The organism is Bradyrhizobium sp. AZCC 2176 (assembly GCF_036924645.1).
Lineage (GTDB): Bacteria > Pseudomonadota > Alphaproteobacteria > Rhizobiales > Xanthobacteraceae > Bradyrhizobium.
The window spans coordinates 6,048,553-6,105,147 of the sequence record NZ_JAZHRX010000001.1; the positions used below are offsets into that span (position 1 = coordinate 6,048,553).

A 56,595-nucleotide genomic window follows, 5' to 3' on the forward strand; every position below is an offset into this window, starting at 1 on the left:
GACGAGACCATCGCGGATTTTTCGATCTGAATCGGCCGTCCGCGGGCATGCGGCAAGTGCCGTCAGGGCAACCTCAAGCCGGTGTCCAAGCCGTGCGAGCGCTGATGCCCTCTCCTCGGCGATCTCGTATTCGAGAGCCGCGTATCCGGAACGAAGCAGTTGCATGGCACACTCCGAAAAATGGCCTGCCAATTATCTTATTGTTCGGCAAGGAGCTGTTCAAGACAAAATGCTTTTGCACTCTCGGCGCGTGTATTTGCCAGCTCTGACGTGTCACCGCGTTGGGGTCAGAACACGTCGATCGTCGGAAAACGAGGCTCCCCTGTGATGCAGTCCCAAAGGTAAATTGCGAGGCCGACGTCGCCGGTCCAAAGCGAATACCGTCCGCGACCAACGGCTAGCCGGGTGCCGCGATACTGGACGATGGCCGTCATGGCGAATTGGCGTGCGCGGTCGAGCCAAATCGGGTCGTTTGTGCGGCGGTAGAGCTTGAGGAACGCGTAGCCATTCCCACCCGTGCCGTGGCAAAGGTTCGAGCCCTTGGTAAGCGGTCCGGCGGTCCAGGCGAAGCGACCGGCTTCTAAAAGAAGTGCGTCAAATTCAGGGGTAGCGAAGGGCGCATCCGCAAAGGTCGTCACCATGCCAGGCGCACCGTGACAGTGCTGACATAGCGTAGGCGGCTTCTCGCGCTTGCTCCTCGCGCCCCAATTTGCGCCAGCTTCAGACTGCCACGCATTCGCCGCGAGGGATCTCGGCACAAACTCAGCCACCTGCGCTTGCTGCGGCGGCGTCAGCCAATCCCACCTGCGCAATAGTGGGATGACATTGCCAGCGAAACCGTGAACGGGCCCGAGCCAACGGTCGTTGGCACCATAAAGATCTTGTGTCCAAAGTGGACCTTGCGGCGTGTCCTCCAGATCAGCCAACAGCCGGGCTGCCTGCATTTCGAACAGGCGGCGCCACCGAGGTTCATCTGTCATTTCGGCCATGTGGACCGCGGCCAGCATGGATCCGGGCATGCCCCACATAAGCTCCCGGATCGGCAGTCCAATATTTGCTTCTGCGCGCGTATAGACCAGATCAGCAAGGGTCGATGTGGGCGCAAGGCGCATGGCGACAAGTGCCGCACCCATGTCGCCGAAGAGCAACGAGCCATGCTTCGAATAACCGGTCGGAGAATTGCTTTCGAAAGCGGCGCTTGTCCGCTCCAGAAGTTTCGGGAGCACAGGGCGAAAGTCTTCAGCAGCACGGGTCGCACCGATGCGATGCAAATAGTCCAGCGCCCAGGTAACGCCGGCCGCTCCCATGTAGAAACTAGTATTCCCATCTCCCACCCCATCGTCACCAGGATGACCCGGCCAGAACCTGTCAGGATCGAAATTGGCGATGGCATCGGTCGCAATTTCTTCGATCGCAGCCCGGACAACCAACTCACTCCAGGCGTCCTGTGTAAGCGCACGATGACGACCGAGGACGATCATGCTTGAGGGCCTCCTGAGCACGATCCATCTTGTTTTTCAGACGGGGGAGTTAAGGATCGCACGATTAGACGCAACGTATCCAAAAGCACTGCGCCGCGATCGCTCGCAACATTCGAGCGGACATGCGACCTCTCATGTGAGAGTACGCGCCCTAGCAGCCGCGGCAGATGCTCTTGATCTTGCGGTCGAGGGCGGCGTTTTCCTTGCTCAGCGGATCGTTCGGATCGCTCAGGTTCTTCTCATTGGGCACGTCGCTGGCGCGCGGCTGACGATGACCGACCGGGGCCTGCGGGATAGGCTTGTCCGAATTCTTCGAAACCGACGAGGAGCCTTGCGCGAACGCGTCCGCCCCGCCGATCAGAACCATCAGCGCCGTCAAGAGGATTGTTTTTCGCATTCTGGTTCTCCCGTCTTTCTGTTTCTTCCTATCGCACTGGCGCGTCGATCGTTGCGCAATTGCGGCGTCCCTGGGCGGCGCAGTCCTGCGCCTTTCGTACATCGGCCATGGTGCCGAGCAACCAGATTCCGGCCGCCACCAGCACCACGAAGAAGCCGAGCAGCACGGCGTTTTCGATTCCGCGATGGCCCTCGTCTTCCGGCGGCTCCCGTTTCTCCTCGCCGTCCCCCGCCATCACAGGTCACGGCTTTGGCGGATAGAGGTGAACGTCGCCGCAATAGTCGACGATACGATACTGCGCTTCCAAAGATAGTTCATATTCCCTGGAATTTGCATGCGACAAATAATTCGGGCCAATCGGCGCCTTTCCGTGGCCGCCGGGAATGTCGAGCACATATTCCGGCTGGCACAGGCCGGAGACGCGGCCTCGCAAACGGCGCATCAGTTCCTGGCCCTCTGCGATCGTGGTGCGCAGATGCGCGGTTCCCGGCGCAAGATCGCCATGATGCAGGTAATAGGGCTTGATCCGGTTTTCAACAAAGGCCCGCATCAGCGCTTCCAGAATAGCCGCATCGTCATTGACGCCGCGAAGCAGCACGGTCTGGCTCACCAAGGGAACACCGGCGTCGACCAACCGCGCGCAGGCCAAGCGCGCCTCGCCCGACAATTCGCGCGGATGATTGGCATGAACGGCGATCCAGGTCGTCGCGCCGCCAACCCGCAACGCCTTGATCATATCCTCGTCGATTCGCCCAGGCGCCGCCACGGGCACGCGGGTATGGATGCGAACGATCTCGACGTGATCGATGGCTGCGAGGTCTGTTATGACCTCGGCCAGCCGCCGTGGCGACAACATCAGCGGATCGCCGCCGGTCAGGATGACTTCCCAGATTTCACGGTGATCGCGAATATAGGCCAGCGCGTCTCGATAGGCGGCCTCCGACAGCGCCGTTGCCTTGCCCGGCCCGACCATCTCGCGGCGAAAGCAGAACCGGCAATACACCGCGCAGACATGCACCAGCTTGAACAGCACGCGGTCGGGATAGCGATGCACGATGCCGGGGACCGGCGAATGCGCGTCGTCGCCGATCGGATCGGCGTTTTCGCCCGGCGCGTTCACCAATTCCAATGCGCTCGGAATGAATTGCCGCGCGATCGGATCATCAGGGTTTTCAGTATCGATCAGGCCGGCGATATCAGGCGTCACGGCGATGGCATAGCGCGCGGCAACCCGCTCGAGGTCGGCGAGATCGGCAGGCTTCGCCAGCCCGCGCTCGACGAGATCGCCGGGCAGCCGCAGCGTTGCCAGTTTTGGATCTATCCTGTTCATATCTCTCCTGCCGGTGGCGTCCACACCACCTGATCGACCCGCAGCGCGCCGCTGGCCAGCATCACCAGCCGATCGAAACCGAGGGCTACGCCGCTCGATGGCGGCATCGCGGCAACCGCTGCGAGAAAATCCTCATCCAGCGGGTAGCGCTCGCCATAGCGCCGCTCCTTCTCGTCCATGTCAGCGGCGAAGCGGCGGCGCTGCTCGGCGGCATCGGTCAATTCGCCAAATCCATTGGCGAGTTCGACGCCGCAGGCATAGACCTCGAAACGTTCGACGACGCGTGGATCGGCCGCCTTCGCCCGCGCAAGAGCCGCCTCCGGCGCCGGATATTCGAACAAGACGGTCAAACGCCCCTGCCCCAGATTCGGTTCGACATGCTCGACCAGCACCTTGCTGAAAATGTCCGACCAGGTGTCGTCATCGGCGATCCGTACCCGTGCGCCCGCCGCGGCCGCAAGCGCCGCGCGATCGCCCTCGCCATTGTTGATCGTGGCCAAAAGATCGATTCCGGCAAAGCGCTCGAATGCCGCCGCCACCGTCAGCAGTTCCGGCTCGGCAAAGGGATCGGCCGTTCGGCCGCGAAACGAAAACCGGCCGATTCCGGTCGCCTGTGCAGCATGCGCGATCACGACGACGGTATCGGCCATCACAGCATCATAGCTTGCGTCGGCGCGGTACCACTCCAGCATCGTGAATTCGGGCAGATGAAGATCGCCGCGCTCGCGGTCGCGGAACACGCGCGCGAGCTCGAATATTTTGGCCTCACCCGCGGCGAGCAGCTTTTTGGCGGCGAATTCCGGCGACGTCCGCAAATAGCGCGTCGCGCGGATGCCATCGCCGCCTGTCAGCTCGGTGCGAGGGGCATGCAGATGCGTCTCGTTGCCCGGCGATAGCTGGAGGATGGCGGTCTCGACCTCCGTAAAACCCTGCTCGTCGAACCAGGCCCGCACCGCCCGGGTGATCGCACTTCGCGCCATCAGGAACGGCTTCCGGTCGGTGTGCCGCGCGGGCGACCACCATGGCGACGGCTGGTCGGTCCCATCCATCAGCAACGGTCCCCGCTGAGGCACGGAGCGCGTTCCGCAGCGCCTAAACCACCATTCAAGGAAGCGTCAAATGCCATTGAAACTGTTCGACTTTCTCTGTGATGCCCGCAGGCGGCAAAATTCCGTGCCTAATCCATATTGTCATGGCGAAACCCGTGCACCTTGTCCATTCGCTTAGAAAGCCAGGGTAACTCGCTGAGCTTTCGGGCTTCTGCGCCTTCCTTGAAAATTTGCGTGAGGCCATCGGTATCGGCAGCCGCCGTCAAATGGACCACCCGAGTCGGCCAATAGGCCCAGCGACATAACGCCGTTTCGGCCTCCGGCGGCCCCGCCGGAACGGTAGTAAAACGGCTGGCATCGACGGGCAAAATCAGTATGTTGCAGCCCGAAACCGCCTGATTGGCCCTGCGGACGCCCATGTCCGGATTGGCCGAAGGCCAGAAATTCAGGAAAACAGCTTTGAAAGTTATCGCCAGTTCTATCCGCAAGGGCAACATCATCGAGCAGGACGGCAGGCTCTATGTCGTGCTGTCCGCGGAAAACATCCATCCCGGCAAGGGAACTCCGGTCAGCCAGATCGAAATGCGCCGCATCGGCGACGGCGTGAAGGTGTCGGAACGCTACAAGACCACTGATCAGGTCGAGAAGGCGACCGTCGAGGACCGCAATTTCAACTACCTCTATGAGGATGCCGACGGCTTCCACTTCATGAACAACGAGACCTATGACCAGGTCCAGGTTTCGAAGGAGATCGTCGGGTCGTCCGCGCCCTATCTGCAGGAAAACATGACCGTCAAGCTGTCGATGCACGACATGAATCCGGTCGCGATCCAGTTGCCACAGCGCGCGACGCTGGAAGTCGTGGAAACCGAGCCGGTGACCAAGGGTCAGACCGCATCTTCCTCCTACAAACCTGCTATTCTCTCCAACGGCGTTCGCACCGCAGTCCCGCCGCACATCGGAACGGGAACGCGGATCGTGGTCATGACCGAGGACGGCTCCTACGTCGAGCGCGCAAAGGATTAGGATCGCGCACTGGAATTAAGGGGCACGCGCCGGGGGGCGATTGCATTGAATACGATGGCTGTCCGCTTGCTCAGGCGTTGGCTGGCAGCCCTTTGTTTGCTGCCGGGCGGGCTCACCGCAGCAGCCGCCGAGTTCCGGACGCCGTCGATCACGGCCGTCCGCGTCGAATGGCGGGCGGTTGTCGACCAGTTCCGCACCGAGATCGGCACCCGCCCGTCGATCGCTTCCCGATTTACGTTCGCAGGCCAGCGGCGTGTCCCGGCATGGGATCCGCGCTCTGCGCCCGCGCTGGTGCAACTGAACGCCATCAACGCGAGCCTGTTCACGGGGATCGGACGCAGCCCGGTGCCGGTGCTGTTGCCATTCGATACCGCAGGCTACCTCGAAGGTCAGGCCCACGGCACCCAGCTTCCGCTGTCGCGCTACCAGGCCGATTTCCGTCCCGCCGACCTGTTTCACGCAGGGCCAGCCGGCTACGACGCGGTGTTTTCGCTGCTGCCAGGCGCAGGCGCGGGTCTGCCGTCGCGTATCTTCGCCCGGCCGGTCGAAGTGCAGATCACCGGCTCGATCCTCGTCTACGACCTCGCCGATCCGCTTGGCGGCAAGGGCGAGCCGGTGAAGGCGCTGGCGGCGCAGTTCCCCGACATGCGGCGCTTCATCCGTGAAGGCTATGTGCGCTACGCCTTCACGCGCTTCGGCGTGCCCTATGTGGTGTCGATCCAGTGTCTCGACTCGGCGCCGCGGGCGCGGCGGCTGGCCTGCCGCGAAGCCTATCCGATCGCCGAGCGCTTCCTGAAAGCCTTGCGCATCGCGGGCGGACAACCGGCGCAGCCGCGCCACGACATTCCGTCCCAGATCGTCGAACGGCCGATCGCGGTTTCGCCCGCCTTCACCTATCGCCCGGGCGGGGACATCGTCGTCCGCAACGGCGCACGCAGGCGCAGCGGAAATGCCGACTTCGCCGCCTATTCACAAATCCGTTTTCCGCTCGAGAAAGCGCCTGCGCTCGTGCGTTCGCAATCCTTCGGCAAAGCAAGGTTCGAGGAGGGCCGCGGCGTCTATCCGTGGCGGGACAATTTTTGCGAAGCCCGCAGCTTCCAGGTCGGGCAATGCGCCGCCGGCTTCGGGCATCAGGGCCAGGACATCCGCCCCGCGCCCTGCCCGCCGAACAGCAGCAGCGAAAGCAGTTGCCATCCGAGGAAGCAGGCCGTCGTGGCCGTCCGCGACGGCATCCTGATCCGCTCGCTGAAGCAACAGGCGGCGACGCTGCAGATCAACACCCGCAACGAGCACATCCGCTTCCGCTACATGCACATGAACCCATCAGCGATGGATGCGGACGGCATTCTCAACGGTCGCCGGGTCGCCGAGGGCGAGAAGATCGGCGTGGTCTCCAACTATCTCGATTTCCCGAACGGCACCTCGTACCACCTTCACTTCGACGTACAGGTGTTCACGCGTGACGGCTGGATCTGGGTCAACCCCTACACCACCCTGATCGCGTCCTATGAACGGCTGATCCGCGGCCGCGGCCGCGAAATCGGCACCGATCCTCCGGCCGTCGCCGCTGTGGTGCATGCGTTGCCGGAGGCTATCCTTCGTCACATTGCCCGGGAAGGCAGCGAGAACTGATTAGCCTCGCACTGCGCTCCTGAAGGCAGCCGAAAGCGCGGCAAGCGCATCGCGCGGCCGGCCGTCCTTGACCCTTGTGTGAAGCAGAACCGGCAAGCGCGGCAAATCGGGAAGCCCGAGCCTGGGGCCGACGTCAACCGCGCCGAATGGCAGCATGCGCGGTGCCAGTGCAGCAACGCCGAGCCCGGCCATGACGGCCGCCGCGACCGCCGCAACGCCGCCGCCGACGAAGATTTCTGTCCAGGGCACGCCTGCGGCATCGAGAAGCTGCCCGGCCATTGCACGCACGCCGCAGGGCTCGGCCATCGTGGCAAGCGGCAGGGGCTCGCCCGCGCGATGCTGCCAGCCTGGGCTTGCGAACCAGCCGAATTTTTCTTCGGTCAGAATTTCCCCATCGCTCCGCCCGGCGTGCAGGCGGACAATTACCGTATCGAGTTCGCGCCGGTCGAAGCTTTGCAGCAGGTCGCCCGACGATCCGATCCTGATTTCGATCAACAATTGCGGGTCTTGCGCGTTCATGCGCGCGATCAGTGCAGGCAGCTCCGGCCCTGCAACATGGTCGCTGATGCCGATGGTGAGGCGCTGCCGGGCTCCGGCAAACAAAGCAAGCGCGCGATCGTGTACGTCAAGGATTTCACGGGCGTAGTCGAGGAAGGCTGCGCCTTGCGCCGAAAGCTGCACATGCCGCGGCGTCCGCTCGATGAGCCGGCAGCCGAACCTCTCTTCGAGCCGCTTCAGCTTCAAGCTAACCGCGGCCTGCGTCGTCCGCATGGCCTCAGCCGCGCGCGTGAAGCTGCCAAGTTCGGCGATGCGGATGAAAGCCTGGACGGCATCCAGGTCGAGGGGGCGTTCAATCATTTCCCTGCATTATAGCTGATATCAGTATCCATAGCATATCAAAATAGCCCGACGGTACCTAACGTTGGGCCAGCACAGAATGGAAAGGACCCGCGATGCCGCTGCTTCACATCTCACTGCGCACCGGAAAGCCGGAAGCCTATCGCCAGGCGATCTTCGACAGCCTTTACCGGGCGATGCGCGAAACACTGAACGTGCCCGAAGACGATCAGTTCATGACGATCACGGAGCATGACACCGCGAACTTCCGCTACGGTAATGCTTACGGCGTCGCCCGGAGTGCAGATGTCGTGTACATCCAGATCACCGTGTTCAACACCCGCACCGTGGAACAAAAAAAGGCGCTGTTCCGGCGCATCGCAGAGCTGCTCGGCGAAAATCCGGGCATCCGGCCGGAAGACGTTTTCGTGACCATTCTCGACGCCGCGAAAGAGAATTGGTCCGTCGGCCACGGCCTCGCGCAATTCGCTTGAGGCCGGGCCCGCGCCCCGACTCTCGTCCTTACGAAGCCGCCGCGCCCACAGCCTGCTTCCGCGCCGGCGGCGTCCAGCGAAACGCCGCACCGAATCTGTTCCAGACATTGATCGAGGCAACCGCGGAAGTGAGATAGGCGAGCTCCTTCTCGGAGAATTCGCGGCTCGCCTCCGCATAAACCTCGTCGCTGACGCCCTCGCCGAGCAAGGTCAGCGCCTCCGTCCAGGCCAGTGCCGCCCGCTCGCGCTGCGAGAACTGCGGTGCCTCGCGCCAGACCACCACGAGGTTGAGTTTGTCGGTGGGCACGCCGAGCTTCTCGCTCTCCAGGATGTGATACTGCACGCAGAAGGCGCAGCCGTTGATCTGCGAGGCGCGCAGCTTGATCAGCTCGAGCAACTGCTTGTCCATGCCAGCCTTGCCCGCGACCTGGCTGAGCGCCAGCACGGCCTCATAGGCGTCAGGTGTCAGCGCCATGAAGTCTCTGTATTCCTTGCGGGCGTGCGACATTCTTGCTGCCTTCCGTTGTCAGTACTCTGCTTGATTATAAGAGACCCCGCACCCCGTCCATGGCCAAGCGCTCCAGCAAAAATTGCCGCGGGTTCTCCCGAAAAAGCCGGTTCCCGCGGCGTCATGGCTTTTGGCGCTGGCCCGCCCCGCCGCTAGAATGCGGGCATGAAACAGCCTGATTCCAAGACTGCCCCGACCCGCCGCGCCGTGCTGCAAGGCGGCCTTGGCGCCGGCGTCCTGCTCGCGACGGGACTTCCGACATTTGCAGCGCCGGCCGGCTTCGATCAGTGGCGCGACAATTTTCGCGCGCGCGCACTCGCAAAAGGCATTTCGGACGCGACCTGGACGCGGGTGATGGGCCGCATCGAGCCCGACATGAGCGTGTTCCGGCAGATGCAGAAACAGCCGGAGTTTCACGAGCAGATCTGGCAATACATCAACCGCCGCGTCTCGGACTGGCGCATCATCAACGGCCGCGAAGCGTTGAAGAAGCACGAGGCGCTGTTCGCGCGGATCGAGCAGGATTTTGGTGTCGAGCGCGGCACGCTGCTGGCGCTGTGGGGCGTTGAATCGGCCTATGGCGATCCGCTGGTGCAGCAGAATCATATGCGCCCGATCTTTCCCGCGCTCGCAGCATTGGCCTGGAACGAGCCGCGCCGTCGCGCCTATTGGGAAACCGAGCTGATCAACGCGCTGAAAATCGTCGACCGCGGCTGGGGCACGCCGGAGGAAATGCGCGGCTCCTGGGCCGGCGCGATGGGCCATACGCAATGGATGCCCGAAGTCTGGCTCAATGTCGGCATGGACTACGACAAGGACGGCCGCGTCTCGCCGTTCGGCAAGCCCGACGACGCGCTCGGCTCCAGCGCGCGCTATCTGCTCAACCGCGGCAAGTATCACCGCGGCGAACACTGGGGCTATGAAGTCCGCAGCTCCGGAGGCTCTTCGAGCGGCAGCCGGACCTATGCGGCATGGACCAGCGCCGGCGTCACCCGCGCTGACGGCAAGCCGTTCCCGCAGCCGAATGCGTCGGCGCAGATGTGGGTGCCGGTCGCCGGCGGACCTTCGTTCCTGCTGGGCCCGAACTTCTATTCGGTAAAAAGCTACAATCCGTCGATGAACTACGCGCTGGCGATCTGCCATCTCGGCGACCGCATCTTGGGCGCGCCGCCCTTCATCCAGCCCTTCCCCGGCTCCGAACGCGCGCTGACGCTCGCCGAGGTGCAGGAGGTCCAGACGCGGCTGACAAAGGCCGGCTTCGACACCGGCGGCACTGACGGCCGCGTCGGCAACGACACGATGAAGGCGGTCAAGGATTATCAGACCAAGACGGGACTATTGCCGGCGGATGGCTATGGCGGCCTGAAGGTGTTGGCGCGGTTGAGGCAGGGTGGCTAGCTCGTCGCCTCTCCCGTCAAAGCTTGGTGGGCGAACAGCGGATAATCGCAATCGACGATGTTGGTCAGCAGACGCATTTCGCTGACGCTGAACCATTTCACCTCCGTATGTTCATCACAGATGTTGGTCGGCTCACCGCCTTTCCACTTTGTAACGGCATACACATAGTGTAGCGCGTCCCCATAAGTTTCTGGCTGCCGCTCCCGAACCATTGCGATTTGCTTGAATTCAGTTGGAGTTACGCCGACTTCTTCCTGAACCTCACGCACGAGGGCTTCATCAAGGCTCTCGCCGGCCTCAACGCGGCCGCCAATCGTATCCCAATGGCCGGGCCATACTTTCTTCCAGGGCGCCCGCAAGCCGAGAAGTACTTGGCCGTCTTCGCCGACGAACAGCGCTCCTACAGTCTGGACAATCTGGTCCTGCATTTTTCTAGACCCTGCGCGCTACCCCGCCCGCGTTCATGCCGCCATCGATGACGAGTTCCGTCCCGGTCACGTAGCGCGAGGCATCGGACGCAAGATACAACACGCCCTGAGCGATCTCGATGGCCTGCCCGGCGCGGCCGAGCGGCGTGGCAAGTTTCGCACGCTCCTCGGGATCGATCGGCGCGTTCTGCCCACTGCCCCCGGCTCCCGCCGGGATCTTGCTCCAGATCGGCGTATCGATGATGCCGGGATGCACCGAGTTGACGCGGATGCCGTCGCCAAACGTGGCGCATTCCATTGCGATCGACTTGGCGAACAGCCGGACACCGCCCTTGGTCGCGGAGTAACCGGAAAGACCGGCCGCGCCGCGCAGGCCCGCCAGCGACGACATCATGATGACGGAGCCGCCGCCGGTCTTGCGCATCGCCGGCAAGCAGTGTTTCACCGAGAGAAACACGCCGTCGAGATTGATCGCGGTCTGCCGGCGCCAGTCCGCCAGCGACATCTCGGTGATCGACGGCACCGAGATGCCGATGCCGGCGTTCGAGACCAGCACGTCGAGCCGGCCGTAGCGCTTCACGACATCGGCCACGACCTCGATCCAGCGTTCCTCGCTGGTGACGTCGTGATGCCAAAAGCTCGCCTCCTGGCCGGCCTTCTTGATCCGCGCAACCACCTCGGGACCTTTCAAATCATCTACGTCGGTGACGGCAACCGAGGCGCCTTCGCGCGCCAGCAATTCGGAAACCGCTTCTCCAATGCCGGATGCGCCGCCCGTCACCAGCGCGACCTTGCCCTCAACCTGCCCTGCCATTTCTGCTCCCGCTGTTTTGTTCTTGGTTGTCGAATTACCTGATCACCGCCGGCCCCGGGTCCGGCACCGCGACATCGACGACGCGCAACTGCACCCGCTCCGACCCCTGATAACGATCGACCGCGAGCGTAGCAGCCACATGCAGTGGCTGGCCGCGGTTCTGCGTCAGCGCGTGGCCGAGCTTCTGGCCGACCGATCGAAACGCGATGCCGTTGACGATGGCGCCGTCGCCCGCCTTGAAGCGCACGCGCAGATGCGCCTGCCCGACTTCATCGGCATAGACGAGCTGATGCGCCGGCAGCGCGATCACGGGCTCCGGATTGGCGGCCCCGAACGGCCCGGCGCGGTTTAGCATGTTGGCGAATTCCACCGTCACGCTGCGCGCGCTCACCGCGCCGTCGATGAACAGCTCGTTCTCGTGACGGGAATTGGCGACGTCTTCGGCCAGTGCGCTTTCCATGAAGGCGCGAAACTCCGCGAGCTTGTCTTTCCGCAGCGTCACGCCGGCGGCCATGGCGTGGCCGCCGCCCTTCATCAGCAGTTTTTCCTTCACCGCCTGCCGCACGGCTTTTCCGAGATCGACGCCCGAGATCGAGCGGCCCGAGCCGGTGCCGATGCCGCCCGGCTCCAGCGCAATGGCAAAGGCGGGGCGCGCAAATTTCTCCTTCAGCCGCGACGCCACCAGCCCGACGATGCCGGGATGCCAACCTTCGGACGCCGTGACGATGACCGCGCCCTTGTCTTCCAGCCCGAGCGACGCCAGCGCCTCCGCCTCGGCCTGCGCTTCCGCCGCCTGCTCGATGATGCGGCGCTCGCTGTTGAGCCGGTCGAGTTCGGCCGCGATTCGTGCCGCTTCCGAGATGTCGCCTTCCAGAAGCAGCCGCACGCCTAAATCGGCGCGCCCGATCCGGCCACCCGCATTGATGCGCGGCCCCAGCATGAAGCCGAGGTGCCAGGCTTCGGGCGGGCCGTTCAGCCGCGCCACATCCATCAGCGCGGTATGGCCGATATGGTCGCGGCGGCGCATCGCGATCAGGCCCTTGGCGACGAAGGCGCGGTTGAGCCCGGTCAGGGGCGCGACATCGGCGACGGTGCCGAGCGCCACATGGTGCAGCATGCCGAGCAAATCAGGCTCCGGCCGTTCGGCATTCCAGAAGCCGCGGCCGCGCAATTCCCGGTTCACCGCCACCAGCGTGATCAGCACGAGACCGACCGCGGCGAGATGGCCCAGCCCCGAAAGGTCGTCGGGCCGGTTCGGGTTCACCAGCGCATCGACCTCGGGCAACTCTTCCGCCGTCTGGTGGTGGTCGATGACGACGACCGACATGCCGAGCTTCCGTGCTTCCGCCAGCGGCTCGACGCTGGTGGTGCCGCAATCGACGGTCACCAGCAGCGTGGCGCCCTTCCCCGCCAGTGCACGCACCGCCTCGACGTTGGGCCCATAGCCCTCGAAGATGCGGTCGGGAATGTGGATCAGCGGATCGAGCCCGCAATGGCGCAAATGCCAGGCGAGCAGCGCCGCCGAGGTCGCACCGTCGACGTCGTAGTCGCCGAAGATCGCGACCTTCTCGCCGCGCGTGGCCGCGTCCGCGATGCGCTTGGCCGCCGTCTCCATCGCTGTCACGGTGTGGGGATCGGGCATCAATTTGCGGATGGTGGGATCGAGGAAATCCTCGACCTCGTCGATCCCGACCTCGCGGCCCGCCAGCACGCGCGCCAACATTTCCGGCAACTGGTAGCGCTGCGTGATCGCCAGCGCCCGCGCCGTCCCCCTGGCGTCGAGCCGATCGCGCCACAATTTGCCGGTCGCCGACCGCAACACGCCGAGAAACGCCGGCGGCAGTTCAACAGGCAGTGCGGATGCGGGAAGCGTCATGATTCCTTCGAGTGATAGGGAAAAAGCCGCCGGTCGGCAAACCGGGACCATGGCGTGGTGCGGGATTCCGCCGCGAATTGCCGCGGCCAAGCCGACACAATCCCGGCCGCGCCGGCTTTGAGTCTATGCCGATAAAAACGACTTGCACAAAGAAGATGCAACTTGTCCCCGCAATACTACCCGCGGGAGGCAGAAATTAAACCAATCGTTAGCCATGATCCCCGACAAAGGAGTCCAACACGCTTCCGTTGAGTCTCCGCCGATCCGCAGAAGACCGGCAACCGCACAAAGACTGAGGAATTCCCGCCAATGTCCGTCGCGCTTCGCTCTCAGACCGCAACGTTCGCCAAACAGTCGGCCAGTTCAGCGGGCACCGAGGATGAAGCCGACGTTTCCGCGCTGATCGCCAGATTGACCGCCGAGGTCAACCAGGTTGCCTGCGAGAAGACCAAGTCGATCCAGAAGATCACCAACCAGATGAAGATGCTGGCGCTGAACGCGCTGATCGAGAGCTCGCGCGCCGGCGCCCAGGGCGCGGGCTTTGCCGTGGTGGCACAGGAAGTCCGCAATGTCGGCCAGCAGGTCGAGACCATCGCGCGCGAGCTTGAAAGCCAGCTCACCAACCGGACCGGCAATCTGATGAACTCGATCGCGCAGATGGCCGACCGCTCGCGCGGCGAGCGCATGGTCGATCTGTCGCTGAACGCCATCGAGCTGATCGACCGCAACCTCTATGAGCGCACCTGCGACGTGCGCTGGTGGGCGACCGACTCCGCCGTCGTCGATTGCGCAGCGGCGCCGGAGGCCGCGGCCGTCGCGCACGCGTCGGAACGGATGGCCGTGATCCTCGGCGCCTACACCGTCTATCTCGATCTCTGGCTGTGCGATCTCGACGGCAATGTGCGAGCCAACGGCCGCGCCGATCGCTTTGGCGTCGTGGGCCAGAATGTGGCGTCGACAAAATGGTTTCGCGCCGCGCGCGCCTTGCGCTCCGGCGACGACTACGCCGTCGGCGACGTCGAATGCCAGCCTTTGCTCGGCAACGCCCAGGTCGTGACCTATTGCGCCAGCGTTCGCGCCGATGGCAAGGCGAACGGCAAACCGACCGGCGTGCTCGCGGTTCATTTCGACTGGGAGCCGCAGGCCCGCGCCATCGTGCAAGGCGTGCGCGTCGGCGCCGCCGACAAGGCCCGCGTGCTGCTGGTCGATTCGAATTTCCGGGTGATCGCGGCATCCGACGGCCAGGGCCTGCTCACCGAGCGCGTCTCGCTTCCACTGGAAGGCCGGCGCTCCGGCTTCCATCAGGACCGCTCCGGCGCGCTGGTCGCGTTCCATGCGACGCCGGGGTACGAGACGTATAGAGGTCTCGGCTGGTTCGGTGTGATTCAGAGCGGGGCGGGATAGGCTGCGGCGGCAATGCATCGTAGCGTCAAGGCACAATAAGACGCAAACATTTCCCTTGAAATCCTTCCTTCTCGCTCGGGAAACGCCTATCTTTCAACCATGACCAAACTGCTTGAACATGCGGTCGACAGCGTACGCGCTCTCCCCCCCGAGGTGCAGGACGAACTTGCGCGCCTGCTTTTACAGGTAGCCGGCGAAGAGCAACCCGTTATTCTGTTGACGTCCGAGGAACGCGCCGACCTCGCCGAAGCAGATGCCGAGATCGCGCGGGGTGAGTTCGCCACGGACGAACAGATGCGTTCGATCCTGGCAAAGCGCACTGTGTGAGGTTGCGCGTCACAAGGCGCGCGGCGATGCAGATCGAGAAGGCGCTTGACTATATCGAGGCGGAATCGCCCCAAGGGGCAAACCATGTTCGCGAGCGGATTCAAGCCCTTTTCCATTTGTTGGCTCAGCATCCACACGCCGGGCAAGCGACCGACCTTCCAGGCGTGCGCCGCCTCACTCTCAGCCCTTATCCCTATCTGATCTTTTACCGCGTCACCAATGGCGAGGTAATCGTTCAGCGCATGCGCCACACATCGCGTCGATCTCGCTCCGCGTCGGGCGCGCGATAACGTGCCGGCCCCGCAGTGCGTCGTGAAAAACGCTGGGCCGTGCCCGGAACTGAGCCGCCTCAGCACCCCAACCGATCAGCGATCCCACCAAAATCCTTGGCGACGATGTCCCAATCGCCCTTGGCCTCGAAATCATATTTCTGGTGCGGGCCATATTCGCTCGGACGCGCGACGAAGGCGGTCTTGAGGCCGAGCTTCTGTGCCGCTTTCAGATCGTTATTGTGGGCGGCGACCATCATCACCTGCTCCGGCGGCAGGCAAAGCAGTTTGGCGGCGCCGAGATAGGTTTCGGGATCGGGCTTGTAGTGCTCGAACAGTTCCGCCGACATGACGAGGTCCCACGGCAGGCCGGCGAACTTCGCCATGTTGGTCAAGAGCGCGACGTTGCCGTTGGAGAGCGGCGAGATGATGTATTTCTTCTTCAGCCGCGTCAGGCCGGGCACGCTGTCGGGCCACGGATGCAGGCGGTGCCAACCCATGGTGAGGTGGTGCAGATCGGCGTCGCTCAAGCCTTGAATCGAAAACTGCGCCACCAGTTTTTCCAGCGATTGCCGGTGCAACGTATCCAGGATCTGATAGCCGCGTTCGGGATGCTTGCGCACTTCGTCCATCGAGGCGGCATAGACCGCACGCCAGCCATCCACCAGGGCGGTCCAGTCAGCCTCGATGCCCGATGTCTCCGACCATTTGGTGAAATCGTTGATGAGGCTGGTGCGCCAGTCGACGACGGTGCCGAACACGTCGAACACCAGCGCCTTCACTGCGGAAATGTCGGACATGCGAGCCTCCCGTTGCCGTCATTCCGGGGCGCGAAGCGAACCCGGAATCTCGAGGTTCCGGGTTCGACGCTTCGCGCCGCCCCGGAACGACGAGGGACATCCCTCAATCCAGATGAAATTTATCCAACTGCCGGTGCTCGGCCTTGATGTAGCGCACCGTGCCGGTGACCGAGCGCATCACCACCGTTTCGGTCTCGATCACATCCTTGCGAAATTTGACGCCCGTCAGCAGCGAGCCCGTGGTGACGCCGGTTGCGGCAAACAGGCAGTCGCCCCGCACCATGTCCTCGATGCCGTAGATCATCTTCGGATCGGTCACGCCCATCTTGTGCGCGCGGTCGCGCTTCTCGTCGCTGTCGAGGATCAGCCGGCACTGCATCTGGCCGCCGATGCAGCGCAGCGCAGCTGCGGCCAGCACGCCCTCGGGCGCGCCGCCGGTGCCGATATACATGTCGACGCCGGTGTTATCAGGATCGGCGCAATGGATCACGCCGGCCACGTCACCGTCGGTGATCAGCCGCACCGCGGCGCCGGTCGAGCGGATGCCGGCGATGATATCGGCGTGGCGCGGGCGATCGAGCACCAGCACCGTGATCGCGGCGGGCTCGACGCCCTTGGCCTTGGCAAGCCGGCGGACATTGTCGGCGGGCGACGCGTCGAGCTCGACCACGCCCTTGGTGTAGCCCGGGCCGACCGCGAGCTTCTGCATGTAGACGTCGGGCGCATGCAACAGCGTGCCGCCATCGGCCATCGCCATGGTCGCGATCGCGCCCGGCATGTTCTTGGCGCAGAGCGTGGTGCCTTCCAGCGGGTCGACCGCGATGTCGACCTGGGGGCCTGCGTTCAGCCCGACCTTCTCGCCGATGAACAGCATCGGCGCCTCGTCGCGCTCGCCCTCGCCGATCACGACGGTGCCTTCGATCGGCAGCTTGTTCAGTTCGCGGCGCATCGCGTCGACCGCGGCCTGGTCGGCGGCCTTCTCCTGGCCGTGGCCACGCAGCCGCGCGGCCGAAACCGCCGCACGTTCCGTCACCCGCACGATTTCAAGCGTCAGAATGCGTTCAAGCAGCAATTGCGGCGGAACGGAAATATGGGTCGACATCGGCTTACTCCTTTAAACCTGCACGGGCCTCTCGGTCCGCAAATCAATCGTTTGGCGCGCGATCCGTTCGGATCCCGCGTCAGTTCTTTTCGATCCGTATCACCTGCGGCCGGCCGCTGATCACCTTGTCGCGCTGTACCGCTTCTAGCGCACGATACACCGCATCCTCTGATGTTGCGTAGGTAATCAGGATGACCGGAACCGGTGACGCTTTTTTTGTGGCGCCATTCAGGTCGACGCCCTCGGGATGGCGCTGCACGATCGATTCCAGCGAAATCTTCTGCTCGGCGAGGCGGGTGGCGATGGTGGCGGCGGTGCCGGCGAGATCGCGCGCCATCAGGCGGATGTAATAGCCGCCCTCGTGGCGCTCCATCGGTGCCTTGGTGGTGTCGCGCAGCCGCTCCACCGGGCGTCCGAAAGGTCTGGCGCGAATGCCGCGCGCCACATCGGCGATATCCGCAACGACGGCGGAAGCGGTGGCAGCACCTCCGGCGCCGGGTCCCACCAGCGTGATCGCGGGAATGCCTTCGCCGTCGATGGTCACCGCGTTGGTGACGCCCATTACCTGCGCGATCGAGGACGATTTCGGCACCATGGTCGGATGCACGCGCTGCTCAATGCCCTTTGCCGTGCGTACCGCGACACCAAGCAACTTGACGCGGTAGCCCAGTTCTTCGGCTGCACGCAGATCTTCCGGCGCGATCGAGGAAATGCCTTCGACATAAACCGCGCTCTGCGCCACCTTGGTGCCGAAGGCGAGGCTCGCCAGAATCGCAAGCTTCTGTGCAGTGTCATGGCCATCGACGTCAAAGGACGGATTGGCTTCGGCATAGCCCAGCCGCTGCGCGTCCTTCAGGCATTCGGCAAACGACAGGCCCTCCTGCTCCATCCGGGTCAGGATGTAATTGCAGGTGCCGTTGAGGATACCGTAGACGCGGTTGACCCCGGTGCCGGAAAGCCCCTCGCGAAGGGTCTTGATGACGGGAATGGCGGCGCCGACAGCGGCCTCGTAGTTGAGCGCGCCACCATGCTTCTCGGCAGCCTTCGCCAGCCGAATTCCGTGCTTGGCGATCAGCGCCTTGTTGGCGGTTACCACCGACTTGCCGGCCTTCAGCGCAGCCTCGATTGCCGACAGCGCCGGCTCGCCGGAGCCGCCCATCAGTTCGACGAAGCAATCGATGTTGGGATCAGAGGCCAGCGCCAGCGGGCTCTTGGCCCAGTCGACGCCGCGCAGGTCCAGCGAGCGCTTTTTCGCTTTCGAGCGCGCGGTGACGGCAACGACGCGCACGCCGCGCCCGCTGCGCTCGGACAGCATCCGCGACTGCTCTTCGATGAGGCGGACGACTTCGGCGCCAACAGTGCCGAGCCCCGCGATACCCACTTTCAGGGGTGCGACCATGAGTGAGAGAACCTGCAATAAAAGGAATTAGCGCCGGTTGGCGAGAGGAACCACGTTGTGCAACGTTTCAATGCCGCTTTCAAGGAAGCGGCGCACCCCGCGCGCGGCCTGGCGGATACGTTGCTCGTTTTCCACCATGGCGATGCGGACATAGCCTTCGCCATGCTCGCCGAAGGCGACGCCGGGCGAAACCACTACACCGGACTTCTCCACCATCAGGGTCGCGAACTGCATGCTACCGACGCTCTCGAAGGCCTTGGGCAGCGGCGCCCAGGCGAACATCGAGGCCTGCGGCGGCGGAATCTCCCAGCCCGCCCGGCCAAACGATTCGACCAGCGCGTCGCGCCGCTTACGGTAGGTGTCGCGCATTTCCTTGATGCAATCGTCCGGGCCGTTCAATGCTGCGGTAGCGGCCACCTGAATGGGCGTGAACGCGCCGTAGTCGAGGTAGGATTTCACCCGCGCCAGGGCTGCGATGATCCGCTCGTTGCCGACTGCAAAGCCCATGCGCCAGCCCGCCATCGAGAACGTTTTCGACATCGAGGTGAACTCGACGGTGACGTCCATCGCGCCGGGAACCTGCAGCACCGAGGGCGGCGGATTGTTGTCGTCGAAATAGACTTCGGCATAGGCCAGATCCGACAGAATGAAGATCTCGTGCTTCTTCGCGAACGCCACCAGATCCCTGTAGAAATCGAGGTCGGCGACATAGGCGGTCGGATTCGAGGGATAGCAGACGATCAGCGCAATCGGCTTCGGGATCGAATGGATGATCGCGCGTTCCACCGCTTCGAAAAATTGCGGCGTCGGTTCCGAAGGCACCGAGCGGATCACGCCGCCAGCCATCAGAAAGCCGAAGGCATGGATCGGATAGCTCGGATTGGGGCACAGCACGACGTCGCCGGGCGCGGTGATCGCCTGCGCCACATTGGCAAAGCCCTCCTTCGAGCCCAGCGTCGCCACGACCTGAGTGTCAGGATTGAGTTTTACGCCGAACCGCCGCCCGTAATAGGCGGCTTGCGCCTTGCGCAGGCCGTTGATGCCGCGCGAGGCCGAGTAGCGATCGGTCCGCGGTTTGCCCAGCGTCTCCTTTAGCTTCTCAAGCACATGCGGCGGCGTCGGCAGGTCCGGATTGCCCATGCCCATGTCGATGATGTCGGCGCCGGCGTTCCGCGCGGCCGCCTTGGCCTGGTTGACCTTTTCGAACACGTAAGGCGGCAGACGGCGGATGCGATAAAAATCTTCCATGGGACCCTTGCTCCGACAACCGGCAGGACAGAATCGGGGAACCTTCGCGGCTATCGAAACCGGAACCGGGCTTCGGTCAGAAGTCGCGCTCAATCAATGATTTAGAGCGAATTCAGGCGCGAGGTCCTTAAAGGCTCTGGACCCGCAATGCGGTTGAACTGGGTTCTTTTACCACGGGAGCCCGGCAGCGCCAGTTTTTATGGGTGTTTTCAGGCAAGGCCCGCGCCGGTCCAGGCCGACCGTTTCGCGCCAGAACAGCGCTTCAATACGACGGCCTTCTTACTTCTTGGCCGGCTTTGAAGGAGGGGTCGAGGCCGTCGCCTGACGGTCCCGGGCGGCCGTCAACTCTGACTGAATTTTAGCCAGTTCGGCCGGCTTCATCGCCTCCTCGTTGCGGTCCGGCGGCAGGTCATGCACCGGTAGATAGCCACCGGCTTCCTTCGGACGCTCGGGCGCGCCGGCCGGCACGCCAAGGCCCGGCATGTCCGCGATCTGGGTCGAGCAGCCGCCAAGCGCAAATGCCGACGCGAACAGCGCGGCAATCGACCACAGCCTTATCGTCCGCGTGACCGGCATCCGTTCCGAAAATCCCCAACTACCCAAGCGCAACGCGCGCAACCCGATCGCATCTATGCGGTGGTACGAGCTTTGCAACGCCAAGCCGTCCCGCGGCGTTGATTTCGCCCCAACCGTTCAAACCATTGTCGCCCGAAACGATTAAAGCCCAAACAGCAAATGTGACAGGTGCGGCTGCAATGTGTGCAATATGTCTGAACACGCAAACTTTATCGCAGTGCAACAGGGTTAACCCCAAACCCGCTGCCATCAATCCACGCGGTGACGAACGCGAAACGAAGCTATAGTGTCCTTGATATGAGCGACGTCAACACCGAAACCCAGGCTCCGAAGACCTTCAACGCCGAAGCCTTCGCCATGAACATCGCCAGGGCGATGGAGACGAGCGGCCAGGCGCTCGCGGCCTATCTCAAGCCGCGCGAGAATGGCGAACCGAAGGACAAGCCGCCCAGCGAAATCGGTGAAGTCATCAAGACGTTCACCAAGGTGGCGGAATACTGGCTGACGGATCAGCAACGCGCCGAAGACCTGCAGATCCGGATGGGCAAGGCCTATCTCGATCTCTGGGGCCAGGCGGCGCGCCGCATGGCCGGCGAAGCGGTCAAGCCCGCGATCGAGCCGTCGCCGCGCGACAAGCGTTTCAAGGATCCGGAGTGGAGATCGAACCAGTTTTTCGATTTCGTGCTGCAGCTCTATCTGCTCACCGCGCAATGGGCGCACGAACTGGTGAAGAACGCCGAAGGCGTCGACCCGCACACGCGCAAGAAGGCCGAGTTCTATGTGCAGCAGATCACCAACGCGATCGCGCCGTCGAATTTCGTTCTCACCAATCCCGAAGTGTTGCGCGAGACGCTGGCGTCCAGCGGCGACAACCTCGTGCGCGGCATGAGGATGCTGGCCGAGGACATCGAGGCCGGCCGCGGCACGCTGCGCATCCGCCAGTCCGACCCGTCGAATCTCGCTGTCGGCGTCAACATGGCGACGACGCCGGGCAAGGTGATCTTCCAGAACGAGCTGATGCAGCTTATCCAGTACACGCCGACCACGGAGACAGTGCTGCGCACCCCGCTCCTGATCGTGCCGCCCTGGATCAACAAGTTCTACATTCTCGATCTCAAGCCGGAAAAATCCTACGTCAAATGGTGCGTCGACCAGGGCATCACCGTGTTCGTGATCTCCTGGGTCAATCCGGACAAGGAGCTCGGCAAGAAAACCTTCGACGACTACATGAAGGAAGGCCCGCTCACCGCGATGGACGTCATCGAAAAGGTGACGGGCGAGATGAAGGTGCATACCGCAGGCTACTGCGTCGGCGGCACCCTGCTCGCCTCGACGCTGGCCTGGCTCGCCGAGAAGCGGCGCCAGCGCGTGACGTCTGCGACGTTCTTTGCGGCGCAGGTCGACTTCACCCATGCCGGCGATCTCTTGGTGTTCGTCGACGAGGACCAAATCTCGACGCTGGAGCGCGAGATGGAGGAAAGGGGCGTTCTCGAAGGCAGTAAGATGGCGATGGCCTTCAACATGCTGCGCTCCAACGATTTGATCTGGTCGTATGTCGTCAGCAACTATCTGAAGGGACAGGCGCCCTCCTCGTTCGACCTGCTGCACTGGAATTCCGACGCCACGCGGATGCCGGCGGCCAACCATTCCTATTACTTGCGCAACTGCTATCTGGAAAACCGGCTCTCCTCCGGCAGCATGGTGCTCGACAACACGCTGCTCGACCTGTCGAAGGTCAAGGTGCCCGTCTACAATCTGGCGACGCGCGAGGACCACATCGCGCCGGCGGACTCGGTGCTCTACGGTTCGCAGTTCTTCGGCGGCCCGGTCAAATATGTGCTGTCGGGGTCAGGCCACATCGCAGGCGTGGTCAACCCGCCGGCGGCGGGCAAGTACCAGTACTGGACCAACGACAACATCAGGGATGTCACGCTCGCCGACTGGATGAAGAACGCGACCGAACACAAGGGGTCGTGGTGGCCCGACTGGCTGCAATGGCTTGAAGGCCTCGACGCCGAGCGCGTCCCCGCGCGCGCCGTCGGCTCCGAGGAGATGCCGCCGATCGAGGACGCGCCCGGCAGCTACGTCAAGGTCCGCGCATAGCGCCGCCGCACGCGTTTCGCTATAATCAGCCGTCCCACGCCGGGATTCGAAATCGTTTGAGGGGAAACCAATGACGCGTGAATTGTTCTGGCTGACGCTGACCGTGATTTTGACCGGACTGATGTGGATCCCCTACATCATCAATCGCTGTCAGGTGCGCGGCCTCACAGGCGCCATGGCCAACCCCTCGCGCAACGACAAGCCGCATGCGGACTGGGCGACGCGGCTGATGTTCGCGCATGACAACGCGGTGGAGAATCTGATCATCTTCGCGCCGCTGGTCCTGATCCTCAACGCCGTCGACTATTCCGACAAATGGACTGTCTACGCCTGTGCGGTGTATTTCTGGGCCCGCGTCGCCCATCTGATCTTCTACACGCTCGGCCTGCCGATCTTCCGCACGCTGGCCTTCACCGTCGGCTTCCTGGCGCAGGCCGTGCTGGCGCTGGCGATCTTCAAGGTGGTGTGAGGCGACTAACCTCTCGGCAATCCATCTCCCTGCATCGTTATCCGGGGCGCCCAAGAGCGAACTACGGTGCGCAATTGCGCACCTGAGAATCTTGAGATTCCGGGCTGGGCTATAGCGAGCACCTGAGGCGAGAATGCGTATGGAATCCAACAAGGACTTTCTTGAATTCCACGGATTGCCAAAGGAAATCATCTTATCCCTCATCGATCGCGCTCGGTCGCTGGCGACAGCCTGGAACGATCGCGCCATGCCGCAGAGCTTGTCAGGCAAACGTGTTGCCCTCATTGCGGACGATAGCGGATGGAGAAATACGACTGCTTTTGATCTGGGCATACAGGCGATGGGTGGCCTCTGTGTCCAATCGCCAATCAAGTTCAACGTTCATGAAACTACGGCGGATCTAGCAAGGTACCTCGACAACTGGTTCGACATTTTGGTCATCCGCACCAAAGAGCTGTCGGTCTTGAAGGAACTCGCGTCAATTGCCAAAGCCGCGGTGGTAAATGCGAGAACGAGGTCCAATCACCCGTGCGAAACACTTGGCGATCTCGCCTACATCCAAAGCAAGAGAGGAACGCTTGAGGGAATGAAAGTCGTCGGCGTCGCTCCGGACGCGAACATACTCCGATCATGGGTAGAAGCTTCCATCTCGATGCCTATCCAGGTGAGACAGGTCTATCCGGAAAACTGGCACGTCAAAGACGCCTCACTATCGGGTCCAAACTTCGCTGCGTGTACCGACTTCGCAGAGCTGTTGGATGCGGATGTGATCGTTACCGACTCATGGCCAAGTGGGGCAAATGAAGAGCAGATGCTGGAATACCAGATCTCGACGTCTATTCTGGAGAAATGCCGTTCCGACGCCATTTTCCTACCCTGCCCGCCCGTTTCCAGGGGAAAGGAAGTCACCGCTGACGCAATGCGTCACCCAACTTGCCAGAGCGCCGCTGCAAAGGCTTATCTTCTGCACGCGCAAAACGCCCTGCTCGAATGGATCGTCACATAAGCCTTATCCGCCTGCGGTGATGTGGCGCGTAGATCAACGACGCTCGGCCGCCGCTGTGAGGGCAACCCAGCCGCTGCCGCATATTGGCAACGGCCGTTTCGCAACATGCTCGTCAGATCGCCGCGGTCGCTCCGATTGCCGGACGGCGGCGGCTGAGCCAAAGCAGGATCAAGAAGGCACCACACGAACATAGCATCGCGAGGCCAAGGAGCGCGTTGCTGCCAAAATGCGTCAGCAGGCCGACGAGAATCGGAGGCGAAGCTGCGGAGATGAGATTGAGCGGCAACGCAATGCGCGACGTCGCTTTGGCAAACTCCGCTTTGTCGTAGAACACCAGGGGTATCGTCGCACGCGCGACCGCGAAGGCGCCGCTGCCCAGGCCATACAGCAGAATGAATCCTGCGATCGTCCAATGCGATCCGCCGCTCATCATCAGAAGCAACATTGCCACAGGCAGCGCGAGGCCGGCCAACAAGCCCGTCGTGACCCCATCCCATCGTGCGCCGCCGAGAAAATCGAGAGCCCGGGCACTGACCTGAATCACGCCCAACATCGAGCCGAAGGCGACGGCCTCCGGCGGCGATAGGCCCTCGGTCTTCAGCAACTCTATCAGCACAGCGCTGAACCCAAAGGTAACGAAAGCATTCAACGCGATCGCCGATACGATCAGGTAGAACGTGCTTTTCCGCACGGTGGCGGACTCGCTCGCCGGCGGCGCTGCCGTGCCGGCTTCATCTGTCAGTTCGGTTCGACGCGGCAATCCGAACGCGTAGAGCGGAAGGCACACGAGTAGCAGCGTACCGGCATAGACCAGACAAGTCGCACGCCAGCCCGCCGCGTCCGAAAGAAACGCGGTGGTTGGCCAAAAAATACTGCTCGAAAGGCCGGTTACCAGCATGAGAGCACCGATCGCGCTCCGTGCGTTCCGGCCCGCAATCTCATTGAGCAGGATATAGGCCGCTGTGGTCAGCGTTGCGCTGCCGGCTGTACCGAGGATGACCCATGCCGTGCAATACAGCACGGGGCCGTGTGCAAGCGACAGCAGGACGAATCCCGGTGCGCCGATAACGGTCCCGGCGATCATCACCCGGCGGGCTCCAAATCGCGTGAATGCCTTTGCCAGAATGGGAGCCCACAGGCCCATGACCACGTAAAAGATCGAGCTGCCGGCGAATACCGCCGCGATGTCCATGTGAAGATCGGCGGCAACTCGCGCGCCGATGACGGCAAGAAGGCCGACCGTGCCCCATCCAATGACTTGCGCGATTGCAAGGGTAAGCAGGACACCGATGATATGTTTGCCGGAATCAGGAAACCGCATTCGTTCTCCGAACTAAAATGCAACCGCGATCCCAAGCATATTTTGCATGTCAGTTTGATGACGGCGCCACCCAGGCCCTGCGGGCGCGCTACCGATCTTCAAGATTTTCTGAGGCGTCCGTCCACCTCGAAAACGAAAAAACCCCGGGGGCTTGATCCCGGGGTTTCTTCATTCGCGCCTCTCAAACAGCGCTCAATACTTCGCAACGACCGGCGAATTGAAGTGATAGTTGATCCCGGTGCGGAAGACGTGCTCGGTCACGGATCGGGTGGTCGTCGCCGGGACAGCGCCGAAGACGAAGCTGTCCGACGTCGAGCCAAGGTCGACATAGAGATATTCGGTCTTGGTCGTCCAGTTCGGGCCCAGCAATCCCAGCAGGGTAAACGGCGTTTCGATGCCTGCACCCGCGGTCCAGCCCGTATTGGTGTGCGAGAACGATTGCGTCACCGGGCCGACAAAGGAGGTCGTGGCGATCTTGGTCTTGATGCTGCCGTAGGCGAGACCACCGGTCGCATAGAACAGGGTCGAGCCGACCGAATAGCCCAGCCGCCCGCGCACCGTGCCGAACCACGGCAGCGTGGCGTCGTAGGCCGCCGTCACCCCTCCCGGTATGCAGGAGAGGACGCACGTCTTGTCGTCTTGCTGGGTGCTGCCCTGAATATCGGCCTCCAGGCCGAATACCCAATTGGCCGCCTGCCAGTTGTAGCCCGCCTGGATGCCGCCATTGATGCCGTCGGGCGCCAGGTTGAACGTCTGGAAAACGCCGATCGCCGGCAGGTTCAAAGTGCTGCGGTCCCGCCCGGTGCCGGAACCGAAATTGCCGCCGAGATAGAACCCGGCCCAGTTGGCGGCAACGACCGGCGCATAACCCTTGCCACCGATCCGATAGTTCAGACCAACCCGGAAAATGTTCTCGCGAAGTTCGGTGTTGATCGGGGTCGCGGCACCGAGCGTGGCAATGTCGCTGTGGTTGCCGAGATTGAGGTAGAGATACTCAATCTTTCCGGTCCAGTTGCCGCCCAGCGCGGCTTCGACGCCGCTGCCAACCACCCATCCGCCCTGCGTGCGCTCGTTCGAGAATGTGTTTGTGAAGCCGCCGAATGCCGCGCTCGCATTGGTCTTGACGCTTCCGAATGTATAGCCGGCGGTCACATAGCTCAGCACCGGACCATTCGCGATGCCGATACGCCCGCGCGCGGTCCCGAACCAATCGAGCTTCTGGCTATAGTTTCTTGCGACGACGGCCTCGTTGAAGGTGGTGCGATCATCGCTCAGGCCAGCGCCCTGGATATCCGCCTCGACACCGAAGACGATCGGTCCGAGCGCCGAACCGGTCTGCCAATTGTAGCCGATCTGGCCGCCGCCGAAGCCGCCCTGCGGCGAGACGTAGAACGAATAGACCGATCCAACGCCGAGGACGTCGTGCTGAAAGCGATCGCGGCCGAGACCGACGCCGGCGTTGACGCCGATGTAAAAGCCGGTCCAGTCGTAGACGGCGGCCAATGCGGGGGCTTTGGTGTAAGGCCGGGCGATGAGGTCTGCGGCAAGCGTCGGGGCGGATCCCAGGCCAACGAGAGCGGTGGCCAGCAAGTACTTCTTCATCTTCATTTACGGCATTCCCAGTCCGGCATTCCCAGAACATCCGACACACGCGCTGTCGGTACTCGGAACGTGCTTACCGGATTCGTATCCTAAAGCTGTAGCTGGACGGCCACATCCTCCGGAGGATTTCTCGTGCGACGAACTGCGGCAATATGCGGGCAATATCGCAGACTTAGAAGCCGTTCTTCAGTCGCCTTTTCGAGCCACGACAAACAGCATCGTCGCCATCTTGTCGTCGAATCCGATGACTTCGCCGCTTTCGATCGACAACGAGTTCCAGTTCGCCGCCTCGGCATAAGTCGCGCGCAACCAGTCCGGCGACGGATAATTGTAGTAGCGATCGAGCGTGTCGCGGCCGTCGCCATCGCCTTCCTTGTAACTGGCGTAGAAGACGCCCGCAGGCTTCAGCGCGCGCCAGATCCGCGCAAGAACATCCGCAAGCTCTGTCCTCGGCACATGCAGCAGGCAGGCATTGGCCCACACGGCGTCATAGGCCTCGACCGCGTCGAGGTCATGAAACAGCAGCGTCTCGACCGTGCGGCCGAGATGCTTTGACGCGACATCAGCCATTTCCGGCGATCCGTCTGTCGCGCGCACCTCGAACCCGCGCGCCAGCATTTCCGCGGTGTCGCCGCCAGCGCCGCAGCCGAGTTCGAGAATGGACGCGCCCGGCGAAAGCTGTGCCAGAAACGCTATCAGCCGCGCCTGGCGCGAGGTGAATGTGCGCCTGGCGTAGGCCTCGGCGTTGCCGCGGTAGAACTGCAACGTCGCTTCGTCCACTGCGGCACCTCGTGTCAAGGGAACAGCGCGATCTGTTCCAGCCCTGCCGTCTCGGGAAGACCGAACATCAGGTTCATGTTCTGGATCGCCTGTCCAGCCGAACCCTTCACCAGATTGTCGAGCGTGGAAATGACGATCGCCCGGTTCTTGATGCGGTCGGCGACGACGCCGATCTGCACATAGTTGGAACCGCGCACGTTCTGGGTCTGCGGCAGCACGCCTTTCCTGGTCACATGCACGAAGGGTTCGTTGGCGTAAGCCTTCTCCAGTGCGGTCCGCAGATCGTCCGGCGTCGCGCCGTTGAGCTTGACGTAAGACGTGCAGAGTTCGCCGCGCGCCATCGGGATAAGATGCGGCGTGAAGTTGACCGTCACCGCCGAGCCGGCGGCGACGCCGATCTCCTGCTCGATCTCGGGCGCGTGCCGGTGGGTGCCGACCGAATAGGGCGACAGCCCCTCGCCCGCCTCGCTGAACAGCGTGTTCTGCTTCAGTCCGCGCCCGGCGCCGGTGACACCCGATTTTGCATCGATGACGATGTCGTCGATGTCGATCAGTTTTGCCTTCGCCAGCGGCACCAGCGCGAGCAGCGCCGCGGTGGGATAGCAGCCGGGACAAGCGACCAGCCGCGCCGCAGCGATCTTCTCGCGATAGAACTCGGTCAGGCCATAGACGGCTTCGCCTTGCAGTTCGAGCGCCCGGTGCTCGTGGCCGTACCATTGCGCATAGGTGTCCTTGTTACGCAGCCGGAAGTCGGCCGACATGTCGAGAACCTTGATCTTCGGGTTGGCCTTGAGGACGGCGGCGATGATCTCCTGCGTGGTGCCGTGCGGCAGCCCGCAGAACACCGCATCGAGGCCGGTCCAGTCGACCTTTTCCCATTCCACCAGTTTTGGCAGGTCCAGCATGAAGAAATGCGGAAACACGTCGCCCATCGACTTTCCGGCATGGGTATTGGCGGTCAGAGCCGTGATCTCGGCATTCGGATGCCGCGCCAACAGGCGTACCGCGTCGGCCCCGGTGTAACCTGAGGCGCCGAGAATGCCGATATTCTTCTTCGAGCCCATCACGCGTTCCTTTCCGGCGTCATTTGCAGGCGTCATCTATTTCTCGGCAACGCCCAGCATCAGCCGCATGTTCTGCACGGCGGCACCCGACGCGCCCTTGCCCAGATTGTCGAGCCGCGCGACCAGCACTGCCTGACGATGCTTGTCGCTGGCAAAGACGTAAAGCTCCAGTCTGTTGGTCTCGTTGAGCGCCTCCGGCTCGATCCGCCCGCCCTTGGCCGCCGCGTTCTCGATCGGCATCACCGCGACGTAGGTGCTGCCGGCGTAGCGCTTCGCCAGCGCGGCGTGCAAGTCGGCTCCGCTGGGTTTGCCCGTCAGCGTGTCGAGATGCAGCGGCACCGAGACCAGCATGCCCTGCCGGTAATTGCCGACCGACGGCACGAAGATCGGCCGCCGCGTCAGCTTTGAGTAAAGCTGCGTCTCCGGCAGATGCTTGTGCTCGAAGCCGAGGCCATACAATTCGAAGGACGGCGCGCTGCCATCCTCAAAACTCGCGATCATCGACTTGCCGCCGCCCGAATAGCCGCTGACCGCGTTGATGGTGACCGGATAGTCCGCAGGCATGAGACCCGCATCGACCAGCGGCCGCAGCAACGCAATCCCGCCGGTCGGATAGCAGCCGGGATTCGAAACCTTGCGCGCGCTCCGGATCTTGTCGGCCTGGTCCGGCGTGAGCTCGGGAAAGCCGTACGTCCAGTCGCTCGCCACTCGAAAAGCCGTCGACGCGTCGAGCACCTTGGGCGCCGAAGCGCCCATGCTGTCGATCAGGGCAACGGTTTCCTTGGCGGCATCGTCAGGCAGGCAGAGGATGACGAGATCGACCTCCTCCATCAGCGCGCGCTTGACGCCGGCATCCTTGCGCTTCTCCTCAGCGATGCTCTTCACGACGACGCCGTTCTGCAGCCGCAGGCGTTCCTGAATGCCGAGCCCCGTCGTTCCGGACGCGCCGTCAACGAACACGGCGGGCCTGGTCGCGGCGTCGGCGGTCTTGCTGCCGGTCTTGGGCTGCTGGCCATCGGTGAGGGTCATGGCTCGCTCCTCTCGAGCTGGTTGGTTTCGTCGGCAAAGGCCTGCGGCCGCGCCTCTTTCATCAAATGCGCAATCTGCTGCGCGCCGGCATCGGCCCGCGCGGCAAGCGACCCTGCAACCGCCGCATAGTCGGTCTCGGATTTGTGCTGGTTCAGCTTGAAGCTGCCCTCGACCTCTTCAACCGTCATCTCAAGGCCCACGATCGCTTTCTTCATCGCTTCCAGCCGCCCGGCTGTCATCTTCGACGACAGCCACGGCTTTTTCGGCAACAGCCGCGCTTCGAACTTGGCGCTGAGCGCCTCGATCTGCGCGGCGAGTTCGTCGTCGGACATCGCCCGCACCGGGCCCGTCAGATGTACCGCCTGATAGAGCCAGGTCGGCACCTGGTCTGGCGAGACGTACCAGTCCGGCGACACATAGGCATCCGCGCCAGTGACGGCCAGCAGCCACGACGTCGTCCCGTCCGCGAGCTTTACCAGCGGATTGTGACGTGCAACGTGAAAGGCCGCGCGCGGCGTGCCGTCATTGGCCGAAGTCAGATAGAACGGCAGCGACGAGGCGACCGGCTTGTTGCCGTCCCATGCGCAGGCCAGCCCAAATCCGCGCGCTTCCGCGAACGCCAGGCTCGCGGCGCGGTCGGACTTGAACGGTGGAGGCGTATACATCTCAAACTCCTGCTTGACGTAGGAGCCGCCAGTTCAGACCGCGTTTTCTGGAAAAGGAAGAAGCCGCGGGACCCGATCCGGCGGCAGGGGCGACGATCTCAAACGCAGACGTCCGCCCATACCGCTGACATGCGGCGGCGGCGAGCGATGGTCATGGTCGCGGCGATAGTCATGGGCGCGGCTATAAGGCCGCGCCCGCCACACGTCAAGTTATGACTGCCATTCCGGAAGTTATGGGAGGTCATTCCGGGGCGTGCGCAATGCGCGCGAACCCGGAATCTCGTGCTCGAAAACCTCTGGATTCCGGGTTCGCGCTGCGCGCGCCCTGGAATGACACTTGGGATCAGATCACCGGATTCCACGGCGCCGGGATCAGCCGGTAACCATTGCCGTCTTTCTCGACGAAGCCATTGGCCGGGAACGGATAGTGGAAGCCCTGGACCCGCATTTTGTCGGCGACCAGCATGTCGTAGACCCGGCGCCGGGTCTTTTCCGCCAGCGCTGGATCCTGGTCGAACATCAGGTGCCAGCCCGGATTGGCGACGAACAGCGCCGGCAGATTGGTGACGTCGGACTGGATGAACACCTTGTCTGAGCCCGAGGCGAGAACGTAGGAGGTGTGCCCCGGCGTGTGGCCGATGGTTTCCATCGCCGTCAGTCCGGGAGCGACTTCCTTGCCCCACTCATAGGGCGTCACCTTCTTTTTCAGCCCCGCCTCGAACACGCGGCGGGCGTTCTTGAACACGGTCTGCATCCGCCCTTCGGGCGCACGGCTCATCTCGCCGTCGTCCATGAAGTACTTCCACTCCGTCGCGGGAACGAGCACCTCGGCGTTGGGGAATGCGAGCGTGTTCTCGGCGGTCAGCAGGCCGTTGATGTGGTCGCCATGGAAGTGCGAGATCACGACGATGTCGACCGCCTTGGGATCGAAGCCGGCGGCGACCATGTTGGCGCCGAACTGGCCGACATTGCCCTTGCTCGATGCAAAGGCGGCGGCGCCGTTGCCGGTGTCGACCACCACCAGCTTGCCGCCGGTGTTGATGACCAGCGGCGCGAACTGGATCGACATCTTGTCCTTCGGCATGAAGGCCTTTTCGAGCGCCGCGTTGACTTCGTCCTTCTTGGCGTTGAGCACGAACGTGTCGGGCAGCGCGAAATTGTTGACGCCGTCGGAGATCGCCGTCACCTGGGCGTCGCCCACCTTGTAGCGATAAAAACTCGGCGCCTGCTTGTCCGCCGCCGGCGCGGCGGCCTTGGCGGGTGCTTGCGGCAGCAAGGGCGTAGCGGCGAGCGCAGCGGCTCCGGCGAGTGCGTGACGACGTGTTAATTCCATGTGATGTCCTCCCAGTGAAACGATGGATCTATCAGCGCTTCTGCGAACGCGCGACGACGGCTTCGCGACGGCAACGCGAAGATGCTCCGGTCTACGCATGTTGGGCTAACACCCCCGTCATCAGCTTATTCCGGCCAGCCCCTACGCCGCCCGCCATAGCCATTCGGCGAGCTTGCCCATCACATCGCCGACCAGCAGCAGGACGGCCGACCAGATCAGCGCCGAGACGAAATTGGCGATCTGGAACGGCCAGTAGGACATCTCGAAAATGCCGGCCGCGAGCGGCACTGAGGCCCGCAGCGGCCCGAAGAAGCGGCCGATGAAGATCGAGGGCACGCCCCATTTTTTCACGAACTCCTCGCCGCGCGGCAGGATCTCGGGATAGCGCGACAGCGGCCACATCTCGGCGACGTGCTCCTTGTAGCGGTAGCCGAACCAGTAGGAGACCCAGTCGCCGAGCGCAGCACCCAGCCCGCCGGCCAGCCAGACCGGCCAGAAGCTGATGCCGCTGACGCCGATCAGCGCGCCGATCGCGACCAGTGCGCCCCAGGCCGGCACCAGCAGCGAGATGAAGGCCAGCGATTCGCCGAACGCCAGCAACAGGACGATTGGGACGGCCCAGGCCTGATTGTCGCGCACGAAATCAGCCAGAGCACGCACATAATCATCCATTCCGAGCCCTTTCCGCCCCGATTCCTGTCTTTGAACCTTTCTACCGGTTCCGCCGGGAAGAACAGGTAAGCCGGCCGCTTCCGCGACATCAAGTCACAAAGGCGGACATGGATTGTGATCCACGGGCGGCTTGCCCCGGGGCCGGATGGCACCGCGCTGCATATCTCGCCAAGACCTGAGTCGAGAAACCCGCCACTTCGAATCATCCGCGAATGCAGTCAGCTCTGCGGCGCGACCGGTTGCAGGGGCAAACCGACACACGGTGCCGCGATCGCGGCAGTCAGCAATAGTCTGATGATCATGTACGCTCCCCCACCCGCCAAAACATTCGGGCAACCCTAACGCGAACGCAAGGGGAAGCCCTCGCTGGCATTGAGATACTGTTAACCCTCCGGTCCCGCCCGGCCGCGAGGCTTTCCAGCCCAGCCGTCACTTTTTGAGCCCATCCATGGCATAGTCAGCGTAACCGATTCGGCACGCCATGCTGCGTGCAACACACAAAGAGCCATGTCCAAGCCATTGAAATCAGCTACAAAAGCCAAATCCGCCAACGATCTTTTTGGAACGGAACCGAAGGGCCGCGTTGTGCCCAAGGCCGCGTCGCGGGCGGCCAGCGCCGAGGCCGGCTATACCGCGGCCGACATCGAAGTGCTGGAAGGACTGGAGCCGGTGCGCCGCCGCCCCGGCATGTATATCGGCGGCACCGACGAAAAGGCGCTGCATCATCTGTTCGCCGAAGTCATCGACAACGCCATGGACGAGGCGCTGGCCGGGCACGCCTCGTTCATCGAGGTGGAACTGAGCGCCGACGGATTTTTGACCGTGACCGACAACGGCCGCGGCATCCCGGTCGATCCGCATCCGAAATTTCCGAAGAAGTCCGCGCTCGAAGTCATCATGTGCACGCTGCATTCCGGCGGCAAGTTCGACTCCAAGGTCTATGAGACCTCGGGCGGCCTGCACGGCGTCGGCGTCTCCGTGGTCAACGCCCTCTCCTCGCGGCTCGAGGTCGAGGTCGCGCGCAGCCAAAAACTCTACCGGATGAGCTTTGAGCGCGGCCACCCCAAGGGCAAGCTGGAGGATCTCGGCAAGATCAACAACCGCCGCGGCACCCGCATCCGCTTCAAGCCGGACACCGACATCTTCGGCGCCAAGGCAAGCTTCAAGCCGCAGCGCCTGTTCAAGATGACGCGCTCGAAAGCCTACCTGTTCGGCGGCGTCGAGATCCGCTGGCGCTGCGATCCCGCGCTGTTGAAGGGCATCGAGGACGTGCCCGCCGAGGATAGTTTCCACTTCCCCGGCGGCCTGAAGGATTATCTCGGTGCCGCCATCCACGCCGACACGCTGGTGCATCCGGATATCTTCTCCGGTAAATCGGGACGCAACGGCGCCCATGGCGCCTGCGAATGGGCGGTGGCGTGGACCGCGGATGCCGACGGCTTCCTCTCCTCCTATTGCAACACGGTGCCGACGCCCGACGGCGGCACCCATGAATCCGGCATGCGCAGCGCGATGCTGCGCGGCCTGAAGGATCACGCCGAGCGCATCGGCCAGGGCAAGCGCGCTGCACCCGTCACCTCGGAAGACGTCATGGTCGGCGCCGCCGTCATGCTCTCGGTGTTCGTGCGTGAGCCGGAATTCCAGGGCCAGACCAAGGATCGGCTCGCCACCGCCGAAGCCCAGAAGATCGTCGAACAGGCGATCAAGGACCCGTTCGATCATTGGCTGTCGGGTAATCCGCTGCAGGCCAACAAGCTGCTGGATTTCGTCATCGAGCGCGCCGACGAGCGGCTGCGCCGCCGCGCCGAAAAGGAGACCTCGCGCAAGACCGCGGTGAAGAAGCTGCGCCTGCCCGGCAAGCTCGCCGACTGCACCAACACCGCAACCGAAGGCTCCGAGCTCTTCATCGTCGAGGGCGACTCGGCCGGCGGCAGCGCCAAGCAGGCGCGCGACCGCAAGACCCAGGCCGTGCTGCCCCTGCGCGGAAAAATCCTCAACGTCGCCTCCGCCGGCAAGGACAAGCTGACCGCGAATGCACAGCTCGCCGACCTGATGCAGGCGATCGGCTGCGGGACGCTGGCGCATTATCGCGAAGAGGATCTGCGCTATTCGCGCATCATCATCATGACCGACGCCGACGTCGACGGCGCGCATATCGCATCATTGCTGATCACGTTCTTCTACCGCCAGACCCCGCGCCTGATCGACGAAGGGCATCTCTATCTCGCAGTGCCGCCGCTCTACAAACTGACCCACGGCAGCAAGTCGGTCTATGCACGCAACGATGCACACAAGGATGTGCTCTTGAAGAGCGAGTTCAACGCCAACGCCAAGGTCGAGGTCAACCGCTTCAAAGGCCTTGGCGAAATGATGCCGGCGCAGCTCAAGGAGACCACCATGGACCCCGCCAAGCGCACGCTGCTCCGCGTGGTGCTTTTGGCCGACGATCGCGACGGTACCGCCGATTCGGTCGAGCGGCTGATGGGAACCAAGGCCGAAGCCAGATTCGCCTTCATCTCCGACAAGGCGGAATTCGCCAGCGACGACCTGCTGGACGTGTGATTTTACCGGTAGTGACGAATTTCGGGCGATTTCCGGCCCTCTGGGCCGGTTAACGCCGGAATCTGCCCGTTTTTGAGGCTTTTCTCCGTACTTCGTTTTCGGACTGGTGTGTTCCCCCCGCAACAGCTTTTTGGGCGGAACTGCGTATAGTCACGACACTGGGTTTTGGGAATCGGGTGCTCGCGCATCGTTAGAGCGATCAGATTTGACGCTTCTGGACTGAGGGATTGAAAATGAAAAAGGTACTGCTCGCTCTGACCGCGCTGGCGGCATTCACCGGATCGGCCTCGGCCGCCGACCTCGGCGCCCGTCCTTACACCAAGGCGCCTGCGCCGGTCGCTGCGGCCTACAACTGGACCGGCTTCTACATCTTCGGCGGTGGCGGCGGCGGATTGTGGAATGCCGACAGCAACGTGCAGACCTTCCCCGGAGCCGTTGCCATCACCCGAGATCAGCGTCTGGGTGGCAGCGGCTGGTTCGGTACGGTTGGTATCGGCTACGACTGGCAATTCGGTGGCCGGTGGGTGGCTGGTATCTTCGGTGACGGACAATTCGGAGACATCCGTGGCTCGCTGAGCGATCCGGACTTCGATATCGAAGGCCGCGAGAAGCTCAAGACCAGCTACGCTGCTGGCGTGAGAGTTGGTTACTTGGTTGCTCCGAACGTGTTGTCCTACGTGAACGGCGGTTACTCGGGCTCGGAGTGGTCGGGCACGAATATGTCGACGATGGCTGCGGGCGGCGGTCCGACTGTTGCCACCACGGGCTCCTTCCAACGTAATGGCTGGTTCATTGGCGGCGGCGTCGAAAACAATCTCGACATCTTTGGTATCTCCGCACCTGGCTGGTTCATGAAGACCGAATATCGGTCGGCGTTTTATGACCGGATCTCTCTTCCGGAGACGGCTACCGCGACCGGTCTTCCGACCGGTAACGCCGTCACCTTCAAGCCCTGGACACAGACCATCAGCACCTCGCTGGTCTACCGCTTCAACTGGGGCGGCGCTCCGATCCAGGCCAAGTACTGATCTCTGCTGACTAGCAGCCTAAAAGCCCCGGCATCGTCCGGGGCTTTTTTGTTGTCTGGATCTGGTTTCACTCCTCTCGACTCTCCCCTTCGGCGCGACTCTGGCCTTGCGGCACTGACCGGCATTGTATTGGATCGCAAGGCATGGCCGCCGCTGGCAATCGTCCAGTGGACCAGCTCTCGGGGAGCCAACGGCCGCAAGCGGCGACGGGAGGACATCCATGGCCAGATCGCTTTCGATCATCGGCTTTCTGGCGCTTGCCATCGGCCTGTTGTGGATCGGTCAGGGCATCGGCGTCATCCGCTGGCCGCCATCGAGCTTCATGATCAATCAACTGCAATGGGCGGGATATGGCGCCGTGCTCGGCGCCGTCGGCCTGATCCTGATCTGGCAGGGCAACCGCTAAATGGTACTGGGACGGTCGCAGATGAGAATCGTCATGCCCGGCCTTGTGCCGGGCATCCACGTCTTCCCTTCTGCTCACCGTTAAGACGTGGATGGCCGGGACCAGCCCGGCCATGACGCGGAGGGAGGAAATCAATGAACACAAAGCTATTCGATCTCTCAGGCAAGGTCGCCATCGTCACCGGCGGCAATGGCGGCATCGGGCTCGGCATGGCCCGGGGCCTCGCACAGGCCGGCGCGGCGGTTGCCATCATTGGCCGCAACGAGGCCAAATCAGCCGCCGCGGTCGCAGAGTTGGCGCAAGGCGGCGCCAGGGCGATTGCGGTCGCGGCTGACGTCACCGACAAGGCCGCTGTCGCCGCCATGGCTGACCGCGTCGCCGGCGAGCTCGGCCGGATCGACATCCTCGTCAACAATGCCGGCATCAATATTCGCAAGCCGCCGCACGCGCTCGATATCGCCGAGTGGAACAGCGTGATCCAGACCAACCTCACCAGCGCCTTCCTGTGCTCGCAGGCGGTCTATCCCGCCATGAAGGCGGCCGGCGGCGGCAAGATCATCAATATCGGCTCGATGATGTCGATCTTCGGCGCCAGCTTCACGCCGGCCTATGCCGCCAGCAAAGGCGGCATCGTGCAGTTCACACGATCCTGCGCCTGCGCCTGGGCCGCCGACAACATCCAGGCCAACGCCGTGCTGCCGGGCTGGATCGACACGGATTTGACCAAGCGCGCCCGCACGGAGATCGACGGCCTGCACGACCGGGTGCTGGCGCGCACGCCCGCGGCGCGCTGGGGCACCATCGATGATTTTGCCGGGATCGCGATCTTCCTCGCCTCGCCCGCGTCCGATTTTGTCACCGGCACCGCGATTCCCGTCGATGGCGGGTATTCCGTCATGGGGTAATCAAAAGGACTTGCCGGATCCTCGCCTCCACGAAAAAGCCCCGGCCAAGGCCGGGGCTTTTCCATCGTCTCAGGTTTTGAGTACTACCTGGATCAGTACCTCGCCACGACCGGCCCGGTCGGCCACGGATTGAACTTGTAGCTCACCCGAGCCATCACAGCGTCGACATCCGCATCGACGTTGCGGAAGGTCACCCCTCCAGGAGTGCAGGTCACCAACGCCAGATTACAATTGTGCTGCTTGCTGTCGAACTCGTAGTGCTTGTAGTCGATGCCAAGAATCAGGTTGTCGAGAACGGCGTATTCGGCACCAACGCCGGCATACCAACCGCCATGCGTGGCGCCGGCATGGTCCGACGTAATGCCGGTTGCGTTGGCGAGGATCTGGGTGTCGATGTCAGCCTGCGCGTAGCCGCCCTGGCCATACACCATGAAGCGGTTCCAGGCATAACCGACCCGCCCACCGATATACCAGATGTTGTTGATGCGGCTTTGGCAGGAAAAGCCAACGAGCAAGTTGCAGGAGCCGAGGACGCCAGTGCCGGCGGTGGTGTTAAAGCCGTTGTCGAGGGCGTTGTAACCGCCTTCGATACCGAGGACGAAATTGCCCCACTGCTTCTGGATTCCGGCAAAGCCGCCGTAAATCAAAGCGGCGTCGCTGTTACCGGTGCTCCAGAGGAAGGGAGTATTGAAGAAGTTTCCGGCGGTATCGTGCCAGGCGCCGCCAACCGCGCCGCCGACATAGATACCGGACCAATCATAGGTAACGACCGGGGGTACCACGGGCGCCTTCGCGATGCGTGCCGGCATGTCGGCGGCGAACGCGTTCACCGCGCTGGCGGCAAGGATGGAAGCAGCGACTACCAGTTTCTTCATTGTCATTCCCCCCTGTAAGTTGCGCCGGCGACATGCGCGGATGGAGCATCGAACTGCGGATGAAGTATCGAAAGCCTGATCAAAATTTATCCGGATTCTGGCTCAAAAACTGTCACCCGGTTGCGACAGTTGCGAGCAATGTGAGACGACCACACGGAACCGGTTGTATGCAAAATGCCTTCCCAAGATCGCTTGCCCAAGATCGCCTGCCTGTTGCCATCAGCTAACTGCCGGATCGCACATGCTCAGGCCGCACACCCAAGCCTACAAACCGCGCCGTGATGCCCTGCAGCCAGGGCACCGCCGTGAGCAGCCGCATGACGAACGGGACCTTCAGCGGCTGCTGACCCGGCTTCAGTGCGGCGTTGACGATATTGTTCTGCACCACGACCTGCATCCGCTGCGTCATTTTCACCGGGAATTCGCGGCGGCGGCGCACAGCGTCGAGCTCGTCCTCCGATGGACATCCATGCACCAGCTTCGCTGCCAGCAAGTTCGCGGTCGCGACCGCATCCTGCACCGCGAGGTTCACGCCGACGCCGCCGATCGGCGACATCGCATGCGCGGCGTCGCCGATGCACAACAGCCCCGGCCGCGTCCAGCGCTTCAGCCGGTTGACCGCAACCGTCAGCAGCTTCACGTCATCCCAGCTCTTCACCTCTGATAGCCCCGATTTCAGGATCGGCGCCATCCGCGCGATGTCGTCGAGCAGCGCTGGCAGTCCCCTCGCCCTCACCGCGTCGTACTGCCCCTTGGGAATGACGAACGCGCATTGCCAATAGTCGCCGCGATCGAAGGTCACCATCATCTTGCCGGGATCGACCCGCGCGAACAGGTTTTCGTTTTCGCCTTCCCGCTTGCCGGCGCGAAACCACAGCACATCCATCGGCGCGCCGATTTCCTCGACTTCGAGGCCCGCGCGTTCGCGCATCAGCGAATGGCGGCCGTCGCAGGCGACGGTCAGATCGGCCTCGATATCGATCACGCCGTCCAGCGTCTCCGCCTTCACGCCCGTGACGCGCTCGCCGCCACGAACGAGATCGACCGCTTCCGCCGACATCATGACTTTCAGCGACGCGAACCGCTTGCCGCTCTCGCGCAGGAAATTGAGAAAGTCCCACTGCGGCATGAAGGCGATGAACGGATATTTGACGTTGAGACGGCTCAGATCGGCGATCCGCACCGTCTCGCCGCCGAACATCCCCTCCATCTTCTGCAGACGCTGATGCGGCAGTTTGAGAAATCCGTCGATCAGCCCGAGTTCGTCCATCACCTGCAGCGTGGAGGGATGCACGGTGTCGCCGCGAAAATCGCGGAAGAAGTCGGCGTGCTTTTCCAGCACCACAACGTCGATGCCGGCGCGTCCGAGCAGGTAGCCCAGCATCATGCCGGCGGGCCCGCCGCCGACGATACAGCACCGCGTTTGCATCGCTCGCTCCGTCGCATCGGTAGAGCCAGGCCTTCCATCAAGCCTGTTCGACCACCCCAGCCTACTCAACCATATTGTGCTGCTGCCAGCGTAATAGATGGGCCTGCAGCCGCCAGATCATGGCCGAAAGCGCCACCCCCACCAGCATCAGCACGATCACCGCGACCATCATCCCCGAGGCTTCCGCCCGTGCCTCGGACTCGATGATCAGGCGGCCGATGCCGCGCTCCGCGCCGATGAATTCGCCGACGATGACGCCGATCAGCGCAAAGGAGATCGCCGGCGAGAGCGAGGCAAACACCCAGGCCATGGTCGAGGGGATCACGACGGTGCGGGTGATCTGCCATTCGCTCGCGCCCAGCAGCCGCGCGGCATTGATGAATCCCTCGTCGATCGAACGGGCGCCCTCGAACGTATTGAAGAACACCAGGAACACCACCACGATCCACGAGGTCACGATTTTCGAGGTATCGCCGATCCCGAATGCCAACACGATGATCGGCGCCAGCGCGATCCGGGGTATGGAATTCACCGCCGTAATGAAAGGCTGAAAGATCGCGCTGAGCCGGTCCGAACGCCCCAGAACAAGCCCTGCGACAAAGCCGCTCGACACCCCCGTGACAAACCCGAAGAACGTGTTCTTCAGCGTGATCGCGGTCGCGATCCAGAGATTGTTCTCGTTGCGCACCATGCACTTGGCAAAGTCGCCGTTGAACCAGCCGTTGAAGGCGCCGAGCTTGGATTTGAGGCAGCTCAGGATCAGGAAGTGCTCGAAGATCTGCGACGGCTTTGAAACGAAATAGGGATCGAGCAGGTCCGGCACCAGCCACGGCACCTTGGCATGGAGGTCATATCCCCATTGCCAGATCGACAGTACCGCCACGCAGATCAACACCTGCCAGGCCAGCGTATTGCCGATGCGACGTGTCCTCATGGGTGGCGCCCCTTGACGAACTCTTCCCCGAGCGAGTGCCAGATGTGCTGGAACAGCTCGGCATAGCGCGGCGTCTCGCGCACCTTGACCGCATCGCGCGGTCGCGCGAAGTCGACCTCGAACATGTCCTTGATCCGGCCGGGACGCGCCGAGAACAGGATGATGCGGTCGGCCAGCGTCAGGGCTTCGCCGAGGTCGTGGGTCACGAACAGAACGGTTTGCTGCTCGCGCTCCCAGATCCTGAGCAGCACCTCATGCATGTCGATCTTGGTGTGGGTATCGAGCGCGCCGAACGGCTCGTCCATCAGCAAGATCTGCGGCTCCACCACCAGCGTTCGCATCAGCGCCGCACGCTGGCGCATGCCGCCCGACAGCGCCGAGGGATAAGCGTGTTCGAAGCCTTGCAGACCGGCCTGCGCCACGCAGGCCGCGATGCGTTCCTTGCGCGCCGCCTGGGGAAAGCCCGCCAGCTCGAGGCCGTAGCCGATATTGTCGGCGACCGTGCGCCACGGAAACAGCGTATCGCGCTGGAAGATGTAGCCGACATTGGGCGTCGCCCTGCCTGCAACGACCGGCACGCCGTCAATCAGGATCTGACCGCTGCTCGGCTTGATCAGTGTCGCGATCATGTTGAGAACGGTGCTCTTGCCGGAGCCGGACGGCCCCAGAAGCGCAACGAACTCGCCGCGGCGGACGCCGAAGGAAACGTCCCGCACCGCCTCGATCGCGGTCCCGGCAAGCTGAAACGATTTGCTCAGTCCCCTGACCTCAATACGCTGGACACTGGATTGTCCATCCGGCAGCGGCGTGGAAAGGTTCTGGACGTTCAAGCCGGATACGCCTTTCGTGCTGCCTCGATGAAGGTCGGGCTGACCAGATCGGCCGGCGTCAGCGGCTTGATGCCGGTCATTTCCCGGAACCAGACCTTCTCGCCGCGGGCAAAGGCCGCCGCATCAATCGACGCATCGTAATCGACGACCTTTTGCAGCGCGGTGATCTCGAGGATGTTGGCCGCGCGCGAGGTACTGCCGACATAGGGTTCGATCGTGTCGTGTATTTCGTCGGGCGAATGCTTCTTGATCCATTGCGTCGCGCGCCAGATCGCCGTGACGAAGGCCTGCATCTTGGCCGGGTCCTTGTCGATGGTCGCCTGCAGCGTGAAATGCGCCGTCACCGGCACCTTGCCGCCGATATACTTGTTCCAGATCGTCTCATCGGTGCCGTCGAACAGCAGCGCGCCCCACCCTTGTTCCTTCGAATCGTTGAGCAGCGACAGCGAACTGACGAGCACGTCGACCTGCCTGGTCTTCAGGGAGCCCAGCATGGTGTCGACATTGCCGGTACCGATCCAGGTGACTTTCTGGTCGAGCCCCATCGTCTCCATGTAATAGGATGACCAGACGTGATTGGTGCCGCCGAGCGACGACACCGAGACGATCGGCTTGCGCCCGTCGGGCCGCTTCCATTCCGTCAACTTCTCGAGCGAGGTGATGCCCTGGTCCCAAAGATCCTTGCGGATGATGAACATCACCGAAGAGGAGCGGGTATCGACCGGCATCAGCACGCGGCCATTGCGGCCGCGATTAGAGAGCTGCATCGGATGCGTGATATCGCCGATGCCGATGTCGCCCTGCGCGGAGGCGATGATTTCGCGCGTCTTAACGCCGCTGCCGCCCTGGATCAGCTTGCAGTCGAGACCGGCCTCCTTGAAATATCCCAATCTGTCGGCGACGAAGTGCGTCTGATAGACCGGCACCGCGACGGGATAGATCACGCGGCCGGGCTTGTCCTCGGCCCATACCCTGCCAGAGGCGATCGAGGCGCCGCCGGCCGCGATGATTGTCAGCGCCGAACGTCTGGTGAAATGTGCCATCACGCGCGCTCCTTTTCCCTGTCTTTTTCCTTGCCGGCGACCTTCTCCAGCGCGTTCAGCACCGCGTCGCCCATTTCCCGTGTTGAAAGTCGCCTTGCTCCCGCCTCGGCAATGTCGGCGGTTCGCGCGCCACCCGACAAGGCACCGGCCACGGCCTTTTCCAGCAGGTCCGCATCTTCGGGCCGGTTCATCGTCATGCGCAGCATCATGGCGACGCTGAGGATGGAGCCGAGCGGGTTGGCAATGCCCTTGCCGGCGATGTCGGGTGCGCTGCCATGCACCGGCTCGTAAAGCGCCTTGCGCCGGCCGAACTTGTCGACTGGGCCCAACGAGGCCGACGGCAGCATGCCGAGCGACCCTGAGGCCATCGCCGCGCAATCGGACAGGATGTCGCCGAAGATATTGCCGGTGACCATCACATCGAACTGCGCCGGCTCGCGCACGATCTGCATCGCGGCATTGTCGACATACATATGCGTGAGCTCGACATCGGAAAATTCCGCGGCGTGCAGGGCAATGACTTCCTCGCGCCACAACACAGAGGTTTCGAGCACGTTGGCCTTGTCGACCGAACAGACCTGGTTCCTTCGCGTCCGCGCCAGCTCAAAGGCGGAACGCGCGACGCGGCGAATTTGATCGGTCGTGTATTGCTCGGTGTTGAAACCGCGGCGTTGCCCGTCGGCGAGCGTCTCGATGCCGCGCGGCTCGCCGAAATAAATGCCGCTGGTCAGTTCGCGGATGATGACGAAATCGACGTCCCTGAGCACACTCGCCTTGAGCGGCGCCGAATCCGCAAGCGCCGGATGGGCGACGATCGGCCTGAGATTGGCGTAAAGATCGTATTTGCTGCGCAGGCCCAACAGGCTCCCCGCCTTGCGCGCCGCCGCGGGGACTTCCTTCGTCTCCGGGCCGCCGGTTGCGCCCCACAGGATCGCGTCAGCCTCCTCCATCGCCTCGGCGGTGTCAGGCGGCATCACCTTGCCGGTCGCGAGATAGGGAATGAGGCCGTATTGCGCTTCGCGCAATACCATGGGGACGCCGCGCTTGGCGGCAAACCAGTTGAGCACCCGCTGCGACTGCGCGGTCACCTCCGGGCCAATGCCCTCGCCGCCGACCACGGCGACCTTGATCATGTTGGAGCGATCCTTCATGCCGCGTTCCCCGCTGTTGTTCTTGCGAAATGGATCCAGGGCCGTTCCGCCCGGTCGGCCGCCTGAAAGGCGCGGATTTCATCATCGCGCTGCAACGTCAGCGCGACTTCATCGAGACCTTCCAGCAGCCCGGCGCGACGGCGCGGATCGATTGCAAACTCGTGCCGCTGTCCCGAAGGCGAGATGATCGTCTGCTGCTGCAGGTCGATGCTGATACGCCCGGCGCCCTGGGTCTGCTGCACCTCGCTAGCCAAGCCATCGACGATCGCCTTGTCGACGACGATCGGCAGGATGCCGTTCTGGAAGCAATTGGCAAAGAAGATGTCGCCAAAGCTCGAGCCGATGACGGCGCGGATGCCCATTTCCTGCAACGACCACACCGCGCCTTCACGCGAGGAGCCGCAACCGAAATTCGGACCGGTAATGAGGATTTCCGCACTTCGATAGGGCTCGCGGTTCAGGGTGAATTCAGGGTTTTCCGAACCGTCGGGCAGATAGCGAAGTGCGCCGAACGCCCATTTGCCGAGCGTTCCGCGAATGGAGTTTCCGACCAGCCGCTCGATGCGGATGATGACGTCAGTATCGATGTTGCCGCGCATGATGGGGGCGGCAATCGCCGTCAGTGTGGTGAACGGTTTCGGCATGTCAGCGCCCCATCGTTCGCACGTCGGCGATGGCGCCGGCGATGGCCGCCGCGGCCGCACTTGCCGGGCTTGCCAGATGGGTACGCGCCCGCGGGCCCTGGCGGCCGACAAAATTGCGGTTCGAGGTCGAAACCGAGCGCTGGCCGGGGGCTACGGTTTCACCGTTGGCGGCAAGGCACATCGAGCATCCAGGCTCGCGCCATTCGAAGCCGGCATCGGTAAAGATCTTGTCCAGCCCTTCGGCGACGGCATCGCGCTTGACGGTCTCCGAACCCGGCACGACCCAGGCACGAACGTGAGAGGCGACCTTTCGGCCGCGCGCGACCTCGGCGGCGGCCCGCAAATCACTGAGCCGGCTGTTGGTGCATGATCCGATGAAAACCCAATCGACCGGCGTACCGGCGATCGGCGCGCCGGGTACCAGACCCATATAGTCAAGCGCCGTCTCGATCGCTGCGCGACGCGCGGGGTCAGTGACCGCGTCCGGATCGGGCACGCGGCCATCGACGCCGATCACGTGTTCCGGACTGATGCCCCAGGTCACCTGCGGAATGATCTTCTCGACATCGATGACGACTTCGCGGTCGAACACCGCATCGGGATCGCTTGGCAATTTCCGCCACGCCGCAACGGCCTGCTCCCACATGTCGCCCTGCGGCGCATAAGGACGCCCGCGCAGATATTCGAAAGTTTTCTCGTCCGGCGCGATCAAGCCCATTTTGGCGCCGAGTTCGATCGACAGATTGCAGATGGTAAGCCGGCCCTCGACCGGCAGATCGCGAATGGCGCTCCCGGCATACTCGACCGCATAACCTGTGCCGGCCGCAGCGCCGACATGCCCGATCAGGGCGAGGATCAGGTCCTTGGCCGTGACGCCGGGCGGCAGCCGGCCTTCGAACCGCACCCGCATGGTTTTCGGCCGTCGCTGAATCAACGCTTGCGTCGCGAGCACATGGGTCAACTCGCTGGAGCCGATGCCGAACGCCAGCGCGCCCAGCCCGCCATGGGTGCAGGTATGGCTGTCGCCGCAGACGATCAGACAGCCGGGAAGACTGAGGCCAAGCTCAGGTCCGATCACATGGACGATGCCCTGCCCGGGTTCGTCGACATCGAACATCCGGATGCCGGTCGCCGACGTCTCGGCCCGCAGGCCCGCCAGAAGCTCCTGTCCGACCTTGCTGGTGCCGGCCCGTCCGCGCGCCGTCGAAATTGCATGATCCGGCGTTGCGAACGTCAGTTCCGGATTATGCACTGGCAGGTTACGATTCCTGAGATCGAGCAGGCCGCGCGAGCCGCCTAGATCGTGCAGCAGATGACGGTCGACGTGAAGCAGATCGGTGTCATCGCTGACGCGAACGATGACGTGCTGGTCCCAGATCTTGGCCAGCAAGGTTCGGGCGGGCGTTTGCACTGCCGTATCCTCCCGTTTTTCTTCTTCTATGGCAGCTTGATGCACCGCCACCGGCCGTTTTGCCCGGCCTGCCATTCAGGTCTCTGCCCGAACACGCTTCCGATTATCAAAACATATCGGAGCCCGTCGGCCAACGTCTCATTTGGTGGGCCAGCTCCCACACCGGCGCGGGACTCCGCCTGATCGAAGCGACACCAAATCCATCCCATCCATCCGCTGCAGGCACAGATGGGCCGTTTTAGAAAGCCTTCGATCGGCCCGAGTTCATCCATCACTTTGCAGGGGCAAGGGCGCAGGGAATGCCGGAGTGCTCCGGCTGTACCTGTATGCTCGTGTGCGTTCTCTTTGCACCATTTGCACACGAGACCGCGGGTGCAGCAAGCACCCGGCATTCCCTGCTCCCTCTATTGGGAGATAAGTCATGCAAACCTCGGGCGCTTGCGTCGCGAGAACGCGAACGCATATTCGGTCGTCATTCCGGGGCGCGCGTAGCGCGAACCCGGAATCCATCAGGCGGCATCGAAAGTGGCACAATGGATTCCGGGCCTGCGCCTAGCGGCGCATCCTCAGGTGCGCAATTGCGCACCGGGGAATGACGAAAGTAGAGAGCGAGCCATGACGTACGCCGTCATTGCGGGGAACGAATCACGACTTGTCCGCCGTGGCTCGAAGAGCGAACGCGGAAGCAATCCATCTCTCCACTTGCGGCGCGATGGATTGCTTCGCTTCGCTCGCGATGACGCGGATAGATCGCCGCGTAGATGCTACCGCCGAAAACTCTTGATCTCCGAAACGCTGCCGTCGCGGTAGGTCAATTCCACCGAGACCGACTTGGTCGCGGGCGCGAGCTTCAAGTACGGCGTCGCGTCATGCGGAATGACGCTGGGATCCCGGGGATCGCACGGCGGCATTTTCAGCACCTTGTCGGGCACCGTGCTGTCGATGCCGACGCGCACTTCGCGGATCGCGCAGCGATACGACATCAGATGCGTGTAATAGACCAGCAGGCCGTTGAATTCGCGGAACGACAGCCAGCTCGTCGCGGTCATGTCGAGGATCTTGCGCTGGTCGCGGATCAGTGCGGCCTCGGGGTCGAAGCGGATCGGGAATGGCCCCTGCAACTCGCCATTGGTGTCGACATAGCGCACCTGGATGACGGCCGCCGGCGCATCGGCCGGCAGTTCGACCGACGGGTTGGGCATCCGCTTGCGGGTTCGCGGATCGAGCGTATCCATGAAGCCGGTTTCGCGGAAATTGCCGCTGTCCCCCAGCCGCCAGGAAATGCCGAGCGTCGGGTCGGCGATCGAGAACACCACGGTCCAGCCGCCATTGTGGCGCGAGAACATCGCGATCGGCGCATTGACGGAATCGTTCTGCGGCTTGAGTTGCTGCACCGGCGGCAACGCTGCCAGCTTCTGCAACGACTCGGCAGGCTTCGCCGCCGCTTCCGGCTGCGCCGTGCTCGCTATGCCATTCAGAAATACGTCGTCGACCATCTGGTCGAAATAGACCGGGATCTGCTTGTGACGCACGGTCTCCGCCAGTTCGCTGACCAGCCGCCGCGTGCGCTGTGCGACCTGAACGAGATTCGCGCCGGGCTGCGTCAGCTCCTTGGCGAAGGTGCGTGTGAACACCGAATTGGGATTGGCGTCGTCGTTGGAGAGCCGGTCGAGCGCCGTCTGCCGCGGCCCGGCCGAGAAGATCGAGAACACGCCTTCCGGCAATTGCGTCATCGGCGCAAGGCCGCCGCCGCCGGCAACCGCCCGCGTGCCGGCACGCTCGAACGGATTGTTGCGGCAGGCGTCGAACACCAGAATGGCGGTGCGCACCTTGCGGTTCTGCATCCGCTCGATGATGCGGTCGGCCAAAATCGAGGCGTCGCGCACCAGCTCTTCCTGGCCTTCGGTCGCCGCCGGCACGTCGGTCGGCAGCAGGAAATTCTGGCCGGCGATTTCAAAGCCATGACCGGCATAGAAGAAGAACGCGGTGTCGCCGGCGTCGACCGCCTTGTCGAACGCCAGCAGCGTCTGGCTGAACGCCTGCCGGTTCTGATTTTCCGCCACCATCACCGTGAAGCCGAGTTGCTTCAGCGTGTCGCCCATGGTGCGGGCATCGTTGACCGCCTTCTGCAGCTTGGGCACGTTCCGGTAGTCGTTGTTGCCGACCACCAGCGCGATGCGCTTTTCGGCATAAGCGGGGGCGGCAAGAGCCGCCATGCAAGCTGCAAGGCCCGTCACCGCGAGCAATCTGGAAAGCCACCCCTTCATCGAAATCCCCCAGCGCGCGAATGGTCCTGGTTTAGGCCCTGCAAAGCCGCTTCATGCCATAGTCGGCATCCCGATGCCCACGGTTCAACGGCCACGGTTGATAGGAATACAGCGGCGCGATTTGACGGCCAAATGACGGTTTCGGCCGTTATTTGTGCGAAAACGTTAAGCTTTTTCGGCCAAATTGCTGTTCCCAGATTGACTTTGGCCATTTCGACCCTATGTTCGCGCTCAACGCGGCCTTGGATCGAAACGCGATTCCTTAGGTTAGCCGCTCGTCTGCGTAAGTCAGAGCCCCCAGCTTTTCAAAGCGCGCCGTTTCGGGGCGAAACGCGACAGCCTTTTTACCCTCGATTCCGAACGGCGGTGTCGACTAGAGGCTCAATGTCTTTTTCCCATCTCGGCCTTTCCGATAAGGTCCTCGCCGCAGTTGCGGCCACCGGCTACACCACCCCTACCCCCATCCAGGAACAGGCAATTCCGCACGTTCTGGCCCGCCGCGACGTCCTCGGCATCGCCCAGACCGGCACCGGCAAGACCGCTGCTTTCGTCCTGCCCATGCTCACACTTCTGGAAAAGGGCCGCGCCCGGGCACGGATGCCCCGCACCCTGATCCTCGAACCGACCCGCGAACTCGCGGCCCAGGTGAAAGAGAATTTCGACAAATACGGCGCCGGCCAGAAACTCAACGTCGCGCTCCTGATCGGCGGCGTCTCGTTCGGCGACCAGGACAGCAAACTGACCCGCGGCGTCGACGTCCTGATTGCAACCCCCGGCCGCCTGCTCGACCACACCGAACGCGGCGGTCTCCTGCTGACCGGCGTCGAACTGCTCGTCATCGACGAAGCCGACCGCATGCTGGACATGGGCTTCATTCCCGACATCGAACGCATCTGCAAGCTGGTGCCGTTCACGCGGCAAACGCTGTTCTTCACCGCAACGATGCCGCCGGAAATCAGCCGCATCACCGAAGCCTTCCTGCACAATCCCGCGCGGATCGAAGTCTCGAAGCCGGCGACCACAGCGGTGGGCGTGTCGCAATTTCAGGTCCCCGCCGGACGCGAGGTACACGAGAAGCGCGAGATCCTGCGCCGCCTGCTGCGCGACGCCAAGGATCTTCAGAACGCGATCATCTTCTGCAATCGCAAGCGCGAAGTCGCCGTCGTTTACAAATCGCTGCAGAAACACGGCTTCAGTGTCGGCGCCCTGCATGGCGACATGGACCAGTCGGCGCGCACTGCGGCGCTTGATCAGTTCCGCAAGGGCGAGATCCCGTTGTTGGTCGCCTCCGATGTCGCGGCCCGCGGCCTCGACATTCCCGCCGTCAGCCACGTCTTCAATTTCGATGTGCCGCATCATGCCGACGACTACGTGCATCGCATCGGCCGTACCGGACGCGCTGGACGCGCCGGCACCGCGATCTCGATCGTCAGCCCGCTCGACAACAAATCGATTGCTGCGATCGAACGGCTGATCGGGCAAGCCATTCCCACCGCCGAGGGCGATTACACCGTGCACTCGGATGCGTCCGAGGCGAGCGATCAGCCGCGCGAGCATCGCTCACGCGAGGGATCGCGGGAAGGTTCACGCGGCGGCCGCAAGCCACGGCGCGAACGCGAACCGCGCGCCGAACGCGAGCCGCGGCAGGCCAGGGGCACGGACAAGCGCAGCGACATGGGCAGCGATCGCGAACCGCGGCATGCCAAGGGCGCAGGCCGCAGTGCCGCTCCGCAGCCGGCGGCTGACTTCGCGCCGCCTGCCCCTGCACAGCCGTCACGCGTGCCCTCGATCGGCCGGCCCGAACCGCGCCGCGCCCACCGCGAGGTCGAATCCGAGCCCGCCGATCACTCGCACCTTCCCGCATTCCTGTTGCGGCCGGTTCGCGCCCGCGTCTGAAACGGCGTCGATATCGACGTCGATCCTTGCGGCCGGAAGCGTTTACCGGCCGTTCATCCTCCTCCATTAACTTGCCGCCGATAATTTAATCATTGCGGCACGGCAACGAGCGGCGCTGCTCGATATTGGGGACGGATCAGTGGTCAAGCTGCTGGACGAACACGAACGCACGATGGCGTTCGCCGAAGTGGCGTTGGGCCAGATCAAATCCCTCCGGCAGACCGCAGTCCCGCGCAATTACGAAATCTGGTACGTCTACGCGACCGGATACAACGCCCCCCTCAACAAGATCATCAACGAGACGCTGGCGCGCAACGGCAGGTTGAGCGAGTCGGATCTTGAACAGATCTACGAAACCTATCTCTCCCACATCAAGACCTCCGACCGCATCGACAAGGTCGGCGCGCGCGTGATCGGCGAAATCGACGACGTGATGGCCCTGATCACGGACGCGCTTGGCATGTCGCAGAGCTACGACGCCAAGCTGAATGGAGCGAACGAGAAGCTCAGGAACGCGAAGAACCGCGATCAGATCAAGGCGGTCGTCGACGGCCTGGTGAGATCGACCCGCGAGATGCAAGAGACCAACAAGGCGCTGGAAAACCGGCTGTCGCTGTCGAAAACCGAGATCAGCAATCTGCAACACAGCCTCGAGGCGATCCGCGCCGAGAGCCTGACCGACCCGCTGACCGGATTGGGCAACCGCAAATATTTCGACCGCTCGATCGAGATGGCGGTACGGGCTGCGCTGGCAAGCGGCGAGCCGCTGTCGCTCATGATGTTCGACATCGACCATTTCAAATCGTTCAACGATTCCTACGGCCACCTCACCGGCGATCAGGTGCTGCGGCTGGTTGCGATGTCGCTGAAGCAGACCATCAAGGGCCAGGACATCACCGCCCGTTACGGCGGCGAGGAATTTGCGGTGGTGCTGCCCAACACGGCGCTGCGCCAGGCCCTAACGGTCGCCGACCATATCCGCCGCGCCGTGATGGCGAAGGAGTTGAAGAAGAAATCGACCGGCGAAATTCTCGGCCGCGTCACCATCTCCGTCGGCGTCTCCATGCTGAAACCGGACGACGACACGGATTCGCTGATCGAGCGCGCCGACGCGTGCCTCTACGCTGCTAAGCGTAACGGCCGCAACCGCGTGATCTGCGAAGTCGATCCCGAATACGCCGCCGAGAGCCGCAGCCAGGTCGCGTAGCGCCAATTACCGGCGCGTCGCCTTCCTCGCCTTCGCTGCCCGCCGCTTCGCCGGCGGCTTGCGGCCAACAGCTGGCTCGGCCGCAACCTTCGGCTGGGCCGCCTTGCGCGCCTTCGGCCGCTTGCGCAGCGCCGCGCGTTGCGCTGCGGCCAGCGCCGCCCGCTCCCACTCAGCCAGTTCCTCGGAGTCGTCGAACAGGCGTGCCGGCAACTGCCAGTACGAGTTCACCGTGACCGTCTTGACCCGGGTCTGATACTGAAACGGCTGCGACCCCTCCGCTTCGAATTGCGGAATCGTCTGGTCGTCAGCACGGAAATAGAGGCCGGCCCGCAGCGCGAGCGCGAAGTTGGTGCCGTCGGCGGAAATGCCGTAGCCGGAGAACATCTTGCGGATGGTGACGGGGCCGAAATCAGCAAACAGGTCGATCAGGAAATCGCGATCCATCGCTCACCGCCCCGGCGATGCGGTCGTTAAACCTTCGCCGGCGTCAGTTGCACCGACTCGCCGCAGCCGCAGGCGGAGACCTGGTTCGGATTGTTGAAGATGAACTGGGCCTGCAGCTTGTCGGCCTTGTAGTCCATCTCGGTGCCGAGCAGGAACAACACCGCCTTGGGATCGACCAGGATCTTCACGCCCCGGTCCTCGACCACTTCGTCGGTCGGGCGGATCTCATGGGCATATTCCACCGTGTAGGACTGGCCGGCGCAGCCGCCGTTCTTGATCCCGACGCGAAGTCCAACGATCTCGGAATCGGCGCGCTTGGTCAGTTCCGTAATCCGCTGCGCCGCCGCTTCGGTCAGTTTCATGACCTGCGGGCGGGGCCGCGGCTTCGGCTTGGCCGTCGTGGGTGAAGCGGGTGTCATGCTAGCCATGTCGTCATTCCCAACGGCAAATCAATGCCTGTGATCTTCCAGTAAAGCGGTTAAATCCTCACGCAACTCACCACATATTCAGCACGAGGCGAGCCTCGTCGGACATACGATCCGGCGTCCAGGCCGGATCCCACACCAGGTTGACGTTGACGACGCCGACGCCTGGAACGCTGGCGATCGCGTTCTCGACCATGGTCGGCAGTTCGCCGGCCGCCGGACAGTTCGGCGTGGTCAGCGTCATCGTCACATCGACGGCACGGTCATCCTTGAGATCGACCTTGTAGATCAGGCCGAGCTCGTAGATATCGGCCGGAATTTCCGGGTCGAACACCGTCTTCAGCGCGGCGACGATTTCGGTCCCAAGCCGCTCGGTTTCCTCCGGCGGCAGCGCCGAGTTGGTTTCCATATTAGCTGACTTGACTTCGGCCGTGTCACTCATGCGAACAAATCCCGCGCCTTGATCAGCGCCTGTGCCAGATGGTCGACTTCTTCACGGGTATTATACATTCCAAACGACGCGCGGCAGGTGGCTGTGACATTGAACCGCTCTAAAAGCGGCATCACGCAATGGGTGCCGGCGCGCACGGCGATCCCCTGCCGGTCGATCACGGTCGCGACGTCGTGGGCATGCGCCCCCTTCATCTCGAAGGAAATCACCGGTCCCTTGCCGCGCGCAGTGCCGATCAGGCGCAACGAATTGATTTCGCGCAGCCGTTCCTGGGCGTAATTCAAAATATCGTGCTCGTGGGCGGCGATGCGTTCCTTGCCGATCGAATTGACGTAGTCGATCGCAGCACCCAGCCCGATCGCCTCAACGATCGGCGGCGTCCCGGCCTCGAACTTGTGCGGCGGGTCGCCATAGGTGACCCAATCCTTGGCCACCTCGCGGATCATCTCGCCACCGCCGTTATAGGGCCGCATCGCCACCAGGTGCTCATGCTTGGCATAGAGCGCGCCAATTCCGGTCGGGCCATAGACCTTGTGGCCGGTGAAGGCATAGAAATCGCAATCGAGGTCCTGCACGTCGATGGGCAGATGTACCGCGCCCTGCGCGCCATCGACCAGCACCGGAATGCCGCGGTCATGGGCGAGCTTCACGACCTCCTTGATCGGAACGAAAGTGCCGAGCGCATTCGACATCTGGGTGATGGCGACGAGCTTGGTGCGCGGCGTCAGCAGTTTCTCGAATTCCTCGATCAGGAAATTGCCGTCGTCGTCAACCGGCGCCCATTTGATCACCGCGCCATGGCGCTCGCGCAGGAAGTGCCAGGGCACGATGTTGGAGTGGTGCTCCATGATCGAGAGCACAATCTCGTCGCCCTGCTTGATGTTGGGCTCGCCCCAGGACGATGCCACGAGGTTGATGGCCTCGGTGACATTGCGGGTGAAGATGATTTCCTCACTTCGCGTCGCATTGATGAACTTCGCTACCTTGCCGCGCGCGCCCTCGTAAGCCTCGGTCGCAGCATTGGCGAGATAATGCAGGCCGCGATGCACGTTGGCATATTCGCTTTTGTAAGCCTCCGTCATGCGGTCGAGCACGGCGGTCGGCTTCTGCGCGGAAGCGGCATTATCGAGATAGACCAGCGGCTTGCCATAGACCTTCATCGCCAGCGCGGGGAAATCCTCCCGCACGCGGGCCACGTCATAGGCGCCATTCTTCACCGCCGGATGCTGGGTCATGACCGCGCCTCCAGCCAGCGCTGCGCGGCCGCAATCGCAAGCTCGCGCAGGTCGTCGTTGACGATGGATTCAATGGCCTCGCCCACGAAAGCCTGGATCAGCAACGCCTGGGCTTGCTTTTCGGACAAGCCGCGGGCGCGCAAATAGAACAGCAGGCTCTCGTCGAGCGCGCCGGTGGTGGCGCCGTGGCCGCAGGTGACGTCGTCGGCGAAGATCTCGAGCTCCGGCTTGTTGTCGGCCTCGGCCTCGTCAGACAGCAGCAGCGCCCGCGTCATCATCTTGGCGTCGGTCTTCTGCGCATCGGGGCGCACGATGATGCGGCCCTGGAACACCGAGTGGGCGCGGTCGTCGGCAACGGCGCGGAACACTTCGCGGCTGGCGCAATGCGGCACCGCGTGGTCCATGAACAGCGTGGTGTCGGCGTGCTGGCGGCCATTGAGCAGATTGACGCCGTTGGTCTCGACCCGCGAACCCTCGCCGGCGAACGCAATCGTCGCCTGGTAGCGGCTGACGGCAGCGCCCGAGGTCATGCCGAAGGTGTTGAAGTGGGCATGCGCACCCAGCGTCAGCACGGCGGAGGAAATGTTGAAGGCCTCGCGGCTGTCCTCGACCAGGCGGACGTGGTCGAGCCGCGAATTGTCGCCGATCGCGACGACCAGCGAGTCGTGGGCCTGATAGGTCTTCGCGCCATCGGCTGCGACGTAGCTTTCGACCAGCGTCACGCCGACATCCTTGCCGAGCCGCAGCAGCGAGCGTGTGAACATCGCCGTAGGAGTGGTACCCGTCGCGACATGAATGATTTGCAGCGGCTGCGTCAGCACGACGCCATTGGCGATCTGGATCACCACGCCGTCGGTCATCATCGCACTGTTGAGCGCGACCATCGGATTGGCGCTGTCGAGCGTAAAGAGTTGGGCCTGCAGGGCGGCTTCGCCGGATTCCAGAACGCCGCGCAGGGTGCCGACCGCAACGCCCTTCTCCAGCCCGTCCAGCTCGGAAAGTTTTGGCGCAAACACGCCGTCCACCAGCACGAGCCGGCGCGCGCCCTTGATCGCCTGCAGCTTCACCGCCGCCGCAGCCCGCGTCAGCGCGTCAGCATCCGGCGCAGGCGCCAGCGGCAGCACTTCGCGCATCAGCGCGCGCAGATCGGTGTACTTCCAGTCCTCGATTCGCCGGTGCGGCAGGCCCACACGATCATAGGCCTCGAAGGCGGCACTTCGCGCCTCGGCGACCCTGCCGGTGCCCGGCAGCCGGTCGCGCGCGACGGCAAAGCTGTCGCTCAGCGCACGTCCCGTCTCGTTCTTTGCCAAAGCCAAATTCATCACGATACCTGTCAGGCTGCGTCTTCGAACTGGGTGTAGCCGGAAGCCTCGAGCTCCAGCGCCAGATCCTTGCCGCCGCTTTTGACGACCCGGCCCTTCGACATCACGTGCACGAAATCAGGCACGATGTAGTTGAGGAGCCGCTGGTAGTGGGTGATGACCACCATGGCACGATCAGGCGAACGCAGCGCGTTGACGCCATCGGCCGCGACGCGGAGCGCATCGATGTCGAGGCCGGAATCCATTTCGTCGAGGATGCAGACGGCAGGCTCGAACAGCGCCATCTGCAGAATCTCGTTGCGCTTCTTCTCGCCGCCGGAAAAGCCGACATTGACACCGCGCTTGAGCATGTCCTGCGGAATGTTGAGCGACTTTGCGACCGCACGGACCTTCTTGAGAAACTCCGGAGAGGTAAGCTGGCTTTCACCGCGCGCCTTGCGCTGGGCGTTCAGCGCGGTGTGCAGGAAGTTCCAGGTGGTGACGCCAGGGATTTCGACCGGATACTGGAACGCCAGGAACAAGCCCTTGGCGGCGCGCTCGTCCGGCTCCATTTCGAGAAGATCCTCGCCCCTAAACAGGATCTCGCCGTCGGTGACTTCATAGCCCGGCTTGCCGGCGATGACGTGCGACAGCGTCGATTTGCCGGAGCCGTTCGGCCCCATGATCGCGTGCACCTCGCCCGGGTTTACGGTGAGCGTCAGTCCGTGGAGAATTTCGTTATCCTCAACACGCACCTTCAGGTTTTTGACTTCGAGTAATGGCATGGCTTTCCCTTGTCGAAATTCGTTTAGTGGCGCTGCCGAATCGGGCGCTCATAGGCGACAATCGCGGCATCCGGGCACGCATTTTCCAGACTTACGATCTCGTCAAGCTTGGCCGCATCGAGCTCCACCGCTGCGATCAAATTGCAAAGTCCGTCGCCGACACCCGCACGGCAGTTCGCCCGATAGGCCATCAGATAAACACCCATCCTGTCGGCGGCGGCCTCAAGGCGGCGCGCCTGCGCGGCGTTTGGCCGGAACCACTCTGAACTGTCGAGCCGCGACAAACTGGTTTCGTCGATCTCGTTCAAGATCGGCAACAGCGTGCGCATCTCGCTGATATCAAGCGTGATCATCCCACGCTGCCCTCCAGCGAGATGGAGATCAGCTTCTGCGCTTCCACCGCGAATTCCATCGGCAGTTGCTGCAGCACGTCCTTCACGAAGCCGTTGACGACGAGGCCGACGGCTTCTTCCTGGCTGAGGCCGCGCTGGACACAGTAGAACAACACATCCTCGGAAATCTTCGACGTCGTCGCTTCGTGCTCGAAGGTAGCCGACGAGTTCTTCGCCTCGACGTAGGGCACGGTGTGCGCACCGCATTTGTCGCCGATCAGCAGCGAGTCGCAGGCGGTATAGTTGCGCGCCCCGGTCGCCTTGCGATGCGCGGTAACGAGGCCACGATAGGTGTTCTGCGAAGCGCCCGCGGCAATGCCCTTGGAGATGATCCGGCTGGTCGTGTTCTTGCCGAGATGAAGCATCTTGGTGCCAGAATCGACCTGCTGGTAACCGTTCGAGATCGCGATCGAGTAGAACTCGCCGCGCGAATTGTCGCCGCGCAGGATGCAGCTCGGATATTTCCAGGTGATCGCCGACCCGGTCTCGACTTGGGTCCATGAGATTTTTGAATGGTTGCCGCGGCAGTCGCCAC

58 protein-coding genes (2 of these 58 cut by a window edge) are annotated in these 56,595 nt (G+C 63.1%); 16 read left to right on the top strand and 42 right to left on the bottom strand.

From position 1 onward, the window contains the following. The 7 genes from V1288_RS28510 to V1288_RS28540 all read right to left on the bottom strand — a co-directional run. Positions 1-165: the 5' end (the start) of a DUF6665 family protein gene (locus V1288_RS28510; RefSeq protein ID WP_334360187.1), read on the bottom strand. It extends 192 nt beyond the left edge of the window; the window shows 165 of its 357 coding nt (coding positions 1-165); the start codon lies at positions 163-165; its stop codon lies off the left edge, out of view. Positions 166-287: 122 nt separating this feature from the next. Next, the gene (locus tag V1288_RS28515) at positions 288-1,481 is read right to left on the bottom strand and encodes a lanthionine synthetase C family protein (protein ID WP_334360188.1); all 1,194 of its coding nucleotides are present in this window, start codon (positions 1,479-1,481) and stop codon (positions 288-290) included. Between the two features lie 151 nt (positions 1,482-1,632). Then, positions 1,633-1,878, bottom strand: coding sequence for a hypothetical protein (locus V1288_RS28520; protein ID WP_334360189.1), 246 nt, complete (start codon positions 1,876-1,878; stop codon positions 1,633-1,635). A 28-nt stretch (positions 1,879-1,906) separates the two neighbouring features. Beyond that, positions 1,907-2,113 carry a hypothetical protein gene (locus V1288_RS28525; protein WP_334360190.1) on the bottom strand — a complete coding sequence of 69 codons (207 nt, stop codon included), beginning with the start codon at positions 2,111-2,113 and terminating at the stop codon, positions 1,907-1,909. Between the two features lie 6 nt (positions 2,114-2,119). Beyond that, entirely contained in the window at positions 2,120-3,208 is a 1,089-nt protein-coding gene (locus tag V1288_RS28530; protein WP_334360191.1) for a lysine-2,3-aminomutase-like protein, read from the bottom strand. Then, positions 3,205-4,257, bottom strand: coding sequence for an EF-P lysine aminoacylase EpmA (gene epmA, locus V1288_RS28535; protein WP_334360192.1), 1,053 nt, complete (start codon positions 4,255-4,257; stop codon positions 3,205-3,207). Before epmA ends, V1288_RS28530 begins: the two co-directional genes overlap by 4 nt. A gap of 128 nt (positions 4,258-4,385) precedes the next feature. Next, positions 4,386-4,745: a hypothetical protein gene (locus tag V1288_RS28540; protein WP_334360193.1), complete on the bottom strand. Its 360-nt coding sequence runs from the start codon at positions 4,743-4,745 to the stop codon at positions 4,386-4,388. Between V1288_RS28540 and efp the strand changes: the two genes are divergently transcribed. Together efp and V1288_RS28550 are read left to right on the top strand one after the other, a co-directional pair. Beyond that, complete coding sequence (efp, locus tag V1288_RS28545; RefSeq protein WP_247837650.1) at positions 4,717-5,283, top strand: elongation factor P; 567 nt, start codon at positions 4,717-4,719, stop codon at positions 5,281-5,283. The two genes, V1288_RS28540 and efp, sit on opposite strands and share 29 nt — an antisense overlap. A gap of 54 nt (positions 5,284-5,337) precedes the next feature. After that, positions 5,338-6,915 carry a M23 family peptidase gene (locus V1288_RS28550; protein WP_334360194.1) on the top strand — a complete coding sequence of 526 codons (1,578 nt, stop codon included), beginning with the start codon at positions 5,338-5,340 and terminating at the stop codon, positions 6,913-6,915. On the opposite strand, the gene V1288_RS28555 is transcribed toward V1288_RS28550, so the two are convergent. After that, positions 6,916-7,773 carry a LysR family transcriptional regulator gene (locus V1288_RS28555; RefSeq protein WP_334360195.1) on the bottom strand — a complete coding sequence of 286 codons (858 nt, stop codon included), beginning with the start codon at positions 7,771-7,773 and terminating at the stop codon, positions 6,916-6,918. It lies immediately after the preceding gene. A gap of 95 nt (positions 7,774-7,868) precedes the next feature. Between V1288_RS28555 and V1288_RS28560 the strand changes: the two genes are divergently transcribed. Further along, entirely contained in the window at positions 7,869-8,246 is a 378-nt protein-coding gene (locus V1288_RS28560; protein WP_334360196.1) for a tautomerase family protein, read from the top strand. Between the two features lie 28 nt (positions 8,247-8,274). Here V1288_RS28560 and V1288_RS28565 read toward each other — a convergent pair whose 3' ends face one another. Then, positions 8,275-8,754, bottom strand: coding sequence for a carboxymuconolactone decarboxylase family protein (locus V1288_RS28565; protein WP_334360197.1), 480 nt, complete (start codon positions 8,752-8,754; stop codon positions 8,275-8,277). 165 nt (positions 8,755-8,919) lie between these two features. Here V1288_RS28565 and V1288_RS28570 point away from each other — a divergent pair, with 165 nt between their 5' ends. After that, positions 8,920-10,152, top strand: coding sequence for a lytic murein transglycosylase (locus V1288_RS28570; protein ID WP_334360198.1), 1,233 nt, complete (start codon positions 8,920-8,922; stop codon positions 10,150-10,152). Here V1288_RS28570 and V1288_RS28575 read toward each other — a convergent pair. The 3 genes from V1288_RS28575 to recJ are packed head-to-tail and all read right to left on the bottom strand — an operon-like array spanning position 10,149 to position 13,270. Continuing rightward, a complete protein-coding gene (locus V1288_RS28575; protein WP_334360199.1) occupies positions 10,149-10,580 on the bottom strand; it encodes an NUDIX hydrolase in 432 nt (143 codons plus the stop codon). The two genes, V1288_RS28570 and V1288_RS28575, sit on opposite strands and share 4 nt — an antisense overlap. A 4-nt stretch (positions 10,581-10,584) precedes the next feature. After that, entirely contained in the window at positions 10,585-11,394 is an 810-nt protein-coding gene (locus V1288_RS28580) for a glucose 1-dehydrogenase (protein WP_334360200.1), read from the bottom strand. Positions 11,395-11,428: 34 nt separating this feature from the next. Next, positions 11,429-13,270, bottom strand: coding sequence for a single-stranded-DNA-specific exonuclease RecJ (recJ, locus tag V1288_RS28585; RefSeq protein ID WP_334360201.1), 1,842 nt, complete (start codon positions 13,268-13,270; stop codon positions 11,429-11,431). 309 nt (positions 13,271-13,579) lie between these two features. Between recJ and V1288_RS28590 the strand changes: the two genes are divergently transcribed. The 3 genes from V1288_RS28590 to V1288_RS28600 all read left to right on the top strand — a co-directional run bounded on the left by V1288_RS28590 (position 13,580) and on the right by V1288_RS28600 (position 15,291). Beyond that, positions 13,580-14,674 carry a methyl-accepting chemotaxis protein gene (locus V1288_RS28590; protein WP_334360202.1) on the top strand — a complete coding sequence of 365 codons (1,095 nt, stop codon included), beginning with the start codon at positions 13,580-13,582 and terminating at the stop codon, positions 14,672-14,674. Between the two features lie 99 nt (positions 14,675-14,773). Next, positions 14,774-15,001, top strand: coding sequence for a hypothetical protein (locus V1288_RS28595; protein WP_334360203.1), 228 nt, complete (start codon positions 14,774-14,776; stop codon positions 14,999-15,001). Beyond that, positions 14,998-15,291, top strand: a complete 294-nt coding sequence (locus tag V1288_RS28600; protein ID WP_334360204.1) for a type II toxin-antitoxin system RelE/ParE family toxin — start codon at positions 14,998-15,000, stop codon at positions 15,289-15,291. Before V1288_RS28595 ends, V1288_RS28600 begins: the two co-directional genes overlap by 4 nt. A 59-nt stretch (positions 15,292-15,350) precedes the next feature. On the opposite strand, the gene V1288_RS28605 is transcribed toward V1288_RS28600, so the two are convergent. The 5 genes from V1288_RS28605 to V1288_RS28625 all read right to left on the bottom strand — a co-directional run bounded on the left by V1288_RS28605 (position 15,351) and on the right by V1288_RS28625 (position 20,395). Further along, on the bottom strand, positions 15,351-16,070 hold the full coding sequence (locus tag V1288_RS28605; protein WP_334360205.1) for a haloacid dehalogenase type II: 720 nt from the start codon (positions 16,068-16,070) through the stop codon (positions 15,351-15,353). Positions 16,071-16,173: 103 nt separating this feature from the next. Further along, on the bottom strand, positions 16,174-17,172 hold the full coding sequence (gene glpX, locus V1288_RS28610) for a class II fructose-bisphosphatase (RefSeq protein ID WP_334360206.1): 999 nt from the start codon (positions 17,170-17,172) through the stop codon (positions 16,174-16,176). Positions 17,173-17,251: 79 nt separating this feature from the next. Next, on the bottom strand, positions 17,252-18,571 hold the full coding sequence (locus V1288_RS28615; protein WP_334360207.1) for a homoserine dehydrogenase: 1,320 nt from the start codon (positions 18,569-18,571) through the stop codon (positions 17,252-17,254). Positions 18,572-18,598: 27 nt separating this feature from the next. Next, positions 18,599-19,819, bottom strand: a complete 1,221-nt coding sequence (locus V1288_RS28620; protein WP_334360208.1) for an LL-diaminopimelate aminotransferase — start codon at positions 19,817-19,819, stop codon at positions 18,599-18,601. Positions 19,820-20,098: 279 nt separating this feature from the next. After that, complete coding sequence (locus V1288_RS28625) at positions 20,099-20,395, bottom strand: hypothetical protein (protein WP_334360209.1); 297 nt, start codon at positions 20,393-20,395, stop codon at positions 20,099-20,101. Positions 20,396-20,692: 297 nt separating this feature from the next. On the opposite strand from V1288_RS28625, the gene V1288_RS28630 reads away from it, so the two are divergent. From V1288_RS28630 to V1288_RS28640, 3 genes are all read left to right on the top strand, one after another. Beyond that, complete coding sequence (locus V1288_RS28630) at positions 20,693-22,498, top strand: PHA/PHB synthase family protein (RefSeq protein WP_334360210.1); 1,806 nt, start codon at positions 20,693-20,695, stop codon at positions 22,496-22,498. 70 nt (positions 22,499-22,568) lie between these two features. Then, a complete protein-coding gene (locus V1288_RS28635; protein WP_334360211.1) occupies positions 22,569-22,967 on the top strand; it encodes an MAPEG family protein in 399 nt (132 codons plus the stop codon). Positions 22,968-23,100: 133 nt separating this feature from the next. Then, positions 23,101-23,973, top strand: coding sequence for an ornithine carbamoyltransferase (locus tag V1288_RS28640; protein ID WP_334360212.1), 873 nt, complete (start codon positions 23,101-23,103; stop codon positions 23,971-23,973). A gap of 112 nt (positions 23,974-24,085) precedes the next feature. Here the strand turns inward: V1288_RS28640 and V1288_RS28645 are convergent, their stop codons facing one another. The 8 genes from V1288_RS28645 to V1288_RS28680 form a co-directional block, all read right to left on the bottom strand. Beyond that, positions 24,086-25,294 carry an MFS transporter gene (locus tag V1288_RS28645; protein WP_334360213.1) on the bottom strand — a complete coding sequence of 403 codons (1,209 nt, stop codon included), beginning with the start codon at positions 25,292-25,294 and terminating at the stop codon, positions 24,086-24,088. Positions 25,295-25,486: 192 nt separating this feature from the next. Continuing rightward, positions 25,487-26,896 carry an outer membrane protein gene (locus tag V1288_RS28650; protein WP_334361427.1) on the bottom strand — a complete coding sequence of 470 codons (1,410 nt, stop codon included), beginning with the start codon at positions 26,894-26,896 and terminating at the stop codon, positions 25,487-25,489. A 186-nt stretch (positions 26,897-27,082) separates the two neighbouring features. Then, a complete protein-coding gene (locus V1288_RS28655) occupies positions 27,083-27,676 on the bottom strand; it encodes a class I SAM-dependent methyltransferase (RefSeq protein WP_334360214.1) in 594 nt (197 codons plus the stop codon). Between the two features lie 14 nt (positions 27,677-27,690). Continuing rightward, the gene (gene argC, locus V1288_RS28660; RefSeq protein WP_334361428.1) at positions 27,691-28,740 is read right to left on the bottom strand and encodes an N-acetyl-gamma-glutamyl-phosphate reductase; all 1,050 of its coding nucleotides are present in this window, start codon (positions 28,738-28,740) and stop codon (positions 27,691-27,693) included. Between the two features lie 36 nt (positions 28,741-28,776). Continuing rightward, positions 28,777-29,769, bottom strand: coding sequence for an N-acetyl-gamma-glutamyl-phosphate reductase (gene argC / locus V1288_RS28665; protein ID WP_334360215.1), 993 nt, complete (start codon positions 29,767-29,769; stop codon positions 28,777-28,779). Beyond that, on the bottom strand, positions 29,766-30,434 hold the full coding sequence (locus V1288_RS28670) for an FMN-binding negative transcriptional regulator (RefSeq protein WP_334360216.1): 669 nt from the start codon (positions 30,432-30,434) through the stop codon (positions 29,766-29,768). The genes argC (V1288_RS28665) and V1288_RS28670 overlap by 4 nt, the downstream gene beginning before the upstream one ends. A 343-nt stretch (positions 30,435-30,777) precedes the next feature. Next, the gene (locus V1288_RS28675; protein ID WP_334360217.1) at positions 30,778-31,767 is read right to left on the bottom strand and encodes an MBL fold metallo-hydrolase; all 990 of its coding nucleotides are present in this window, start codon (positions 31,765-31,767) and stop codon (positions 30,778-30,780) included. 141 nt (positions 31,768-31,908) lie between these two features. After that, a complete protein-coding gene (locus V1288_RS28680; RefSeq protein ID WP_334360218.1) occupies positions 31,909-32,439 on the bottom strand; it encodes a DedA family protein in 531 nt (176 codons plus the stop codon). Between the two features lie 507 nt (positions 32,440-32,946). On the opposite strand from V1288_RS28680, the gene parE reads away from it, so the two are divergent. The 4 genes from parE (at position 32,947) to V1288_RS28700 (ending at position 37,340) form a co-directional block, all read left to right on the top strand. After that, positions 32,947-35,001, top strand: a complete 2,055-nt coding sequence (parE, locus tag V1288_RS28685; protein ID WP_334360219.1) for a DNA topoisomerase IV subunit B — start codon at positions 32,947-32,949, stop codon at positions 34,999-35,001. Between the two features lie 233 nt (positions 35,002-35,234). Beyond that, positions 35,235-36,029 carry an outer membrane protein gene (locus V1288_RS28690; RefSeq protein WP_334360220.1) on the top strand — a complete coding sequence of 265 codons (795 nt, stop codon included), beginning with the start codon at positions 35,235-35,237 and terminating at the stop codon, positions 36,027-36,029. 220 nt (positions 36,030-36,249) lie between these two features. Then, positions 36,250-36,435, top strand: coding sequence for a hypothetical protein (locus V1288_RS28695; protein ID WP_334360221.1), 186 nt, complete (start codon positions 36,250-36,252; stop codon positions 36,433-36,435). 134 nt (positions 36,436-36,569) lie between these two features. Next, complete coding sequence (locus tag V1288_RS28700) at positions 36,570-37,340, top strand: SDR family NAD(P)-dependent oxidoreductase (RefSeq protein WP_334360222.1); 771 nt, start codon at positions 36,570-36,572, stop codon at positions 37,338-37,340. Positions 37,341-37,432: 92 nt separating this feature from the next. Here V1288_RS28700 and V1288_RS28705 read toward each other — a convergent pair whose 3' ends face one another. The 9 genes from V1288_RS28705 to V1288_RS28745 form a co-directional block, all read right to left on the bottom strand. Beyond that, a complete protein-coding gene (locus V1288_RS28705) occupies positions 37,433-38,215 on the bottom strand; it encodes an outer membrane protein (protein ID WP_334360223.1) in 783 nt (260 codons plus the stop codon). A 223-nt stretch (positions 38,216-38,438) separates the two neighbouring features. After that, on the bottom strand, positions 38,439-39,644 hold the full coding sequence (locus V1288_RS28710; RefSeq protein WP_334360224.1) for an FAD-dependent oxidoreductase: 1,206 nt from the start codon (positions 39,642-39,644) through the stop codon (positions 38,439-38,441). A 61-nt stretch (positions 39,645-39,705) separates the two neighbouring features. After that, the gene (locus tag V1288_RS28715) at positions 39,706-40,578 is read right to left on the bottom strand and encodes an ABC transporter permease (RefSeq protein ID WP_334360225.1); all 873 of its coding nucleotides are present in this window, start codon (positions 40,576-40,578) and stop codon (positions 39,706-39,708) included. Beyond that, positions 40,575-41,408 carry an ABC transporter ATP-binding protein gene (locus tag V1288_RS28720; protein ID WP_334360226.1) on the bottom strand — a complete coding sequence of 278 codons (834 nt, stop codon included), beginning with the start codon at positions 41,406-41,408 and terminating at the stop codon, positions 40,575-40,577. Before V1288_RS28720 ends, V1288_RS28715 begins: the two co-directional genes overlap by 4 nt. Further along, positions 41,405-42,451: an ABC transporter substrate-binding protein gene (locus V1288_RS28725; protein WP_334360227.1), complete on the bottom strand. Its 1,047-nt coding sequence runs from the start codon at positions 42,449-42,451 to the stop codon at positions 41,405-41,407. The genes V1288_RS28720 and V1288_RS28725 overlap by 4 nt, the downstream gene beginning before the upstream one ends. Beyond that, the gene (gene leuB / locus V1288_RS28730; protein WP_334360228.1) at positions 42,451-43,602 is read right to left on the bottom strand and encodes a 3-isopropylmalate dehydrogenase; all 1,152 of its coding nucleotides are present in this window, start codon (positions 43,600-43,602) and stop codon (positions 42,451-42,453) included. Before leuB ends, V1288_RS28725 begins: the two co-directional genes overlap by 1 nt. After that, a complete protein-coding gene (leuD, locus tag V1288_RS28735; protein ID WP_334360229.1) occupies positions 43,599-44,246 on the bottom strand; it encodes a 3-isopropylmalate dehydratase small subunit in 648 nt (215 codons plus the stop codon). Before leuD ends, leuB begins: the two co-directional genes overlap by 4 nt. Before the next feature lies 1 nt (position 44,247). Then, entirely contained in the window at positions 44,248-45,657 is a 1,410-nt protein-coding gene (gene leuC, locus V1288_RS28740) for a 3-isopropylmalate dehydratase large subunit (protein ID WP_334360230.1), read from the bottom strand. A gap of 764 nt (positions 45,658-46,421) precedes the next feature. Further along, a complete protein-coding gene (locus V1288_RS28745; protein WP_334360231.1) occupies positions 46,422-47,924 on the bottom strand; it encodes a caspase family protein in 1,503 nt (500 codons plus the stop codon). Between the two features lie 384 nt (positions 47,925-48,308). On the opposite strand from V1288_RS28745, the gene V1288_RS28750 reads away from it, so the two are divergent. Continuing rightward, entirely contained in the window at positions 48,309-49,820 is a 1,512-nt protein-coding gene (locus V1288_RS28750) for a DEAD/DEAH box helicase (RefSeq protein ID WP_334360232.1), read from the top strand. A gap of 139 nt (positions 49,821-49,959) precedes the next feature. After that, positions 49,960-51,027 carry a GGDEF domain-containing protein gene (locus tag V1288_RS28755; protein ID WP_334360233.1) on the top strand — a complete coding sequence of 356 codons (1,068 nt, stop codon included), beginning with the start codon at positions 49,960-49,962 and terminating at the stop codon, positions 51,025-51,027. Positions 51,028-51,033: 6 nt separating this feature from the next. Here V1288_RS28755 and V1288_RS28760 read toward each other — a convergent pair whose 3' ends face one another. The 8 genes from V1288_RS28760 to sufB all read right to left on the bottom strand — a co-directional run. Then, on the bottom strand, positions 51,034-51,471 hold the full coding sequence (locus V1288_RS28760) for a TfoX/Sxy family protein (RefSeq protein WP_334360234.1): 438 nt from the start codon (positions 51,469-51,471) through the stop codon (positions 51,034-51,036). A gap of 26 nt (positions 51,472-51,497) precedes the next feature. After that, the gene (locus V1288_RS28765) at positions 51,498-51,899 is read right to left on the bottom strand and encodes a HesB/IscA family protein (RefSeq protein ID WP_442893868.1); all 402 of its coding nucleotides are present in this window, start codon (positions 51,897-51,899) and stop codon (positions 51,498-51,500) included. Positions 51,900-51,966: 67 nt separating this feature from the next. Next, the gene (locus tag V1288_RS28770; protein WP_065756315.1) at positions 51,967-52,338 is read right to left on the bottom strand and encodes an SUF system Fe-S cluster assembly protein; all 372 of its coding nucleotides are present in this window, start codon (positions 52,336-52,338) and stop codon (positions 51,967-51,969) included. Next, entirely contained in the window at positions 52,335-53,582 is a 1,248-nt protein-coding gene (locus V1288_RS28775) for a cysteine desulfurase (protein ID WP_334360235.1), read from the bottom strand. The genes V1288_RS28770 and V1288_RS28775 overlap by 4 nt, the downstream gene beginning before the upstream one ends. Further along, entirely contained in the window at positions 53,579-54,904 is a 1,326-nt protein-coding gene (sufD, locus tag V1288_RS28780) for a Fe-S cluster assembly protein SufD (protein WP_334360236.1), read from the bottom strand. Before sufD ends, V1288_RS28775 begins: the two co-directional genes overlap by 4 nt. 11 nt (positions 54,905-54,915) lie before the next feature. Further along, positions 54,916-55,668 (bottom strand): Fe-S cluster assembly ATPase SufC, encoded by a 753-nt coding sequence (sufC, locus tag V1288_RS28785; RefSeq protein WP_334360237.1) that lies wholly within the window; start codon positions 55,666-55,668, stop codon positions 54,916-54,918. Positions 55,669-55,691: 23 nt separating this feature from the next. Further along, positions 55,692-55,997: a hypothetical protein gene (locus tag V1288_RS28790; protein ID WP_334360238.1), complete on the bottom strand. Its 306-nt coding sequence runs from the start codon at positions 55,995-55,997 to the stop codon at positions 55,692-55,694. 20 nt (positions 55,998-56,017) lie between these two features. Then, on the bottom strand, positions 56,018-56,595 hold the 3' end of the coding sequence (gene sufB / locus V1288_RS28795; protein ID WP_334360239.1) for a Fe-S cluster assembly protein SufB. Its footprint extends 904 nt past the window's final position; only the last 578 of its 1,482 coding nucleotides appear in the window; its start codon lies off the right edge, out of view; it ends in the stop codon at positions 56,018-56,020.

Coding starts and splice junctions, on each gene's coding strand:
- V1288_RS28515 (WP_334360188.1), bottom strand. CDS start 1,481: ATGATCGTCCTCGGTCGTCATCGTGCGCTTACACAGGACGCCTGGAGT.
- V1288_RS28520 (WP_334360189.1), bottom strand. CDS start 1,878: ATGCGAAAAACAATCCTCTTGACGGCGCTGATGGTTCTGATCGGCGGG.
- V1288_RS28525 (WP_334360190.1), bottom strand. CDS start 2,113: ATGGCGGGGGACGGCGAGGAGAAACGGGAGCCGCCGGAAGACGAGGGC.
- V1288_RS28530 (WP_334360191.1), bottom strand. CDS start 3,208: ATGAACAGGATAGATCCAAAACTGGCAACGCTGCGGCTGCCCGGCGAT.
- epmA (WP_334360192.1), bottom strand. CDS start 4,257: ATGGATGGGACCGACCAGCCGTCGCCATGGTGGTCGCCCGCGCGGCAC.
- V1288_RS28550 (WP_334360194.1), top strand. CDS start 5,338: ATGGCTGTCCGCTTGCTCAGGCGTTGGCTGGCAGCCCTTTGTTTGCTG.
- V1288_RS28555 (WP_334360195.1), bottom strand. CDS start 7,773: ATGATTGAACGCCCCCTCGACCTGGATGCCGTCCAGGCTTTCATCCGC.
- V1288_RS28560 (WP_334360196.1), top strand. CDS start 7,869: ATGCCGCTGCTTCACATCTCACTGCGCACCGGAAAGCCGGAAGCCTAT.
- V1288_RS28565 (WP_334360197.1), bottom strand. CDS start 8,754: ATGTCGCACGCCCGCAAGGAATACAGAGACTTCATGGCGCTGACACCT.
- V1288_RS28570 (WP_334360198.1), top strand. CDS start 8,920: ATGAAACAGCCTGATTCCAAGACTGCCCCGACCCGCCGCGCCGTGCTG.
- V1288_RS28575 (WP_334360199.1), bottom strand. CDS start 10,580: ATGCAGGACCAGATTGTCCAGACTGTAGGAGCGCTGTTCGTCGGCGAA.
- V1288_RS28580 (WP_334360200.1), bottom strand. CDS start 11,394: ATGGCAGGGCAGGTTGAGGGCAAGGTCGCGCTGGTGACGGGCGGCGCA.
- recJ (WP_334360201.1), bottom strand. CDS start 13,270: ATGACGCTTCCCGCATCCGCACTGCCTGTTGAACTGCCGCCGGCGTTT.
- V1288_RS28590 (WP_334360202.1), top strand. CDS start 13,580: ATGTCCGTCGCGCTTCGCTCTCAGACCGCAACGTTCGCCAAACAGTCG.
- V1288_RS28595 (WP_334360203.1), top strand. CDS start 14,774: ATGACCAAACTGCTTGAACATGCGGTCGACAGCGTACGCGCTCTCCCC.
- V1288_RS28605 (WP_334360205.1), bottom strand. CDS start 16,070: ATGTCCGACATTTCCGCAGTGAAGGCGCTGGTGTTCGACGTGTTCGGC.
- glpX (WP_334360206.1), bottom strand. CDS start 17,172: ATGTCGACCCATATTTCCGTTCCGCCGCAATTGCTGCTTGAACGCATT.
- V1288_RS28615 (WP_334360207.1), bottom strand. CDS start 18,571: ATGGTCGCACCCCTGAAAGTGGGTATCGCGGGGCTCGGCACTGTTGGC.
- V1288_RS28620 (WP_334360208.1), bottom strand. CDS start 19,819: ATGGAAGATTTTTATCGCATCCGCCGTCTGCCGCCTTACGTGTTCGAA.
- V1288_RS28625 (WP_334360209.1), bottom strand. CDS start 20,395: ATGCCGGTCACGCGGACGATAAGGCTGTGGTCGATTGCCGCGCTGTTC.
- V1288_RS28630 (WP_334360210.1), top strand. CDS start 20,693: ATGAGCGACGTCAACACCGAAACCCAGGCTCCGAAGACCTTCAACGCC.
- V1288_RS28635 (WP_334360211.1), top strand. CDS start 22,569: ATGACGCGTGAATTGTTCTGGCTGACGCTGACCGTGATTTTGACCGGA.
- V1288_RS28640 (WP_334360212.1), top strand. CDS start 23,101: ATGCGTATGGAATCCAACAAGGACTTTCTTGAATTCCACGGATTGCCA.
- V1288_RS28645 (WP_334360213.1), bottom strand. CDS start 25,294: ATGCGGTTTCCTGATTCCGGCAAACATATCATCGGTGTCCTGCTTACC.
- V1288_RS28650 (WP_334361427.1), bottom strand. CDS start 26,896: ATGAAGAAGTACTTGCTGGCCACCGCTCTCGTTGGCCTGGGATCCGCC.
- argC (WP_334361428.1), bottom strand. CDS start 28,740: ATGGGCTCGAAGAAGAATATCGGCATTCTCGGCGCCTCAGGTTACACC.
- argC (WP_334360215.1), bottom strand. CDS start 29,769: ATGACCCTCACCGATGGCCAGCAGCCCAAGACCGGCAGCAAGACCGCC.
- V1288_RS28670 (WP_334360216.1), bottom strand. CDS start 30,434: ATGTATACGCCTCCACCGTTCAAGTCCGACCGCGCCGCGAGCCTGGCG.
- V1288_RS28675 (WP_334360217.1), bottom strand. CDS start 31,767: ATGGAATTAACACGTCGTCACGCACTCGCCGGAGCCGCTGCGCTCGCC.
- V1288_RS28680 (WP_334360218.1), bottom strand. CDS start 32,439: ATGGATGATTATGTGCGTGCTCTGGCTGATTTCGTGCGCGACAATCAG.
- parE (WP_334360219.1), top strand. CDS start 32,947: ATGTCCAAGCCATTGAAATCAGCTACAAAAGCCAAATCCGCCAACGAT.
- V1288_RS28690 (WP_334360220.1), top strand. CDS start 35,235: ATGAAAAAGGTACTGCTCGCTCTGACCGCGCTGGCGGCATTCACCGGA.
- V1288_RS28695 (WP_334360221.1), top strand. CDS start 36,250: ATGGCCAGATCGCTTTCGATCATCGGCTTTCTGGCGCTTGCCATCGGC.
- V1288_RS28700 (WP_334360222.1), top strand. CDS start 36,570: ATGAACACAAAGCTATTCGATCTCTCAGGCAAGGTCGCCATCGTCACC.
- V1288_RS28705 (WP_334360223.1), bottom strand. CDS start 38,215: ATGAAGAAACTGGTAGTCGCTGCTTCCATCCTTGCCGCCAGCGCGGTG.
- V1288_RS28710 (WP_334360224.1), bottom strand. CDS start 39,644: ATGCAAACGCGGTGCTGTATCGTCGGCGGCGGGCCCGCCGGCATGATG.
- V1288_RS28715 (WP_334360225.1), bottom strand. CDS start 40,578: ATGAGGACACGTCGCATCGGCAATACGCTGGCCTGGCAGGTGTTGATC.
- V1288_RS28725 (WP_334360227.1), bottom strand. CDS start 42,451: ATGGCACATTTCACCAGACGTTCGGCGCTGACAATCATCGCGGCCGGC.
- leuB (WP_334360228.1), bottom strand. CDS start 43,602: ATGAAGGATCGCTCCAACATGATCAAGGTCGCCGTGGTCGGCGGCGAG.
- leuD (WP_334360229.1), bottom strand. CDS start 44,246: ATGCCGAAACCGTTCACCACACTGACGGCGATTGCCGCCCCCATCATG.
- V1288_RS28745 (WP_334360231.1), bottom strand. CDS start 47,924: ATGAAGGGGTGGCTTTCCAGATTGCTCGCGGTGACGGGCCTTGCAGCT.
- V1288_RS28750 (WP_334360232.1), top strand. CDS start 48,309: ATGTCTTTTTCCCATCTCGGCCTTTCCGATAAGGTCCTCGCCGCAGTT.
- V1288_RS28760 (WP_334360234.1), bottom strand. CDS start 51,471: ATGGATCGCGATTTCCTGATCGACCTGTTTGCTGATTTCGGCCCCGTC.
- V1288_RS28765 (WP_442893868.1), bottom strand. CDS start 51,899: ATGGCTAGCATGACACCCGCTTCACCCACGACGGCCAAGCCGAAGCCG.
- V1288_RS28770 (WP_065756315.1), bottom strand. CDS start 52,338: ATGAGTGACACGGCCGAAGTCAAGTCAGCTAATATGGAAACCAACTCG.
- V1288_RS28775 (WP_334360235.1), bottom strand. CDS start 53,582: ATGACCCAGCATCCGGCGGTGAAGAATGGCGCCTATGACGTGGCCCGC.
- sufD (WP_334360236.1), bottom strand. CDS start 54,904: ATGAATTTGGCTTTGGCAAAGAACGAGACGGGACGTGCGCTGAGCGAC.
- sufC (WP_334360237.1), bottom strand. CDS start 55,668: ATGCCATTACTCGAAGTCAAAAACCTGAAGGTGCGTGTTGAGGATAAC.
- V1288_RS28790 (WP_334360238.1), bottom strand. CDS start 55,997: ATGCGCACGCTGTTGCCGATCTTGAACGAGATCGACGAAACCAGTTTG.